45 protein-coding genes and 3 pseudogenes are annotated in these 49,802 nt (G+C 51.3%); 20 read left to right on the top strand and 28 right to left on the bottom strand.

Annotation, left to right across the window (positions count from 1 at the left end):
- Positions 1–318: IS110 family transposase (locus tag B1A75_RS15155; protein ID WP_139761743.1), on the bottom strand; the 318-nt coding region annotated here is incomplete at its 3' end.
- 331 nt (positions 319–649) lie between these two features.
- Between B1A75_RS15155 and B1A75_RS15150 the strand changes: the two genes are divergently transcribed.
- The 3 genes from B1A75_RS15150 to B1A75_RS15140 are packed head-to-tail and all read left to right on the top strand — an operon-like array spanning position 650 to position 3,257.
- On the top strand, positions 650–1,654 hold the full coding sequence (locus B1A75_RS15150; RefSeq protein ID WP_079936442.1) for an ABC transporter substrate-binding protein: 1,005 nt from the start codon (positions 650–652) through the stop codon (positions 1,652–1,654).
- A gap of 18 nt (positions 1,655–1,672) precedes the next feature.
- On the top strand, positions 1,673–2,464 hold the full coding sequence (locus B1A75_RS15145; protein WP_074044524.1) for an ABC transporter ATP-binding protein: 792 nt from the start codon (positions 1,673–1,675) through the stop codon (positions 2,462–2,464).
- The gene (locus B1A75_RS15140; RefSeq protein ID WP_074044523.1) at positions 2,448–3,257 is read left to right on the top strand and encodes an ABC transporter permease; all 810 of its coding nucleotides are present in this window, start codon (positions 2,448–2,450) and stop codon (positions 3,255–3,257) included. The genes B1A75_RS15145 and B1A75_RS15140 overlap by 17 nt, the downstream gene beginning before the upstream one ends.
- Before the next feature lie 118 nt (positions 3,258–3,375).
- Here the strand turns inward: B1A75_RS15140 and ytkD are convergent, their stop codons facing one another.
- The 4 genes from ytkD to B1A75_RS15120 all read right to left on the bottom strand — a co-directional run bounded on the left by ytkD (position 3,376) and on the right by B1A75_RS15120 (position 5,282).
- The gene (ytkD, locus tag B1A75_RS15135) at positions 3,376–3,843 is read right to left on the bottom strand and encodes an RNA deprotection pyrophosphohydrolase (protein ID WP_074044522.1); all 468 of its coding nucleotides are present in this window, start codon (positions 3,841–3,843) and stop codon (positions 3,376–3,378) included.
- A 58-nt stretch (positions 3,844–3,901) separates the two neighbouring features.
- Positions 3,902–4,234 carry a hypothetical protein gene (locus tag B1A75_RS15130; RefSeq protein ID WP_011232331.1) on the bottom strand — a complete coding sequence of 111 codons (333 nt, stop codon included), beginning with the start codon at positions 4,232–4,234 and terminating at the stop codon, positions 3,902–3,904.
- A 58-nt stretch (positions 4,235–4,292) separates the two neighbouring features.
- Positions 4,293–4,688 carry a phage holin family protein gene (locus B1A75_RS15125; protein ID WP_074044521.1) on the bottom strand — a complete coding sequence of 132 codons (396 nt, stop codon included), beginning with the start codon at positions 4,686–4,688 and terminating at the stop codon, positions 4,293–4,295.
- 156 nt (positions 4,689–4,844) lie between these two features.
- On the bottom strand, positions 4,845–5,282 hold the full coding sequence (locus tag B1A75_RS15120; RefSeq protein ID WP_074044528.1) for a Dps family protein: 438 nt from the start codon (positions 5,280–5,282) through the stop codon (positions 4,845–4,847).
- Between the two features lie 155 nt (positions 5,283–5,437).
- Between B1A75_RS15120 and ytzI the strand changes: the two genes are divergently transcribed.
- Positions 5,438–5,596 (top strand): YtzI protein, encoded by a 159-nt coding sequence (gene ytzI / locus B1A75_RS15115; RefSeq protein ID WP_239691281.1) that lies wholly within the window; start codon positions 5,438–5,440, stop codon positions 5,594–5,596.
- 21 nt (positions 5,597–5,617) lie between these two features.
- Here ytzI and B1A75_RS15110 read toward each other — a convergent pair whose 3' ends face one another.
- Positions 5,618–6,094 (bottom strand): S-ribosylhomocysteine lyase, encoded by a 477-nt coding sequence (locus B1A75_RS15110; RefSeq protein ID WP_074044519.1) that lies wholly within the window; start codon positions 6,092–6,094, stop codon positions 5,618–5,620.
- Positions 6,095–6,310: 216 nt separating this feature from the next.
- On the opposite strand from B1A75_RS15110, the gene yidD reads away from it, so the two are divergent.
- The 6 genes from yidD to tnpB all read left to right on the top strand — a co-directional run bounded on the left by yidD (position 6,311) and on the right by tnpB (position 12,780).
- Entirely contained in the window at positions 6,311–6,556 is a 246-nt protein-coding gene (yidD, locus tag B1A75_RS15105) for a membrane protein insertion efficiency factor YidD (protein WP_074044518.1), read from the top strand.
- A gap of 86 nt (positions 6,557–6,642) precedes the next feature.
- Positions 6,643–7,827, top strand: coding sequence for a GTP-binding protein (locus tag B1A75_RS15100; protein WP_074044517.1), 1,185 nt, complete (start codon positions 6,643–6,645; stop codon positions 7,825–7,827).
- Between the two features lie 78 nt (positions 7,828–7,905).
- A complete protein-coding gene (locus B1A75_RS15095; RefSeq protein WP_079936441.1) occupies positions 7,906–8,892 on the top strand; it encodes a metal ABC transporter substrate-binding protein in 987 nt (328 codons plus the stop codon).
- A 130-nt stretch (positions 8,893–9,022) separates the two neighbouring features.
- Positions 9,023–10,372, top strand: coding sequence for a cytochrome ubiquinol oxidase subunit I (locus B1A75_RS15090; RefSeq protein ID WP_074044515.1), 1,350 nt, complete (start codon positions 9,023–9,025; stop codon positions 10,370–10,372).
- Positions 10,373–10,387: 15 nt separating this feature from the next.
- Positions 10,388–11,419, top strand: coding sequence for a cytochrome d ubiquinol oxidase subunit II (locus B1A75_RS15085; RefSeq protein ID WP_074044514.1), 1,032 nt, complete (start codon positions 10,388–10,390; stop codon positions 11,417–11,419).
- A 248-nt stretch (positions 11,420–11,667) separates the two neighbouring features.
- On the top strand, positions 11,668–12,780 hold the full coding sequence (tnpB, locus tag B1A75_RS15080) for an IS200/IS605 family element RNA-guided endonuclease TnpB (protein ID WP_079936440.1): 1,113 nt from the start codon (positions 11,668–11,670) through the stop codon (positions 12,778–12,780).
- A 109-nt stretch (positions 12,781–12,889) separates the two neighbouring features.
- Here tnpB and B1A75_RS15075 read toward each other — a convergent pair whose 3' ends face one another.
- The 4 genes and pseudogenes from B1A75_RS15075 to B1A75_RS15060 form a co-directional block, all read right to left on the bottom strand.
- Positions 12,890–14,848, bottom strand: a complete 1,959-nt coding sequence (locus B1A75_RS15075; RefSeq protein ID WP_079936445.1) for a beta-propeller fold lactonase family protein — start codon at positions 14,846–14,848, stop codon at positions 12,890–12,892.
- Between the two features lie 96 nt (positions 14,849–14,944).
- Positions 14,945–17,023 (bottom strand): annotated as a pseudogene (locus B1A75_RS15070) (glycoside hydrolase family protein).
- A gap of 75 nt (positions 17,024–17,098) precedes the next feature.
- Entirely contained in the window at positions 17,099–17,599 is a 501-nt protein-coding gene (locus B1A75_RS15065) for a hypothetical protein (RefSeq protein WP_074044511.1), read from the bottom strand.
- 18 nt (positions 17,600–17,617) lie between these two features.
- Positions 17,618–17,908, bottom strand: a complete 291-nt coding sequence (locus B1A75_RS15060) for a DUF2325 domain-containing protein (RefSeq protein ID WP_074044510.1) — start codon at positions 17,906–17,908, stop codon at positions 17,618–17,620.
- Positions 17,909–18,367: 459 nt separating this feature from the next.
- On the opposite strand from B1A75_RS15060, the gene B1A75_RS15055 reads away from it, so the two are divergent.
- Both B1A75_RS15055 and B1A75_RS15050 read left to right on the top strand, forming a co-directional pair.
- Entirely contained in the window at positions 18,368–18,529 is a 162-nt protein-coding gene (locus B1A75_RS15055; RefSeq protein ID WP_074044509.1) for a DUF1540 domain-containing protein, read from the top strand.
- 65 nt (positions 18,530–18,594) lie between these two features.
- Positions 18,595–18,792: a hypothetical protein gene (locus B1A75_RS15050; protein WP_074044508.1), complete on the top strand. Its 198-nt coding sequence runs from the start codon at positions 18,595–18,597 to the stop codon at positions 18,790–18,792.
- Between the two features lie 173 nt (positions 18,793–18,965).
- Here B1A75_RS15050 and B1A75_RS15045 read toward each other — a convergent pair whose 3' ends face one another.
- From B1A75_RS15045 to B1A75_RS15025, 5 genes are all read right to left on the bottom strand, one after another.
- Positions 18,966–20,438: an o-succinylbenzoate--CoA ligase gene (locus B1A75_RS15045; RefSeq protein WP_074044507.1), complete on the bottom strand. Its 1,473-nt coding sequence runs from the start codon at positions 20,436–20,438 to the stop codon at positions 18,966–18,968.
- Between the two features lie 117 nt (positions 20,439–20,555).
- Complete coding sequence (menB, locus tag B1A75_RS15040) at positions 20,556–21,374, bottom strand: 1,4-dihydroxy-2-naphthoyl-CoA synthase (protein WP_031407524.1); 819 nt, start codon at positions 21,372–21,374, stop codon at positions 20,556–20,558.
- Complete coding sequence (menH, locus tag B1A75_RS15035) at positions 21,375–22,187, bottom strand: 2-succinyl-6-hydroxy-2,4-cyclohexadiene-1-carboxylate synthase (RefSeq protein ID WP_079936444.1); 813 nt, start codon at positions 22,185–22,187, stop codon at positions 21,375–21,377.
- Between the two features lie 11 nt (positions 22,188–22,198).
- A complete protein-coding gene (gene menD / locus B1A75_RS15030; RefSeq protein ID WP_079936439.1) occupies positions 22,199–23,932 on the bottom strand; it encodes a 2-succinyl-5-enolpyruvyl-6-hydroxy-3-cyclohexene-1-carboxylic-acid synthase in 1,734 nt (577 codons plus the stop codon).
- The gene (locus B1A75_RS15025; protein WP_074044566.1) at positions 23,925–25,301 is read right to left on the bottom strand and encodes an isochorismate synthase; all 1,377 of its coding nucleotides are present in this window, start codon (positions 25,299–25,301) and stop codon (positions 23,925–23,927) included. Before B1A75_RS15025 ends, menD begins: the two co-directional genes overlap by 8 nt.
- A 169-nt stretch (positions 25,302–25,470) precedes the next feature.
- On the opposite strand from B1A75_RS15025, the gene B1A75_RS15020 reads away from it, so the two are divergent.
- The 4 genes from B1A75_RS15020 to B1A75_RS15005 all read left to right on the top strand — a co-directional run bounded on the left by B1A75_RS15020 (position 25,471) and on the right by B1A75_RS15005 (position 29,504).
- Complete coding sequence (locus B1A75_RS15020) at positions 25,471–26,400, top strand: 1,4-dihydroxy-2-naphthoate polyprenyltransferase (RefSeq protein ID WP_074044565.1); 930 nt, start codon at positions 25,471–25,473, stop codon at positions 26,398–26,400.
- An 89-nt stretch (positions 26,401–26,489) separates the two neighbouring features.
- Entirely contained in the window at positions 26,490–27,299 is an 810-nt protein-coding gene (locus tag B1A75_RS15015; RefSeq protein WP_074044564.1) for a yteA family sporulation protein, read from the top strand.
- Between the two features lie 98 nt (positions 27,300–27,397).
- Positions 27,398–28,180, top strand: coding sequence for a TIGR00266 family protein (locus tag B1A75_RS15010; RefSeq protein ID WP_079936438.1), 783 nt, complete (start codon positions 27,398–27,400; stop codon positions 28,178–28,180).
- A gap of 376 nt (positions 28,181–28,556) precedes the next feature.
- Entirely contained in the window at positions 28,557–29,504 is a 948-nt protein-coding gene (locus B1A75_RS15005; protein WP_074044562.1) for a cation diffusion facilitator family transporter, read from the top strand.
- Positions 29,505–29,596: 92 nt separating this feature from the next.
- On the opposite strand, the gene B1A75_RS15000 is transcribed toward B1A75_RS15005, so the two are convergent.
- Together B1A75_RS15000 and B1A75_RS14995 are read right to left on the bottom strand one after the other, a co-directional pair.
- On the bottom strand, positions 29,597–31,120 hold the full coding sequence (locus B1A75_RS15000) for a succinyl-CoA:acetate CoA-transferase ScpC (protein ID WP_074044561.1): 1,524 nt from the start codon (positions 31,118–31,120) through the stop codon (positions 29,597–29,599).
- A gap of 206 nt (positions 31,121–31,326) precedes the next feature.
- Positions 31,327–31,974 carry a LytTR family DNA-binding domain-containing protein gene (locus B1A75_RS14995; protein WP_074044568.1) on the bottom strand — a complete coding sequence of 216 codons (648 nt, stop codon included), beginning with the start codon at positions 31,972–31,974 and terminating at the stop codon, positions 31,327–31,329.
- 163 nt (positions 31,975–32,137) lie between these two features.
- Between B1A75_RS14995 and B1A75_RS14990 the strand changes: the two genes are divergently transcribed.
- Positions 32,138–32,764 (top strand): LysE family translocator, encoded by a 627-nt coding sequence (locus tag B1A75_RS14990; protein ID WP_074044560.1) that lies wholly within the window; start codon positions 32,138–32,140, stop codon positions 32,762–32,764.
- A 251-nt stretch (positions 32,765–33,015) separates the two neighbouring features.
- On the opposite strand, the pseudogene B1A75_RS14980 reads toward B1A75_RS14990, so the two are convergent.
- From B1A75_RS14980 to B1A75_RS14935, 10 genes and pseudogenes are all read right to left on the bottom strand, one after another.
- A pseudogene (locus B1A75_RS14980) lies at positions 33,016–33,189 on the bottom strand (DUF4351 domain-containing protein); the annotation flags it as partial.
- A gap of 1,074 nt (positions 33,190–34,263) precedes the next feature.
- Entirely contained in the window at positions 34,264–34,656 is a 393-nt protein-coding gene (locus tag B1A75_RS14975; protein ID WP_079936437.1) for a hypothetical protein, read from the bottom strand.
- A gap of 79 nt (positions 34,657–34,735) precedes the next feature.
- Positions 34,736–34,934, bottom strand: a pseudogene (locus B1A75_RS20670) (hypothetical protein); the annotation flags it as partial.
- Positions 34,935–35,678: 744 nt separating this feature from the next.
- The gene (locus B1A75_RS14965; RefSeq protein ID WP_254866644.1) at positions 35,679–36,506 is read right to left on the bottom strand and encodes an RpnC/YadD family protein; all 828 of its coding nucleotides are present in this window, start codon (positions 36,504–36,506) and stop codon (positions 35,679–35,681) included.
- A 282-nt stretch (positions 36,507–36,788) separates the two neighbouring features.
- Complete coding sequence (locus tag B1A75_RS14960) at positions 36,789–37,004, bottom strand: hypothetical protein (protein ID WP_079936436.1); 216 nt, start codon at positions 37,002–37,004, stop codon at positions 36,789–36,791.
- 57 nt (positions 37,005–37,061) lie between these two features.
- Positions 37,062–38,477, bottom strand: a complete 1,416-nt coding sequence (lpdA, locus tag B1A75_RS14955) for a dihydrolipoyl dehydrogenase (RefSeq protein WP_079936435.1) — start codon at positions 38,475–38,477, stop codon at positions 37,062–37,064.
- Between the two features lie 79 nt (positions 38,478–38,556).
- Entirely contained in the window at positions 38,557–39,828 is a 1,272-nt protein-coding gene (locus B1A75_RS14950; protein WP_079936434.1) for a dihydrolipoamide acetyltransferase family protein, read from the bottom strand.
- Between the two features lie 82 nt (positions 39,829–39,910).
- Positions 39,911–40,945, bottom strand: coding sequence for an alpha-ketoacid dehydrogenase subunit beta (locus B1A75_RS14945; protein ID WP_020753733.1), 1,035 nt, complete (start codon positions 40,943–40,945; stop codon positions 39,911–39,913).
- Between the two features lie 28 nt (positions 40,946–40,973).
- Complete coding sequence (locus tag B1A75_RS14940; RefSeq protein ID WP_079936433.1) at positions 40,974–41,966, bottom strand: thiamine pyrophosphate-dependent dehydrogenase E1 component subunit alpha; 993 nt, start codon at positions 41,964–41,966, stop codon at positions 40,974–40,976.
- A gap of 161 nt (positions 41,967–42,127) precedes the next feature.
- Positions 42,128–43,969 carry a sigma-54-dependent Fis family transcriptional regulator gene (locus tag B1A75_RS14935; protein ID WP_079936432.1) on the bottom strand — a complete coding sequence of 614 codons (1,842 nt, stop codon included), beginning with the start codon at positions 43,967–43,969 and terminating at the stop codon, positions 42,128–42,130.
- A gap of 1,222 nt (positions 43,970–45,191) precedes the next feature.
- Here B1A75_RS14935 and B1A75_RS14925 point away from each other — a divergent pair.
- Entirely contained in the window at positions 45,192–46,022 is an 831-nt protein-coding gene (locus B1A75_RS14925; RefSeq protein ID WP_176202426.1) for a MerR family transcriptional regulator, read from the top strand.
- Positions 46,012–47,760 carry an ABC transporter ATP-binding protein gene (locus tag B1A75_RS14920; RefSeq protein WP_079936430.1) on the top strand — a complete coding sequence of 583 codons (1,749 nt, stop codon included), beginning with the start codon at positions 46,012–46,014 and terminating at the stop codon, positions 47,758–47,760. Before B1A75_RS14925 ends, B1A75_RS14920 begins: the two co-directional genes overlap by 11 nt.
- 260 nt (positions 47,761–48,020) lie before the next feature.
- Here the strand turns inward: B1A75_RS14920 and B1A75_RS14915 are convergent, their stop codons facing one another.
- Positions 48,021–48,869 carry a hypothetical protein gene (locus tag B1A75_RS14915; RefSeq protein ID WP_079936429.1) on the bottom strand — a complete coding sequence of 283 codons (849 nt, stop codon included), beginning with the start codon at positions 48,867–48,869 and terminating at the stop codon, positions 48,021–48,023.
- Between the two features lie 499 nt (positions 48,870–49,368).
- Between B1A75_RS14915 and B1A75_RS14910 the strand changes: the two genes are divergently transcribed.
- Positions 49,369–49,802 (top strand): DUF6444 domain-containing protein (locus B1A75_RS14910; protein ID WP_254866643.1); only part of this gene is annotated, 434 nt, incomplete at its 3' end.

Here is a 49,802-nt window from a genome sequence, read left to right as displayed (position 1 = left end):
GTACACATGCGCCGGGGTGACCATGACCAACGGGCTCACGGGCTCCTCGCGGAAGTAGGCCAGGTTCAACCAGTAGTGCCCGGTCGGCTCCACGGCGACGATCACCTCTGACTTCCCGAACGCTTGCATCGCCCCCTGAATCGCTTTATACAGCTGTTGAAACCCCTCTTTCGACTGGAAGATCGGGAACGATTTGCGAAGCACGCGCCCCCGGTCATCCACGAAGCAGGCGTAGTGGGTTCGTTTCGCGATATCAATACCCACGACAAGCGTTTGTTCGGTTACTTGATCAATTTTATAGTTTTGTGTACAATTCATCTGAAGTCCTCCTTGGTATGGTGAGTGATGTGGTTGACACCCCTGCATCATACCAAGAGGGCTTTTTTTGATCAAGTCCCCGGAAAAGCTCCTAACGGGAATGCTCCTTTCATCAGGGCAAGTGGGGCTGTCCGGCTGCCTCGCCGTTGGTGCATGCCGCCCCTTGGCCGAGCGTCAGCTTGAAAAAGCCCTGGAGCGCGAGGAGCGTCCCGACCGCCGCCCGCTCTCGTTCGACCGCCCATTTTTTCTAGGCATTCACACATTTTGGCCGCGTGCATACGATAAGGTGAAACCACGGTTTACCGCATGCGAACCAAGGGGGTTAACGAACATGAAAAAATGGGCCGTATGGTTATGCTCGCTTCTGTTGCTTTTGCCGCTTTCCGCCTGCACGAATGACGGGGGCCAAAGCGGAAAACCGCTCCAAAAAGTGCGGCTCGCCGAAGTGACGCACTCGATTTTTTACGCGCCGCAGTACGTCGCCCTGGCAAAAGGCTTCTTTAAAGAAGAGGGGCTGGATGTCGAATTGACGACGACATGGGGCGGCGACAAAACGATGACAACGCTGCTTTCCGGCGGCGCGGACATCGCCCTTGTCGGCTCGGAAACGTCGATTTACGTGTACAGCCAAGGGACGGCAGACCCGGTCATCAACTTTGCCCAACTGACCCAGACGGACGGAACGTTTCTCGTCTCGCGCAAAAAAATCGGCCACTTTACATGGGAGATGTTGAAAGGAAGCACGTTCCTCGGTCAACGGAAAGGCGGCATGCCGCAAATGGTCGGCGAGTTTGTGCTGAAAAAACACGGCATTGACCCGCACAACGATTTGCATCTCATTCAAAACGTCGATTTCGCCAATATCGCCAACGCCTTTGCGAGCGGCACCGGCGATTTCGTCCAGCTGTTTGAGCCAACCGCGAGCATTTTTGAACAAGAAGGGAAAGGCTATATCGTCGCTTCATTCGGCACCGAATCCGGGCGCGTGCCATACACGTCGTATATGGCGAAACGAAGCTACATGAACGAAAACAAAGACGTGATCGAAAAATTCACGCGCGCGATCTACAAAGCGCAGCAATGGGTCGAATCGCACAGCGCCGCGGACATCGCGAAAGCCATTCAACCGTACTTTAAGGACACGGACTCGGCCATCATCGAAAAAGTGGTCGACCGCTACAAAAGCCAAGGGACCTACGCGACCGATCCGATTTTGGATGAAGAAGAATGGAACAACTTGCAAACCATTATGGCCGAAGCCGGCGAGCTGCCGAAGCGCATCGACCTGAACACGCTTGTCGATTCGTCGTTTGCCAAAAAAGCGATGAACAAGTGACGAAAGCGGGTGAACGGAATGTTTCTTGTCGTCGACCGCCTTTCGCATACGTATTTGACGAAAACGACCGCTGTCACTGCGCTCGATGACGTGTCGCTGTCCGTCGAGAAAGGAGAATTTGTCTCCTTTCTCGGCCCAAGCGGCTGCGGCAAAACGACGCTGTTGTCGATCATCGCCGGGCTGATTGAGCCGACGGAAGGGGCGGTCCACATCGAAGGCCAACCGCTTTGGCCGAGCGGAACGGCCGCGCCGGTGGCGCGGCGCGCGGTCGGCTACATGCTTCAGCAAGACTATTTGTTTCCGTGGAAAACGATCGAAGAAAACATCCTTCTCGGGTTGAAAATCACCAACACGCTGACCGCTGACACTAAAGAACGAGCGCTCGCTCTGCTGGCGGAGATCGGCCTAGCCGGCGTCGAGTCGTATTACCCACGCCAGCTGTCCGGCGGCATGCGCCAGCGTGCGGCGCTTGTGCGCACGTTGGCGACCGACCCGAAGCTGCTTTTGCTTGATGAACCGTTTTCCGCCCTCGACCAGCAGACGAAGCTGAGACTCGAAGAGCTCGTTTGGAACACATTGCGGCAGTACGAAAAAACAGCGGTGCTCGTCACCCATGACATCGAAGAAGCCATCGCCATGAGCGACCGCATTTTCTTGTTTTCGCCGCGCCCCGGCCGCCTTGTGCGGACGTTTGTCATCCCGGATGAACTGCGCTGCCGCCCGCCGCTTGCCGCCCGCCAGCATCCATCGTTTCCGGCGCTCTTTCAATCCATTTGGAAGGAGATGGAGGCCCTTGAATCCGCCCAATGAACGAATCGACACGAAACATGCCCAATACCTCGCCGTCTTGCGCAAAGAACAGCGGATCATCCGCCTTTGGCAGACGGTGCTGCTTGTCGCCTTTTTCGCCGTCTGGGAAGCGGCAAGCCGCTTCCATTGGGTCGATCCCCTTCTATTTAGCTCTCCATCCGCCATCGCCAAGCTGTTTGTCGAAAAAATGAGCGATCACTCTCTATTCGCCCATACATGGGCGACGCTGCTTGAGACCTTGCTCGGCTTTTTCATCGGCACGGCCGGCGGGGCGCTGATTGGCGCGCTTCTTTGGTGGTTTCCGCGTCTGGCGAAGACGCTTGATCCATACTTAGTCATCTTCAACGCCATGCCAAAAGTCGCCCTCGGGCCGATTTTGATCGTCGCTCTCGGACCGGGATTTACGTCCATCATCGCCATGGGCGTCGTCATTTCCATCATCATCACGACGATCGTCGTCTATTCGGCGTTCAAAGAGGTCGATCCGAACTATTTGAAAGTATTGCGGACGTTCGGCGCCACCCGCTACCAATGTTTTAAAGAGGCGGTGCTGCCGGCGTCGTTCCCGGCGATCATTTCGACGTTGAAAGTGAACGTCGGCCTCGCTTGGGTCGGCGTCATCACCGGCGAGTTTCTCGTCTCGAAACAAGGGCTTGGGTATTTGATCATTTACGGCTTCCAAGTGTTCAACTTCACGCTTGTGTTGATGAGCCTGCTCATCGTCGCCTTGCTGTCGACCGTTATGTATCAGCTTGTCGCCTTGATCGAGAAAAAATGGGGAAACCGCCGCTAGCGGGACGCTCGCCGAATGTTGACGGGCGTCTCGTTTCATTCCTGTCGTCCCAATGAGCCGGCATCCGCCGCTTTTGGGAAGCCCATCTTTGGAAGCCGCCGCCGATCGGCGCCCCTTTTCAATCGATCAGCCCCCGCTGCTTCAATTCAGCAAGCGAGAGCGAAAGGACATCGTCTTTCATGATGTAGCTGAACCGATGGTCGGCGCGGATGTCATCCGGCAGCGCCTCAAGCAGCACCGGGCCGTTCGTTTCCAAATACGACCCCCGCTCGACGAGCGCAGCGATGTCGGCAAAATAAATGTTTTTCACGATATCCGGCTCCACTTCATATTGGCCGATATAATCAAGCCGGCCGACGATTCCTCCCGTTTCTTCCATCACTTCGCGGGCCGCGGCTTCCGCCGCCGTTTCCCCTTCTTCCACCTTGCCGCCGGGAAACTCAAGGCCGCGGCGCGGATGATCCGTCAACAGCCATCGCCCGCCATAGCGGCAAATGACCCATACATGCCCGGGGGAGGGGGAAAACGGGTGATCCGCAAAGGCCAGCCGAACGCGATGTCCGTAGTAATCGCGAAATTCATGCATCGGACTCTCCCCTTTCCTCTCCCCATTATACAGAAAAACGCCGCTCGACTCGCGGCGTTTACTCTTCTTTTTCGTCAGGAAGGATGCCGAGCGAGCGGATATGCTCCTTCGCCTCCTCGTTGCCGAGGCGGTAAATCATTTCATAAATTTTCGTCAACGTCCGGTCGTAAGCATCGTTTTCCCGATCATAGTGGTATTGGATGTATGGCACATGGGTGCGCCAAAACGCCTGCCAGTCGGTCGAATAATTTTGGTCGAAATATTCGCGCAGCTGGGTGATTTCCTCATCCGTTGCTTCAATTTGAAAGTCCCACGGTGATGCCGTTTTCAACTGCGAGATTTCTCCGGTTGCCATCGAGACGTAATACGTCTTTTTCCGTTCGTCTGCCACCTTCGTCCACTCCTTTTGCTCTTTTTGCTTAGTGTGGGGCAATCCGGGAAAAATATGCTTATTTTATTTCATCTTTCAACAGCTCGATCGCCTTGCGCAGCACGGACGGAATCGGGACGCCCGCCCGGCCGGCGTTTTCCACAATCGAGATAAACTCATTGGCGATATAGAAAAAAATGATCGCATCGCGGATTACATGCATGTTCCATCCAATGGCCAAATCGACGAGATGCGATGCTGCCACCAGAACGAAAATCAACAGTTTGCGGATGATGCCGCGAAAGCCGACCTGGCTTGACAGCTTGCCTTCGACTGCGCTGGCGGCAATGCCAGTAAGGTAGTCGACAATGACCAAAGCAAGCAAAATCACGATAAATGAGTCCACGCTGCCGACAAACAGCGACAGAAACGAACCGAATAGCGAAACGGCAACCATCGGGATCGGCTTGTTCACGCTCCCCCCTCCTTGAACATAGGATACGCGTAACTATCGTATGCCCGGAGGGGAGAACGCGACGCGGCGCATTCCCTAAAAAATCGCCCTTTTTCGACAAAGAAAGGACAAAGCAAAAGGCCGCCCCCCCGGCCTGAGGACAGCCTCCTCTTCTTATCATCCTAAGAACGATTTCAACATCCAGACGTGTTTTTCCAGGCTCCGGTGAATGCCAAGCAGCATATCCCCTGTCGTTTCATCGTTCACTTCATCCGCCAGCTGCATGCCTTCTTTCAATTCGCCGATCATCGTTTCAAAGTCACTGACAATCGAAGCCACCATTTGTTCGGCCGTTTCCGTCCCGGCCGCTTCTTTGACGGACGCCTGCTCGAGACAGTCTTTCATCGTCGCCACCGGCTTGCCGCCGAGCGCCAACAGCCGCTCGGCGAGAGCATCAATATGAACGGCCGCTTCGTTGTACAGCTGCTCAAACTTCTCGTGCAGCGTGAAAAACTGCGGACCAGTGACATACCAATGGTAGTTGTGCAGCTTCACATACAAAACAGTCCAGTTGGCGATTTGCTTGTTGACAAGATCGATCAGTCGGGTTGCCATCATCTCACTCCTCCTCATGGTTCTCTATACCCAGCTGGCTTGCTGATGAAACAGCGAAAACCTGCCGATGGATAGCTTCCCCCGATTCCAGCGGAAATATGAACGCCCGACCTGCGGGATATGGTATAATAAAAAGAAAAAAGGCGGGCGTCATTATGTACTGGACGTTGGTTGTTTGCCTCATCATTGCCGCTGTCGTTCTCGCTTTAGCGGTCATAACGACTTCCAAAGCGTACACGTACAAGCATACGGTCGATCCGCTTCCAAAAGAGCGCGGCAGCGAACAACAAGCCGTCCCGAAGCAGCCGCAGTAGCGGCGCGGGGCCGGCTTGTGTTCAGCCAAACACTTTTTTCAGCTCGGTTTTCTCTTGAGAAAGCCAAAAGCGCATCAGCTGTTTCGCCGCCTCTAAGTCGTGCAGCTTCGCTTGGCCGCATTGCCGCTCGGTCGCGGCCGGCACTTCCGTCGCGTCGAGCGCGTCCTTCATGGCTTCTTCCAACAAATCAATGATCTCGTCCACGGTCGGCGAGCCGCTCACGACAAGATAAAACCCGGTTTGGCAGCCCATCGGCGAGATGTCGATAATGTCGAAATGATCATATTTCGCCGCATGTTGGCGCAGCGTATACGCCAACAAATGTTCGAGCGTATGAATCGCGGCCGGGTCCATCGCTTCTTTGTTCGGCTGGCAAAAGCGAATGTCAAACTTATTGACGACGCCGTCGCTGCCGACTTTGTGAACGCCGCAATGCCGAACGTACGGCGCCTTGACCGCGCAATGATCCAATTCAAAGCTTTCTACCGGTGAAGGCATATCAATCACTCCTGATTATTTATTCTCTTTTTTATCATAACCAAAACGGGGAACGTCCCGCATCTATTTTGCCTCTCGTTCGGCTTTGCGTCTATGCCTGAAAAACAAGGCTGGGGCGGCGCGCCCCCATTCCGCACGAACGGCATCCGTTTTTCTTGAACAAAAGAACCGTTTGTTCTATTGTAATAATGATGCTAACAGGAAGGAGAAGTCCACATGAGCCAATGGCTGATTTGGTGCATCCGTTTTTACCAGCGCGTTCTCTCTCCGCTCAAGCCGCCGACATGCCGCTTTTATCCGACTTGCTCGAACTATGGCATCGAAGCGATTCGGCGCTTTGGCGCGCTCAAGGGGGGATGGCTGACGGTCAAGCGGATTTTGAAATGCCATCCGTTTCATCCGGGTGGTTTTGATCCCGTTCCTGAACCATCCCAACACCTTAAAAGAAACAAAATAACTTGATAGCCCTTGCCATTTGCTTCATTTTTTTGTATGATCGATCTTGTAAATCGTAATGATTACTATTTTCGAAAAAGGAGGCGCAACAGATGAAAAAAATCCCTGTCACTGTATTAAGCGGTTACTTAGGATCAGGGAAAACGACTTTGCTTCATCATATCTTGCACAATCGGGAAGGAAAAAAAATCGCTGTCATTGTCAACGATATGAGTGAAATCAATATTGATGCCGAACTCGTTCGGCAAAACGGCTTCTTCCGCACCGAAGAAAAGCTCATCCAAATTCAAAATGGCTGTATTTGCTGCACCTTGCGGGAGGATTTAATCAAAGCGGTCGATCAGCTTGTCGAAAACGGGGAGATCGACTATATTGTCATTGAATCTTCCGGAATCAGCGAACCCATTCCAGTTGCGCAAACCTTTACGTATTTGGATGAGGGGCTTGGAATCGATCTATCCCGAAAATGCCGATTGGACACCATGGTGACGGTTGTCGATGCCAACCGTTTTTGGACGGACTTTTCCTCGGGCGAAACCTTGCTTGACCGCCAACAGGCCGTTGATGAAACGGACAGCCGCGAAATTGCTGATTTGCTCATTGAACAAATCGAATTCGCCAATGTCATTGTCGTGAATAAAATCGATCTTGTTTCGCCGGAGGAAGTTCAAAAACTGCAAAAAGTGCTCCAAAAGCTGAATCCGGAAGCCGTCATCATCCCGGCAACTTTCGGACAAGTACCGCTTGATTCCATTTTAAACACCTACTTATTTGATTTTGAAAAAGCGAGCCAATCAGCTGGCTGGATCAAAGAGCTGAATGAAGAACACACACCGGAGACTGAACAATACGGCATCTCTTCCTTTGTTTATCGAAGAAAACGGCCGTTTCATCCGGAACGGTTGATGAATTGGCTTGAAAACTGGCCCACAGAAGTGGTTCGCGCGAAAGGCTTTATTTGGCTTGCCTCTTGGAATGACATGTGCGTTCTCCTATCGCAAGCAGGGACATCGATCTCCATCCAAGCAGCGGGACGATGGATGGCTTCCTATCCGGAAGAGGACATAAAACAGCTGTTGCAAGAAGAGGAAACATGGCGGGAAAAGTGGGATGACACCTACGGCGATCGCTTGACCGAACTCGTGTTGATTGGCATCAATATGAACGCGGATGACATCCAGCGCTCGTTGGACCAATGTTTGCTGACCGATGAGGAGATGAAGGAAGATTGGACGCTGTTCCCCAATCCGTTTCCTTCATTGATTCCTTTAGCCTAAACGGTGATCGATCATTTTCAAATCGTAATGATTACGATATAATAAAAGCGGACATCTTTTTCAAGAAAGGAGTTCAACATGAGAGCAACGTCCATCATTTTGTCTTTCCTTTTGGCGACGAACGCCTTGCTATACGGCTGTCAATCGAAGCCAGAGACAAAAGAGGCCCAAACATCGAACGATCAGTTAACGATTTATACAACCGTCTATCCGCTTGAAGACTTTACGAAAAAAATTGGCGGCGACGCCGTGAACGTCAAAAGCGTTTATCCGCCGGGAGTAGAAGCCCATACGTTCGAACCAACGACCAAAACGGTGCAGCAGATTGCCGATGCGGACGCCTTCATTTACATCGGCCACGGGATGGAACCGTTCGCCGAACAACTGCAGGAAACATTGAAAAATGAGCATGTCCGATTTCTTGTTGCGACAAATGGCATCGAATTGCTTGAATCGAACCATGAACAGGAGCATGCGCATGGGGAAGGGCACAAAGACGAACATGGAGAAAAACATGAGGAAGAACATGGCCATGAACACGGAGACAAAGATCCTCATGTATGGCTTGACCCCATCCGCTCTATTGCGATCGCCGAGAACATTCGCGATTTGCTGATTGAACTGAAACCTGAAAAAAAAGACATGTTTATGCAAAACTTTGAAACGTTAAAGATGAAACTCGAGCGCCTTGACGAGCAATTCCGTTCAACAGTCGAGAAAGCTCCCAAAAAAGAGATGCTCGTTTCCCATCAAGCCTACGGATATTGGGAAGACCGCTACGGAATTAAGCAATTGAGCGTTTCCGGGCTTTCTCCGAGCAACGAACCATCGCAAAAAGAGCTGGCTCAGCTCATCGAAACGGCGAAACAGCATCACATCCGCTATGTCATTTTCGAACAAAATGTCCATCCAAAAACGGCGGAAGTGATCCAGAACGAAATCGGCGCCAAGCCGCTCCGTCTGCATAACTTGGAATCGCTGACCGATGAAGATCGAAAAGCCCACAAAGATTACTTTGCCCTTATGGCCGAGAATCTCCGCGTGCTGCAAAAAGCCCTTCATTGAAATACAACCGCCTGCCTCTTTCGATCGAGGCAGGCGGTTTCGTTTCCCTTCCAGACCATCCTTCCCTAAAATAAGGAATAATCAAAGAAAAAATGGAAAACCATAAGAAAAAAGAAAGGGATGTTGTGAAATGGATGACGTGATCATTGCCCGCAGCTTATTCGGGATGACGATGGCTTTTCATATCATTTTCGCCACACTTGGAGTCGGAATCCCGATCATGATTTTGCTGGCGGAACTTTTATACCAAAAGACAAAAGATCATGATTATGCTGTCATGGCGAAACGCTGGACGAAAGGGTTGGCCGTATTGCTTGGGGTGGCCATTCCGTCAGGCACCATCGCCGGGGTGCAGTTGTCGCTCCTATGGCCGGGCTTTATGGAAGTGATTGGCAAGGTGATGTCCCTCCCGTTTCAAATTGAAATTTACGCCTTTTTTATTGAAGCGTTGTTTATGTCCATTTATGTGTACGCCGCTGACCGCATCTCTCCCTTGATGCGGATTGTGAGTGTGTTTTTTGTCGCTCTTGGCGCCAGCGCTTCCGCCATTTTAATTACCAATGTGCACGCTTTTGAAGGCACGCCGGCGGGATTTCGGATCGAAAACGGCGAAATCGTGGATGTCGACCCATGGGCGGCCTTTTTCAATCCAAGCTTTTTCGTCACGGCCGGACATGTCGTCCTGTCCGCCTATATGACCGGAGCCTTTGTGTTGGCTTCGATCGCCGCTTACCAGCTGTTGCGCGCCGCCCAAAACGAGCAAGTGCGGCGTTTTCACCAAAAAGCGCTCAAGCTCTCGTTGGCGGTCGGCGGCGTATTCTCGCTGTTGACCGCAATCAACGGGCATGAATCGGCCCAACTCCTTCATCAATACCAACCGGAAAAACTAGCGGCGGCCGAAGGGTTGTTTGAAACCCAATCCCATGCTCCGTTAGCCATCGGCGGATTTACCGATGCGGAAACGCAATCCGTAAAGTGGGCCATTGAAATTCCGTGGGCGCTCAGCTTTTTGGCCGGCAACCGTTTCGACACCGTCGTCAAAGGGTTGAACGATTTTCCGAAAGAATGGTGGCCGCCGCTGTTTGTCCATACGCTATTTAACGCCATGGTGGGGATCGGCATGCTGCTATTGTTCCTGTCGGCGGCCGCGTTGATCTGGCAGAAATGGCTGAAGCGGCCTGCCTTTCCGCGCTGGCTCCTATACGGTTTTGTCGCCGCCGGGCCGCTAGCTGTGATCGGCATTGAATGCGGCTGGATTTTTGCCTGCACCGGAAGGCAGCCATGGGTCATTTACCGGATGATGAAAACGGAAGAAGCCGTCACGCAAACAGGAAATTTAGCGGTCTTGTTTGCTTTGTTTGTGGCGATTTACATCCTATTGAGCATCGCCGTGGTGCTCGTGCTTCGCTACTATTTCCGCCGCCATCCGGTGGCGGACGACCTGCGCAAACCGCCCAATGAAGGCACGCTGCCCGTCTAGAAAGGAGAACGATTCATGACCAATGAGCTGATTGCCATTACCGTGCTATGGGGGTTTATTTTCATTTATGCCGTCATGGCGACGATGGACTTCGGCGCCGGTTTTTGGTCGATGGTCTATATCCATCGCGAAAAAGCGAATGCCACCACGATTGCGAACCGCTATTTATCGCCCACCTGGGAGGTGACCAATGTCTTTATCGTCGCGATTGTGGTCGCCTTGTTCAGTTTTTTTCCCGGCGCTGCCTTCCTGCTTGGGACGGTGCTTCTTGTCCCCGGCAGCATCATTTTGATCTTGCTCGCGGTCCGGAGCGCCTTTCTCGTGTTTGCCCACGTCGCCAAAGAATATGAAAAAGCGCTTACCTATATTTCCGGCATAACGGGGATCATCATCCCGGCCCTGCTCATTAGCGTGCTGCCCATTACGCATGGAGAATTCATCGACATCCGCAAGGGCGTCCCGACTCTCAATTTGGAGCGCTTCTTTACAAACCCCCATGCCTATTCCTTCATGGGCTTTGCGATTTCGAGCACGCTGTTTCTATCTTCTCTCTTATTGGCGGATTACTCTCTTGAAGCAGGAGACCGTGAGGCATACCGCCTGTATCGGCGCGACGCTTGGATCACGGGGCCCCTCTCGTTGTTGATGGCGGGATGCATGATGCTGACGATGCGCTACGAAGCCAAATGGCTGTATGACAAGATGATGGAGTATTGGCCGTGGCTGATCGGTTCGGTGGCGATGTTCGCCGCCGCGGGCATCGCCCTCTCCCTGCCGTCTTCTCGGCACCCTCATGTTAGAGGAAGGCCTCGGCTCGCGGTCATCGCGATTGTCATTCAATATTTTCTGGCTAGTTACGCCTATGGAAAAGCCCATCTGCCCTATATGGTGTATCCCGATGTCACGATCGAGTCGGCCTTTACCCATCCGGATACATTCCGGGCGCTGTTTGCCTCCTACATCGTGGGCTTTCTCATTTTGTTTCCCGGCTTCGTCTATTTCTGGCGTTTGTTTATGCACGATAAGCGCTATGTACGGCCAAAATAACAAGGAAAAGGCGCCCCCAAACACGCATGGGGGCACCTTTCTTCATGCCTGCGCCGCTGAACGAAAATCATCTCGTTTTCCTATCACGATTTATCATCCTGAACCGAGAAGACCCCCACTTCCACGCGTGAGCGTCAGGGGGGGGATGAATCGGGATTCGTCATCGATCTTCCTCTTGCTTCAGCAGAACAGAAGGTGTAAAATGGATAGAAACAGAACGCATGTTCCTTGATGTAGGAGGAAAGATCATGCATAAAGCCTATCGCTTTCGGCTGTATCCAACCCAAAAACAAGCGAAGCTCATCAACCAAACGATCGGGTGCTGCCGATTTGTGTACAACCGCTTTTTGTCCGAATGGAATCAGGCGTATGAAACTACCGGAAGAGGACTCGGCTACAACGAGTGCTCCAAGCGGCTGACCGCCTTAAAGCAAACCCTTCCATGGCTGAAGGCGCCCGATTCGACCGCCTTGCAAAACGCACTTCAACAGTTGGCCGAGGCGTTTGACCGATTCTTCGAGGGAACGGCGAACGCTCCCCGCTTCAAAAGCAAAAAACACCCGAATCAATCGTACACCGCCCAGTGCAACTACCCCAAGAACGGACGCCCATCGATCGAAGTAAATGGCCATCGGTTGAAACTCCCGAAACTTGGATGGGTGAAGTTTGCCAAAAGCCGTGAGGTGGAAGGCCGCATTCTCTCCGCCACGATTCGTCGAAACCGGGCGGGGAAGTATTTCGTCTCCATTCTCGTGGAAACGGACATTCCCCCATTGCCCCAAACCGACAAGAAAGTGGGCGTCGATTTGGGATTGAAACATATGGTGGTTCTTTCCACAGGCGAAAAGATCGAACACCCCCAGTATTGGCGCCGATACGAAGAAAAGCTCGCTTACTGGCAACGGGTGATGGCCCGCCGGAAGCCGGGCGGTTCGAACTGGCGGAAAGCCCGCTTGAAGGTGGCCAAGCTTCATGAAAAAATCGCCAACTGCCGGAACGATTTCCTGCACAAATGGTCCACCCGGCTCATCCGCGAAAACCAAGTGGTGTGCGTGGAGGACTTGCCTATAAAGAACATGCAAAAGAACCGCAAGCTGGCCAAGAGCATTTCCGATTCCGCGTGGGGGCGATTGCTTAACATGCTCGAGTATAAAGCGAAATGGTACGGGCGGACGGTGGTCCGTGTCGGCCGCACGTTTCCATCGAGCCAATTGTGCTCGTGCTGCGGGCATCGGCAGGTCGAGGTGAAATCGCTTGGCATCCGCAAGTGGGTGTGCCCAACCTGCGGAGCCGAACATGACCGGGACGAGAACGCCGCTCGGAATATTTTGCAGGAAGGGCTTCGTTTGCTGTCTTTGTAGGGCAGCACAACCGTGGGACGCACGGGGATGGCTTGGTGAACAGCCTGCCGTGGGGCGGGTGTTCCCAAGAATCTCCCACCTCTAAGTGTACGCGTAGGTGGGAGAGCGTTCAATGCAGCGAGCGGACATAGGCCGCAATTGCCGCAATTTCTCCCGGCGTCAATGTTTGCACTTCTTTCGTCCGATGGCGCCGGATTGCTTCCTCGATCGTTTTCGCGCTGCCGTCATGCAAATACGGAGCCGTCGCCCATACGCCGCGCAGCGTCGGCGTATCCCACTGCTTGGGCGTCCGCGGGTTTGTGAACCGGGCGCGGGCGTCGCCTTTGGAGGCGCGGTCCTTCGGATTGGCCGTGCCGATATCGTGCAAGTAGGCGGTATTGGCAGTCGTCAATTTCCCGTCCGGCCCGACCGCCTTGACGCTGTCGGTGAAATACTCGCCCCCATGGCAGCTTAAGCAATTCCCTTTCCCGTTAAACAGCCGCTCCCCTTCCTTCGCTTCCGCCGTCAAGCTGCCGTCCGCCTTTCGATACGGGCTTTTCGGCACGGGGAACGAACGCGGGTCGTTCAAGTAGGCGAGAATGGCGTCAAACATATGCTGGACGTTCGGCGGCAGCGGCTTGGACGGGTCGATCGCCGTCATGCCCCCCATCTCGCCTTGCACGGTATGAATGTAGTCGGTAAAATCGTCGCGCGACCCATCCCACATAAACAGCCCGGTTTTCGTCGCCAAAATATTGCTCGGCACGTTGCGCGGCCCTTTCGCCGTCATGAGCGTCAAGCCGTTGATGTCGCCGTCGCTATGGCACGAAGCGCAGCTCATCCAATTGTTCCCTGTGATGTTGATGGCAAACTCGTCGCTGTTGGCGCTGTAAAAGATCGTTTTTCCTTCACGCACGAGCGGGGAGAGCGAATCTTTCGCAATGAGGCGGATCGTGCCGCTCTCCTGCTTCGCTTTCGCATATGGGCTTTTTCCTCCCGTTTTGATCACAGCCAAATCATGGCTCATGGCGTTGTGGGCGTAAAGCGTTTGGCCATCCGGCGAAATCGCGATCCCGCGCGGATTGTTGCCGTGGATGCGGCGCAAAATTTGCGTCGCCTTGCCGCCGCGGCGCAAGTCAAAGACGACGAGGTCCTCGCTTCCGGACATGACCGCGTACGCTTTGCCGCCGTCCGGGGAAAACGCCACATCGTACGGATTCGAGACGATGATCGTCTCGTTATGGACATCGGTGACGTTGATCGCGTCAAACAGCTCTTTCCGCTCGCTTGTCAATTCGACATCTTTCATTGTATCGATGACCGAAATGGCTGGAAAGACCGTTTCCTCAAACTGGATCGGCGTATCGATGTTCGTCAATAAGTGTGGAATGTACGCTTTTTTGCCGTCCGGGGTGATGACGATTTGCTCAAGCGTATTCGGGATGCCTTGGCTCTTTTTTCGATCGGCTTTGTCCGGCGACGGGGCAAGGGCGATTTCCTTGACCGCCCGCCGCTTCGCTGTGTCAATCACGGTAATTTTGGCCGCCAAATATTGCGTCACGTACAGCTTCCTTCCGTCCGCTGTCAACACCAGCGCCCGCGGCCGATCGCCCGCTTTGATGTCTTTGATCCGTTTTCCGCTGCCAGCGTCAAACACCGAGACCGTGCCCGAGCGGTAGTTGGCCACATATACTTCCGTCCCATCCGGACTTGTGACGATGCCAAACGGCTCGATCCCCGTTTTCCAACGGTCGACGACTTTCCGCTTGTCAAGCGACACGACGTCCACTTCGTCATCATACATGCAGGAAACATACAGCGTCCGTCCATCCGGGCTGAGCGCCAGCTGGCGCGGTTCGCGGCCGACCGGAATTTCCGCTTCCTTCGTTTTTGTTTTCGCGTTGACGATCGTCACCGTATCCACATCGATGTTGGCGGTGTAGACATAGCGCCCATCGCTGCTTACGGCGATGTTGTCGCCGTGCGCCGGAGCGTGTCTGACCACTTTCGGCTGCTCATGCCATCCCCTTTCGTCCTGACAGCCGGCCAACAGCGCGGCGATCGCCGCGGCGAACCACCATGTTCGCATTTCAATATTCCCCCGTTTTTTCACGAAAATGATAACCATCCTCAATTTTACAAAGAAAAGCGGCGAATCTCAATCGTATTCGCCGCTTTCTTTCTGTTATTTGTTGCCGGATCCAACGTTGACCTTGACCGTCCGCAACACCGGCGCGACGCCGTATGGGCCGCCGGCCGCCTGCACTTGCGACACATGGTCGCGGTCGGTGTTGCCAAGTTTTTTTCCTTTCACATACACATCGCCCGTATCCCAGAATTCGCTTGCCTGCATGCCTTCATCGAGCGTCGGGCCGTCGACGATCCGGTCGTAAAAGTCGACGTAGCGGGAGATGATCGTCTCGCGCTCGAGCGCTTTGGCCGTCTCATCCGCTTGGTCGTTGTTTAAATTTTGCAGCGCCACGCGGAACACCCCCGACAAAGCGCCGGCCAGCCACGGGGTGTACTTGTCCTCTTTTTCTCCCGTATGGTACACGTGCCATTTTTCATCCCAAAAATGGCGGTCCATCGCCTCATACACGCGGCGCGCCGCATCGCGGTACGCTTCATCTTTCGTCGCCAAAAACGCCGCCGTCAGCCCGCGGATCGCGCCAAGCTGGGCAAGAAGCGTCGGCTCGTCCTGATCAGGCCCTTAGCCGATCGTATAGCCGTTGGCGACAAGCCCGTCTTTTCGCATCAAGTTGTGCATGATAAAGTCCGCTTGCCGGCGGATGAGCTCGAGCGCCCGCTTTCCTTCCAGCGTGCCGAGCCCTTTGGCGCTCTCTCCGCTCGCATAGCCGACCGGCATCCCGTCGATCGCCCGTTCAAAGATGCGGAGCGCTTCCATTGTATAACCGGCTTGGAACGTATCGACCCGATTTCCTTGCGTTTGCCCGTCATGTTCCGTCACAAACGCGCCCGCTTTTTCATTGAAATGCATGGCATCGATGTTGCGGAACACTTGCAGCAGCACGTCACGGTTGACGGAATACGGGTCGTCGGCAGCGCGGTCGTTGGACGGATCGGCGTCCACATTTTCCTTCGCCGCTTTTGGGAACGGGTTTCCGTCAAACACGGCTAAAAACGCGGGGTTTTGGTTTTTGTTTTCCGGCCGCTGGTCGATCATGCCGAAAAACTCGGCGGCGGGCCAAAGCATGAGCCATTGATCCTCAAGCAAGCTGCGGGGATCTTTGACGACCAACTTCGCCGCATCCGGCGCCAGCTCGCTGTCTCCTTCAGCCACTTCCACCGCATGCGGCAAATAGACGAATCCGCCGCTTGGGTTGTAGCGGCTGCCGGCTGCCTTCGTCAACGCCTGTTGCTTCGCATCATAAAATAAATGGTCACGGATAAAAGCCAGCTTGTTCCATATTTGTTCGGTCAAAATCATCCCTTGCATCCCATCGGCGGAGCTGACGCCAAGCGCCACCGTCCCGCTTTGGTCGTCGTTCGGCGTTTTCGCTTCGACTTCTTCGTCGCTATCTTTTTGATGAAAGCCGCCTAAAAAGTCGCCGGCCCAAAGCGCCTGCTTCAAGAAGACGCCGCCATAAGCCGATGGCGTGAGCACTTTGTCCATTTTCCCCCGATCCCAGCGAAGCGATTGGAAATCGACTTGATAAACGGGAACGTATGTACCGTCGTCATTTTCGGCATAAACATCCGTGTCGACTTTTTGCGCATAGTGCGGGTCGCCGCCGGCGTACTCAATGAAGGTCGGAAACATGTTGCGGAAAATTTCCTCGCGCGGATAGCCGACGCTGTCCGCGAGCTCATAAAATCGGTCGGCAAGCGCTTTATCGGCCCGTTTATGCAGCTGTTCGGCCCGTTGCTTGGCAATCGGCCCGTGAATCAAATGAAGGCCAAGCCCCGATTTTTCCGTCACTTCATACATCGCCTCTTCGGAGTATTCATATGACTCGATTCCCGCCGTATAATCAAATTTCGTCGGCTCATCCGGCTTTCTTGGGTCGAGCGTGTCCAAATCGAGCCCGAGCCCTTCCGCCAGCGGCTCTCCGGACAGCTCAAACTCGGAATAGGCAAACATATTGCCGGCCGTATCAAAATGATCGTCCGCCACCGGCACGTGCAGGCGCGGCGCTTCGGATGGACGGGCATTGTCTTTCTCCTGGCCGGCCGCACAGCCGGATGCCAGCAGCAGCGACGCCACCGCCGAAGTAGCCATCACTTTCCAAGGCATGCGTTTCATCGCTTGCTCCTCCAATTTAAAAAATAACGATTTTCATTCTCACTATACTCATTATACGCCGCCTATGCCCCTCGTTCAAGCAGGAATCCACTCAATGCGGCGTCCGCCCGTCCATAAAAAACAGCATTCCAGTTCGTTCGGACAAAGTCCGATCGCTTCCCGGCATAAGGACGACGCAGTTTCTTTGCATCGCCGAATGGCTTCCTCTTCATCACACCATAGCAGCACACGAACCCGGTCGCGGTAAACGATGTACAAGTCGATCAGCTCCTCGGCTTCCCCCTCATTCCTGCTCTCTCCGTCAGCAAGCAACAACGGTTTGCATGCTGCCTCTTCCATCGAACCGAAAAACTGCAGCAAATGATCCGTCACCTTGGCCAACACAAGGCCGTAATGCAACGGCGTCGGAAACATCGACAAAGAAAGGAGCGAACGATGCATGTCAATCAGCCGCAGCAAGTAAAACGGCGACCGCAGCGAAGGAGCGGTTTCACAATACGCTTGAATGACGCAGCGGAGAAACCGGCGCAACGCATACGGCCAGACGTCCAACGTCTCGTGATGGATAGACACCATGGCTCGCCTCCTTTTTGTTCATTCATGTTTTTCCAACTGCTCCAATACGGCGTTTATTGAGCTCCATGACCGTTTCGCAAAATAAATGGGCTTGTCTTTGCTTTTCGCCTTCTCTTTCACTTTCCTCGCCAAGTTATGGTTGACGTAATCGATCATGACCAATATGGCGTCGACATGCTCCGGAATGTCGCGTTTCACCATATTCACTTTCCGTCCATTGAGATGAATGATTTCCCGGAATCCGGAACGCTCCAATTTATCGGTAATATGGCCTAAATGATCGGCTCCGACAACAAGCAGTGATGCCATCACGAAAGCCTCCTTTGCTCGCTTTTTTCTTCTTTTATTTTAATTGAGAATGATTTTCTATGTCAATGATAATGAGAGAAGTTTTCATCTAATGTTATTCCGAAAGAAACCTCCCTCCTCAAAACGTGAAGGAGATTCAGTGCTCTTGAACACTCTCCCACCTACGCAAATGCGTAGAGGTGGGAGATTCTTGGGAACACCCTCCCCACGGCAGGCTGCCAGCCAAGCCATCCCCGTGCGTCCCACGGTTTGGCCGTCTTACGAAGACAGCCAATGAAGTCCTTCTTTCAACAGATTTTGGGCGGCATTGGGGAACATCCATGATGGAAGACGCCGATTCATCCCCACTTTCGCTGATCGCATGGAAGTGAGAGTCTTCTCGGTTAGAGATGGATAAAATGCCTGCGAATGCGTCAAACTATAGACGCGGGCGATTTCATCACGACAAGGGGGATGACCATGGCGAAAGACGTTCTTTGCGAAGTGCGCAACTGCCATTATTGGGCGGAAGGAAATCGCTGCAGCGCTGAAGCCATTTACGTGGTCAGCCATGCAGGAAAAATGGCGTCCGATTCAACGGAAACAGACTGCAAAACGTTTGTTCCGTCCCATGAAGCATAACGCGAGACCAACGAGGCGCTGCCCGGCCGATCGGGCGGCGCTTGCATCGTTCAAGGGGGATGACGATGGACAAACGCGCCAGCCTCATTCAAGCGCTGCAAACGGAAATGAAGCGGGCCGCTTTGGGAACATACCCGGCTTGCATCGACTCCTTCGCCCATTTGTGGGATTATGAGTTCGGTTCGTTTGACCAGCTGCCGCCCGAGATTGCGCGGCTTATCGCCGATCGGGCCGCTGAACTCGGGTGGATGGACGACTTTTAACGACAGCAGCCAAAAAGCAGGAGGTTGTCTTAAAAGGTTGTTTTCCCTCTACCGAGGCACAACATATGGTCTCTTGAGCGTGTTTCGGCGTATATACAGCATGAGAAAAGGTGTCCCATGTTTTGGGACACCTTCTGCTTTTTCGACTTTCGGAATGGGCGTTTTCAGCGCCGTCAAAACGTTTGCTCCGTTTTTGGAATGAGTCTTTTCAGTTCGCGGCGCAGCAGTTTTTGCGCGGCGTTGCGCGGCAGTTCATTGACGAAATAAATGCGGGCCGGCACTTTATATTTCGCCAGCCGCTCGCGGCAAAACGCGCGAAGGGCCGCTTCGTCTGGCGACGCTCCGCGTTTCAGGCGGACGAACGCATACGGCACTTGCCCCCACGTTTCATCCTCGACGCCCGTCACCCCGGCTTCTTCCACATCGGGATGCGACAGCAGCACCGCCTCCACCTCAGCGGGATAGACGTTTTCGCCGCCGGAAATGATCAAGTCAGAACGGCGGTCAAGGACATACAAAAATCCATCTTCATCGACATAGCCCATATCCCCCGTATAGAACCAGCCGCCGCGGATCGCTTGTGCCGTCGCTTCCGGGCGATGCAAGTATCCTTTTGTCACATTCGGTCCTTTGACGACAATTTCTCCCGCTTCATGAGGCCGCGCCGGTTGGCCGTCTTTTAGGATGCAAAGCTCAGCCGGAAAGAGCGGCTTGCCGGCCGAACCGAGCTTCGTCAAACTGTATTCCGGCGCGAGCGTCGCGATTTGCGACGCCGTTTCCGTCATCCCGTACGTCTGGTACACCGGGATGCCTTTTTCTTTGCACGCCTCAAGCAGCGGGCGCGGCGCCGGCCCGCCCCCTAGCAGCATGCAGCGGAACGTATCGGGGTAGCGAGCTTCCCCCAGCTCGGCCACCATCCGCTGAAGCATAGCGGCCACGACAGACATGATCGTCACTTCGCCGCGCATGATCCATTCATTTGCCTCTTTCGGGTCAAACGAGGTTTGCAACCGCAACGGCATGCCGTAAATGACGCTGCGCATGGCGATCGACAGGCCGCTGATATGAAAGAGCGGCACGGCGGCCAGCCAGCAGTCGCGCTCATGCAAGCCTAAATTGAGCGCCGAACCGACCGCGCTCCACCAATGGTTGCCGTACGTTTGCAAGACGCCTTTCGGAGTGCCGGTCGTCCCGGACGTATACATGATCGTGGCGACTTCCTCCAAATCGCACGTTTCTTTTAATGAAACGTCCGCTTTCGGCAGCGCGGCAACCGCGCCCACGGTCAGAACGCGTCCGTCGCCGCCGAGGCGTCCGGCCAGCTCCTCATCAGCAACAACAAGGCTCGCTCCGCTGTCGTCAAGCTGCCAGCCGAGCTCATAGGACGTGAGGCGCACGTTTTGCAGCAAGACGCGGGCGCCGAGAAAAAACAACGCATGGATGATCTCGATCATCTCGATGCGATTTTTCATCAGCAAGGCGACAATGTCGCCTTCCTTGACGCCTGCTTGAGCGAGGCGCCGCGCCCAGGCGGCAGCAGCTTCATACAGTTCGGCAAACGTTTTTGTCCGCCGCCCGTCGCTCACGGCGATTCGCTCCGGGGTTAAAAACGCCCGCTGCTTCAGCCAGTTTGGCATCGTTGTCATCTAGCGTTCCTCCTTTCTTGCCACCCTCCTCCGCCGACGGTCAGCGCAAGGATTCCTCCCTTCGGAAAAGCGACAAAAAGCAGCTTGACGCGCCATCAAGCTGCTTCTTCGTTCTCATCACGGGAAGCGCGGGAATTGGCTGAAGTCCGGCTTCCGTTTTTCCTTGAACGCCCGCATTCCTTCCTTCGCCTCTTCGGTCGTGTAGAAAAGAAGCGTCGCGTCGCCGGCGAGCTGCTGGATGCCAGCCAAGCCGTCGGAGTCGGCGTTGAACGCCGCTTTTAAGAAGCGAATGGCCGTCGGGCTTTTTTCCAGAATTTCTTGCGCCCATTTGACCGTTTCTTCTTCGAGCTGCTCAAGCGGCACGACTTTGTTGACCAGCCCCATCTCGAGCGCTTCTTGCGCCGTGTACTGACGGCATAAATACCAAATTTCCCGCGCCTTTTTATGGCCGACGATGCGCGCCAAATAACCGGCGCCATAGCCGCCGTCAAAGCTGCCGACTTTTGGTCCGGTTTGGCCGAAGATGGCGTTGTCCGCGGCGATCGTCAAATCGCACACGACATGGAGCACATGCCCGCCGCCGATGGCGTAGCCGGCGACCATCGCAATGACCGGCTTCGGAATGACGCGGATGAGCCGCTGCAAATCAAGCACATTGAGGCGCGGAATTTCATCCTCGCCGACATAGCCGCCATGGCCGCGCACTTTTTGGTCCCCGCCCGAGCAAAACGCCTTGCCGCCGGCGCCGGTCAAAATGATGACGCCGATATTCGCATCGTCGCGCGCTTTCGTAAACGCATCGATCATCTCGTTCACCGTTTTCGGCCGAAACGCGTTATGTACTTCCGGACGGTTGATCGTAATTTTGGCGATGCCGTTGTACGTTTCGTAAATAATGTCCTCATAGTCGTACTGCTTCACCCATTCAAACGGCATTTATACTTCCCCCTTTGTCATGAATTCACTTACTATTTTAGCAAAAATGCCGGGCTGTTCCACGTGAATTGCATGTCCGGCTTCTTTCACGCAGACAAGTTCGCTGTTGGGCAGCCGTTCGTGCATTTGGGCGGCGATGCGGCAAAACTTCTCATCGCGCTCCCCGCAAACAAGGAGCACAGGCACGTCAAGTTCGCCAAGCCGTCCCCAAAACGACGGCTGCACGCCGGTCCCCATCCCGCGCAAACTGTTGGCAAGCCCCGTTGCCGTATGGCGGAGCCGCTCGCGGCGAACAGCCGCCTGTACTGGCGCCGGAAGCGTCCGCTGGGTGGAAAAAAGTGGAAGTTGCTCCCAATCATCGACGAAAGCACGGACGCCTTCCGTTTCGATCTTTCGCGCCAACGCCTCATCCGCTTCCCGCCGCGCGCGCCGCTCCTCCTCCGTCTTCAAGCCGGGCGAACTGCTTTCAAGCACTAAGCGGCGAACGCGGCGCGGATGCCAAACGGCGAACGCCAACGCGAGCCGGCCGCCCATCGAGTAGCCGAGCACGTTCACTTGTTCGACGCCCCATTCGTCAAGGAGCGCCGCCAAGTCAGCCGCCGCGTGTTCGATCCGATACCGTCGGGCGTTCTTTGGCGCCTCGGTCCGCCCATGGCCCAACAAGTCGACGGCCATCACACGGAAGTCCGGCCAAAACGGGGCGAGCGGCCGCCACGTGTCCGCGCTGCCCGTAAACCCGTGAAGCAACAGAAGCGGCTCTCCTTCTCCGTATTGTTCCACATGGTAACGAACCCCATTCGCCATCATGGTTATGCCATTCCTCTTCATTCGAGACATTTCGCGATTTCCCGGGCAACCTCATTCCACAACAATCGATGCATTCGGACATTTTCCGCGCGCGACGTGCGCACTTCAATGACATGAAGCCCGCCTGACGACAGCGATTCCGCCACATCGCGGCGGAACTCCGCCCAATTTTGCGGCACCGTATGGCGGCCGCCGTACATCTCGACGGCGTGGGCGAACGACAAATCCGTCGGCGTGCCAAACAGCGTTTCAAACGGCCCTTTATGGCGCGCCTGCGGCAAAAACGAGAAAATGCCGCCGCCGTTGTTGTTCAACAAAACAATGGTGGCCGACAACGAATGCATTTTCGCCGCCAACAAGCCATTTAAATCGTGGTAAAACGACAAGTCGCCGATCACCAGCACAAGCGGCTGCCCTGCAAGGCTTGCGCCCAAGGCGCTCGAGACGACTCCGTCAATGCCGTTGGCGCCGCGGTTGGCCAAAACGCGAAGCGGCTTGTCCGTCGCAAAGAGAAACGTATCCGCATCGCGAATCGGCATGCTGTTGCCGACAAACAACGCCGCGCCAGCCGGAAGCAAATCGATGAGCTCGGTGAACACTTTCCCTTCAAACCATTCTTCTTCCGGCAGATGGCTCTTGAGCGTTGAGCGGGCGATCGCGTTCATCTCCCGCCACGCCGCCGACCACGCGCTTTCGCTTGCCTTCGGTTCGGCGATTTCAAGCAGCTGGCGGCAAAGAAGCACCTCATCGCTTTGGACAAAGCCATCCGCCGACAAGGTCGGGTCGCGCCATCCGCCCTCATCAACGACGATTTGACGGATCGCGCGATGGCGCTTCAGCCATAAAAAGAGCGGCTTCGACACCGGCATGGCGCCGAAACGAAGCACCACATCCGGAACAAGCTTGGAAGCTGCCGCTTCATCTTTTAAAATGGCGTCATAGCTGTCCAGCACGTACGTTTTGTCATGCGTGCCGGCGCGCAGTTGGGAAAGCGGATCGGCAAGAATCGGAAAATCAAGCGCCCGCGCCAGCTCTGTCACGGCCTCGGCAAACTCGGGGCGCTCAAGGGGACCGCAGACGATCAAACCGCGTTCGGTCGCCGATAGCTGCTCATACAGCGCCGATACGCTCTCTTGCGGCAGCGCCGGGCGGCCATGCCACACTTGCGGCGCTCGCGAAACGGACCGCACCCGCTCCCAAACCGCCTCATCGATATGCGGGACAAGCGGCTCGCGAAACGGCGCGTTCACATGCACGGGGCCGGCTGGCGCACCCGCGGCTGTTTCCACCGCTCTTGCCGCCATCGTCCGCGCGTATCGCAGCATATCGTCCGCCTCTTCCGGCAGCGCCAAGTCGACAAACCACTTGGCGTAGCGTCCATATAAGTGCAGCTGATCAATCGCTTGCGGCGCCCCGACATCGCGCAGTTCATGCGGCCGGTCGGCCGTCCACACAACGAGCGGTACGCGCGAATAGTACGCCTCGACGACCGCGGGCCAATAGTTGGCCGCCGCCGTTCCCGATGTGCACACTAACACGACCGGCCGCTGTTTTGCCTTCGCCAAGCCGAGGGCAAAAAACGCGGCGGATCGCTCGTCAATCTGCATATAAAGGCGAAGGCCGCTATGGGCCGCCATGGCCATCGCAAGCGGCGTCGAGCGCGAACCGGGGCTGATCACCGCTTCCGTCACCCCGGCCTGCGCCAACCCGTCCACCAATGCCGCTACATAAACAGACAAGGCATCAGCCATCGTTCATCACTCCCAACGCCGATAACATCAGGGCCATTTTCACATTCGTCTCCTCATATTCGCCGTTTGGGTCGGAATCGGCGACAATGCCGCAGCCGGCAAAAAGCACGGCTTCATTCCCGGCGAGCAAAGCCGAGCGAATGGCGACCGCCCACTCCCCGTCTCCCTCGCTGTCCACCCAGCCGATCGGCGCCGCATACCATCCGCGGTCAAGCGGCTCAAGGGCGCGGATCGCCTCAAGCGCCCGATCGCGCGGCGTTCCGCCGAGCGCGGGTGTCGGATGCATCATTTCCACTAAACGGAGCACCGAGCGCTCGCGGCAGCCATGGCCGATGACCGGGGTGCATAAATGTTGGATATGCGGCAGCTTGAGAAGCTGCGGCGCGGGCGGCATCTCGACCGTCTCGCAGACGGAAGAAAACAAGCGGCCGATCATTTGCACGACAAACTGATGTTCTTCGTTGTTTTTTCGATCTGCCCGCAGCCAAGCGCCAAGACGCTCATCTTCCTCCATAGCGGCCCCGCGGCGCACCGATCCGGCGAGGCAAACCGACCGGCACATCTTCCCTTCTTTTTGGACAAGCTGCTCAGGGGAAGCCCCGATAAAACAGCGGCCGTCCTGTTCAAACGCAAAAATGTAAGCAAACGGCTGCTGTTCGCGAAGCCGCCGAAGCACAGCCGCGGCATCCACCGTTTTGGCAAACGCCAAGCGCCGAGCGCGGGCGAGCACCACCTTGTCCAACGCACCCGCCCGAATCGAGGCGATCGCTTCGCGAACAGCCGCCAGCCAGCGTTCTTTCTCTTCTTCCTCGTCCGAAACAAGGCGCGGAAGCCGCTCCGGAGCGGCCATGGGGGCGCCGATCCGCTCAAGCAAACGCCCGATTCGCTCCCAGTCCCGTCCTCTTTTGTCCGTTGGGACGGTGACAGTCAACGTCGTTTTGCCGTTTCTTACGGCAAGAAGCGCGACTGGCGCCACGAGCTTCCCGGCCGGAAAGCCGCGCCAAATGTCGGTGCGCGGCCGATAGGGGTCAAACGAAAACCCGCCAAACAATAACGGCGGCGCATCTGCCTCGCCATACCGCTCCATCTGCTCCCCCCATCGCCGGCGCTCCATTTCCACATCATGAAACCGGCCGTCGGCCTTCTCGGTTTCGATCGCATAAACGGAGCCGAGGCCGACCAATATCGTGCCTCCACTTCGATCCGACCAAAAAAACCGTTCGCGGAAGCCGCATGACGGCCCTTGCATAAAAAAAGAAACCGGATCAATGCTTTCCCACGGTTCCGTCCAGCTGACAAACGGCCGCGCCGCATTCACCGCCAATCTATGCAATTGTTGCTGCAGGTGATGTCGAAATCCAATCGCCACGTTCCTCACGCTTTCTGTCGTAAAATTCCCCCTCCATCCCCACTTCCTATTATAATATAATAGGAAATCATTTATCTATCGGGAAGGGTTGACATGCTTTCAACGTTTTCCTACACTTATTTTGGATGTAAACGGATGACATTTTCACGGAATATAAAGGGGAATGAATATGCAACCATTAACACATATGGACCATCGCCCGCCGGCACGCCGCGACTGGCGCGTCTTTTGGCGGCTGACGCGCCCGCATACGCTGACGGCGGCATTTGTGCCCGTATGCGTCGGCACGGTGCTGGCGCTCGGCGAAACATCGATCGATTGGCTGCTGTTTGCCGCTATGATGGTCGCCTCTTTGTTGATTCAGGCGGCAACGAACATGTTTAATGAATACTACGATTATCAGCGCGGCCTCGATTCACCGGAGTCGGTCGGCATCGGCGGCGCCATCGTCCGCGATGGCCTCAAGCCGAAAACGGTGCTGACGTTGGCGTTTGGCTGCTTTGGAGCGGCCATGCTCATCGGCGTTTACATTTGCGCAGAAAGCAGTTGGTGGCTCGCTGTTGTCGGAACGATTTGCATGGCGGCCGGCTATTTCTACACTGGGGGGCCGGTTCCGATCGCCTATACGCCGTTTGGCGAACTGGCGGCTGGGTTTTTTATGGGCTTTGTCATCATTTTGATTTCATTTTTCATCCAAACGGGCCATATCAGCGGCGGCGCCGTGCTCACCGCCATTCCGGTCGCGATTTTAGTCGGCGCCATTTTGCTCGCCAACAATATTCGCGACTTGGACGGCGACCGCGAAAAAGGGAGAAAGACGCTCGCTATTTTGATTGGCCGCGATTGGGCCATCCGCCTGCTCGCTGCCATGTTCGCCGTTGCCTTTCTTTGGACTGGGGCGCTTGCTGCGTTTCACATCGTTCCGCCTTGGGCGCTGCTTGCGCTGTTGAGCATCCCGAAAGCGGTTGCGGCGACGCGCGGATTTATCGGCAAGATCAAGCCGATGGAAATGATGCCGGCTATGAAAGCAACGGCGCAAACGAATACGCAGTTCGGCTTCTTGCTCGCCGCTGGCTTGCTCATTGCCCATTGGCTGTAACACGGTCAAAATGACCGTGTTTTTTTTTTTTTGATTTTCGCCCATACTACATCATATAGACGCTACTGCAAAGGAAGGGATTGCGACTGATGCTGAAGAACGAACAGCTTGCCGCCCTCCGCTCAAGGCTGCTCGAAATGAAACGGGAGACGGAAGACCGGCTGAAGCAAAACGACCATTTCGGCATGATCCGCAGCCACGCCCACGATGCGGTCGGCGAGCTAGCGAGCTATGACAACCATCCAGCCGATGACGCAACAGAGCTGTATGAGCGGGAAAAAGATCTCGCCTTGCAGGAGCATGCCGAGCGCGAACTTCGCGAGATTGAACGGGCGCTTGGCGCCATCGCCGACGGCACGTACGGAACGTGCCGCATATGCGGCCGGCCGATCCCATACGAACGGCTCGAGGCGCTGCCGACAACGCTCTACTGCCGCGAGCACAGCCCGGATCAAACGGTGTCGCAAAAGCGGCCGCTTGAAGAGGGCGTGCTTATGCCGCCGTTTGGCAAATTCGATTTTGACGACCGCGATGAGTCGGTCGCTTATGACGCGGAAGATGCATGGCAGGAAGTGGCCCGCTACGGCACATCCGACACCCCTTCGGACCTTGGCAAAAACGTCGATTTCTACGGCGAAGTGTACGCCGAGTCGGAAGAGAACGTCGGCTATGTCGAAGACTTGGAAAATTTCGCGGCCGTCGATTTGCATGGCAGACACGTACGTGTGTACCCGACGCGGGAGCATGAGCTGCTGGAAAACATATTGGATGACGAAGGCATCATGTCGAACATCGGCGATTTGCCGGCGTATGAAAAAGATCCGTATACATCGAAAGACAGTTACCGCCGTTATGACGAAAGACCGTCCCAGCAAAGCTTCGGAGAAACGACTCCGTGAAAAAGACCATCCGCAAGATAGTCTTTTTTTGAAACGGGCCGATGCCGTTGTCCGTAGTACAGAGCAGAACGTCATATGATCCTAATGGAGGCGAAATGATGAACGCACATGAGATCGATTACCGGCTGTACGGCGATGACATGCAGTTTGTCGAAATCGAGCTCGACCCATACGAAAGCGTGGTCGCTGAAGCGGGCGGGATGATGATGATGGATGACGGCATCGTCATGGAAACCGTATTTGGCGACGGCTCTTCCGCCGGAAAAGGGCTGCTCAGCCGTCTTGTCGGCGCGGGGAAGCGGCTGCTGACGGGCGAAAGTTTGTTCATGACCGTGTTTACAAACCAAGGAAGCGGAAAGCGCCGCGTCGCCTTCGCGGCTCCGTATCCGGGAAAGATCATTCCGGTTGACCTCAACGAATTCGGTGGAAAACTCATTTGCCAAAAAGACTCCTTTTTGTGTGCGGCAAAAGGCGTCTCCGTCGGCATTGAGTTTCAGCGCAAGCTCGGTGCCGGCTTTTTCGGCGGCGAAGGGTTTATTATGCAAAAGCTCGAAGGAGACGGACTCGCCTTTTTGCACGCCGGCGGAACGATCCACCGCCGCGACTTGCAGCCGGGGGAAACGTTGCGCATTGACACCGGCTGCCTTGTCGCCATGACGAAAGACGTCGACTATGATATTGAATATGTCGGCAACATCAAAACCGCCTTTTTCGGCGGCGAAGGATTGTTTTTGGCAACGGTAACCGGCCCGGGAGCGGTGTGGGTGCAGTCGCTTCCGTTCAGCCGGCTCGCTGACCGTGTGCTCGCCGCCGCCCCGAGCGCCGGCGGACGGTCGGTCGGCGAAGGCAGCATCGGCGACTGGCTCGACGGCGACGACTAAGCGAGAAAGGGCGCTCCGGCCAAACGGAACGCCCTTTTGCTTTTATGCCTCCTCCCTCGAAATTACCCAAAATGGGTAGAATTATGACATTCGACATCGGGAGATTTTCATCCTTCCGATGGCGCCGAATTTCTTCGTCTCGGATTCGCCGCAATCAAACCGGAGCGCATCCTTTCCGAAGCAAGATGATGGCCATACACAACACTGATTCCTATTCGCCAACAGAAGGCTTCATTCCTTGAATGCTTCATCTATATTTTTAGACAAATTCCAACAACAGCTGTTTCCGACTGTCGAAATTTCATTTGCACACAGTCAAATTTCTATATTATAATATATGTAAATTGATAATTATTATAAAGAAAAGAGGTGCATTATGTCTCCAACACTGTACGATTTCCACCACCTCCCACACGTCAAAAGGCAAAGTGAATCGAAAAAAGCGCTTTGGGTGACGCTTTTGTTGACCGTGTTTTTCACCGCCGTCGAAATCATTGGCGGACTGATTTCCAACTCACTCGCCCTCTTGTCCGATTCGGCCCATATGGCATCCGATGTATTGGCGCTTGGCTTAAGCATGGTCGCCCTCTATATGGCGACGCGCCCGCCGAACCGCCGGTTTACGTTCGGCTTTTTGCGGTTTGAAATCATCACATCGTTTTTGAACGGGCTGACGTTAGCGGTCATTGCTCTGTGGATTTTATGGGAAGGCATTCAGCGGTTTCTCCATCCTGAACCGATCAACTTTCGTCTCATGCTCGGGATCGCAGCGATCGGCCTCGTCGTCAACTTGACGTTGACCATCGTCTTAAGCCGGAGCACGAAAGAGGAAGACAACTTGAACGTTCAGAGCGCCCTTTGGCATTTCATCGGCGACTTGATCAGCTCGATCGGCGTCATCGTTTCAGCGCTGCTCATTTATTTCACCGGCTGGACAGTGTTCGACCCGATCATCAGCTTAGTGATCGCCTCCATCATTTTCACGGGCGGGGCGAAAATTATGCGCGAATCGTATCTCATCTTAATGGAAGCCGTGCCGGAGCAATTCGACCTCGAACAAATCCGCGCCGACATCCTAAAGATCGAAGGGATCGAAGACGTGCATGATATGCATTTATGGGCCATCTCGACCGACCATTACTCACTGTCGGCTCATGTGTTTGTCAACGAACGCATCCAGCCGCTTTGCGTCATCTTGGCGGTGAATGAAATGTTGAAGGAAAAATACGGAATCGAGCACGCCACCATCCAGGTCGAGCACGCCATGCTCCACGACCATGGCAGCTATGGCAAGGCATTTTTGGAGAAAAAGAAACAGTCATAATAATAACGGCCGCCTATGGCTAAGCAGCATAGGACGGCCTCTCTTCTTTTTTATTATTCATGGTGCAAAACATGAGGCAAAGCAGACAATGCCTATTGCCGCTGCAACTCATACTTCTCTTCCCGCATCGTCCCGTGCTGTTCATACCGGATATGCCATAACAGCGCTTTTTCCAATACATGTGGTGTGTGGCCGCCGCGATCCAACGCCTCGGCAAAATAATCGCGCAGCTGCGGACGGTAGTCGGGATGAGCGCAATGTTCAATAATGAGCGGCGCTCGTTCGACAGGAGCCAGCCCGCGCAAATCGGCGTATCCATACTCCGTGATGATGACATCAACATCATGCTCGGTATGGTCGACATGCGATACGAACGGAACGATGCTCGAAATCGCCCCATGTTCGGCACTGGATTTCGTCACAAAAATCGTGAGGCGCGCATGACGGGCAAAGTCACCCGAACCGCCGATGCCGTTCATCATATGCGTGCCGCGAACGTGCGTCGAGTTTACATTCCCGTAAATGTCCGCTTCCAGCGCCGTATTGATCGAAATAAGACCGAGTCGGCGAATAATTTCTGGATGATTGGAAATCTCTTGTGGTCGCAAAATCAATTTGCCCCGATAGGCGTCCAAATTCGTATACACTTGTTTCATCTTGCTTTCTGATAATGTCATCGAACAGCCGGAAGCAAACCGTACCTTCCCCGCATCGATCAAATCAAACATGGCATCTTGCAACACTTCTGAATAAACTTCCAAATCATAAAATTCAGAATACAACAAGCCGTAAAGAACTGCATTCGCGACCGAACCGATTCCGGCCTGAATCGGCGCCAACCGTTCAGTCAATCTTCCTGCCGCCACCTCTTTACGGAGAAAATCAATTAAATGGTTGGCAATCGCCGACGTTTCTTCATCAGGAGGTGCAATCGTCGATGGAGAATCCATTTGGTTTGTAATGACAATGCCGGCAATTTTATCGATATCTACCGGAATGCCAATCATCCCTATGCGATCATCGACTTTCGTCAGTGGAATAGGGCTGCGCTCCCCTTGCTTCCCGACTTCATAAATGTCATGGAACCCGTAAAGCGCTTTCGGTTGAGCCATGTTTAATTCGATGATCACCTGTCTTGCTTTCTCGACAAAAATGGATGAATTACCGACAGAAGTCGTTGGAATGATCAGTCCGTCTTCAGTGATCGAAACCGCTTCCACAATTGCGTAATCGATCGGTTTCAATGCGTCAGAACGGACAAGTTCCGCCGTATGCGACAAATGCTGGTCGATAAATAGCAGTTCCCTTTCGTTAATTTTACGGCGCATCGTGGCATCAGCTTGAAACGGCAAACGTTTATGGATAATGCCCGCTTCAGCCATCAGTTTGTCGATATCTGAGCCAAGCGAAGCTCCTGTATAGACGTCAACTTTCAACGGCTGTTGTTTCGCTCTCTCAATGAGCGCCGTCGGCACCGCTTTTGCATCCCCCGCACGGGTAAAACCGCTCAACCCAAGCGTCATGCCGTCGTTGATCCACGAGGCAGCCGTTTCCGCCGTCACGATCCGCTCCCTTAACGCACGATGGCCGATCCGTTCGAAAATGCATGGTTCCAAAGCGATTTCCCCCTTTTGTTTTTTCCTCATTATAGCGGCTAACGGGAGGAAAATCATTCGAATTGGAGTAAAAGGGCTTTCTTTTGCACTTAAGCAGCATTTTCATTGCATAAAGCAGAAAATAATCTGCCCTGTGCCGTTGCTCCTTAGGCTAAAACCGAGATATTCGCTGCATAAAACAAAAACCGCCTATATCGGCGGTTTTGTCAAAAGCCGAGCAATCTCCGGAAATGGCTGGCATACGTTTGGCTGACAGGCACTTTTGAACCGTCTTTCATCACTAGCAAAAACGTCGAATGGGAATCCGGATGAATTTCGGCAATATAATCGACATTGACAATATACGACCGATGGCAACGGATGAACCGGTCACTTGGAAGGGAAAATTCCAATTCGGTTAAATTATATTTATGGTAGCCTCCGACATGCACGGCTTTGACAAACGTTTTTCGGTTTTGCGCCTCCAAATAGACAATGGTTTCAAAAGGAATCGGAATCCAGCGATCCATCGTCCGTATCGTCAAATACGACATTGTCAGAAGCGGCTTTTTCGGCCATACCGCCGTCACGCATCCTTTCGGCACTCCGTCTTCCAAAATTGGAACCGACACCCCGAAATACGGAACGCCAAACACCCGGCTGTCCTTTTGCTCCTCAATCTTCCGGCGAATCACTAACGCTTTGTATGTGACCGAATCCGGTTTAATTTCATCGCCTGGACGGATTTTCAAATCGATTTGCCTGCTCGGCTGGTAGTAAATGTACCTCCGATCATCGGAAATAACGAGCGATGCTTCGACCGGAAACAATTCGTTAACAACTTGGCTGATTGCTGAAACAAGCAGTGAATCCATATGCCCCACCTCTTGCAAACCATTCCACATCTTTATTTTCAGCCGCCACGGCACGTTTGTCAAACGAGAAATCCCTTGATCGCGCTTGAAAAGAAGGAATTAAAAGAGAGCACCATGAAACATATAAGGGGGGACCATTGCAAATAACAAAGAGGTGTCGCTAATGGAAATGGATATGGCTTTATCCTTTTTAGGCGTTGCCATTTTGCTGACGATCGCCCCCGGCCCGGACATCTTGTTCGTCATCGCCCAAAGCCTATCCCAAGGCAAATGGGCCGGCATCACCACCGCGCTTGGGCTTTGCACGGGGCTTGTCGTCCATATCAGCGCAGCGACGCTTGGCATCTCGGCTGTCATTTACCAGTCGGCTTTGACCTTTGCCGTCGTCAAATACGCCGGCGCCGCTTATTTGCTGTACTTGGCATGGCAAGCGTTGAAAGAAAAAGACGCCAGCTTGGCGTTTGGCCAGCAGGAGCCAATGGCCTATTTCTCTTTGTACAAAAAAGGCATTTTCATGAACGTGCTCAACCCGAAAGTGTCGCTGTTCTTTCTGGCATTGCTGCCGCAGTTCGTCAATCAGTCAGCGGGCCATGTGCCGCGGCAAATGCTGCTATTAGGCGCCATCTTTCTCGTTCAAGCGCTCGCCGTCTTCACCCTTGTGAGCATCGGCGCGGAAAAACTGCGCCACCTGTTGCTGTCGAACAAACGAATCGCCAAGCGGATCAATCGGCTAAAAGGCGCCCTGTTCGCCCTAATCGGCATTCAAATCGCCTTCAGCGAGCGTTCGTAGCGGCGCGCGGCGAGGAGCAGCCGCTCCTTTCTGCGAGCGGCCCGCAACACCTCTTTTCCGCTCATATCCACAAAAGCGCCGCGCCTCCTAGGAGAAGCAACGGCAGAAACAACAGCACATCGAGACCAAATGACAAAAGATTGGCAATTTCAACCAACATGGCGGCCTTTCTCTCGCAGGCCGCCATCCGTTTGTATTGTTCCCGCTGCGGCTTCATGAGCCTGACGCCAAGCGGCAACAACCTCATTCCCTCCCGCCATTCCCGTGTCGCTTGCTTCATCCCATTCCAACCGCACCAGCATGCGCAAAAACTCTTTTTTCAGCTCAATTCTCTCACTTTCAGTATACATCATTTTGCTAAGGAAGGGAAACTCTACCTGTTTGCCACAGCGGATGTCATTTCGCCAGTTTTGTTTGCGCAGTTCCTCGTCGTTCCGTTGATGATGCCGGCCAATCTCAAAGCACAAACAACCCGATACATGTTTTTTAACTTTTTTGATCAAGCGTGTTGATTAACCATTAAAAACCAGTTGACATCGCTCTATTCCTAGCTTTTCTGCCGTAGTCGGCTAAGCTAGCTTGCCGACTGGGATTATTACCATGCCCTCCTCGAACAATGAACGCTTTGCGGGCAAATGTAATTTGCCCGCCGGCGTTCTTGTTCGAGGGAAGAGACAGAAAAGCTTGTGTTCAGCCATATGATTCTGTGTTTTTTAGTAAAATAATGGATAATCAACACTCGTGGCAAACCAATATGCAAGCCCATTGAACAGCGAGCGGGAGGGAATAGTCTGCCCCTCCCGCTCGCCTGTACTCGCTAAAGTAGTGCGGCTCAAATTTCCGGGCAGACATCGAGCGTTGCTTCACGTGAAACAAAGGAAATTCAAGCATGACGCGGCATTTTCCATGTGTACCGTTTGGCCGCTCGTCTACATTTTTTCTTACTCATCCTCGTCAACTACCCCCACTTAAAGCCCAGCGGCTTTTGAAGTGGGGGCTTGCAACTCCCTAGAAGTACAAATGGCTGTGAACCTCCCTATAAAAGAACATACATTCCCAACTATTTTTATCATTTCCCGACAGAAGACTCCCACTTCCAATTTGTGCAGGGCTCAGCCCAAAAATAAGTGGGAGATGAATGTCGGAAAGTCTAGCCTAAATCGCTGAATAACACGAACAAACGTTCCATATTGTTCTTGTACGTTGTTCTACGAAAACTGAAGATAGGGGGTTGTGACGGGAAATTCGTCTGTCGCGTAAAATCCTCAACGTTCGATCATCCCACACTCACTGAAGGCCGAAAACCCAGCGAAAAGTAGAGAGTGTGGCTTGTTCAGCGTACAAGATATGAAACGTTTTTTACCGTTGGAACGACGGGCAGGGCCTGCTAAAAAACTGGTGAATACACTGGTGTTCGCAGGAATCTCCACCTTCCAATTTCGTTAGACATGAAGGTGGAAGTAGTTCAATGATCACACGTTTTCAATAAACTTATGTCTCTATCGTTGTTCTAGAATGACTTCCCTACATACAATCGTTGCCCAAGGAGTTTTGTAATCAAATGTATAAATGTTCATGCGATGCCAACCGGAAGCATCTTGCTGGCCACTTTCCGCCCTTTTAACGGATACAATAGTGAACCAGCTGTCGATGTTTCGCACGCTTTCAGGAAGGTGAAACAACTCCTTAGGCATATGGAATTCCGCCTTCAAGCAATGCTGAAACACGAGGGTCAATTCTCTTGTTTCCCGTTTGCCTTCCTGTATATCCCAATAATAATCCAGACGAATCGATAAATCACGTAAATGGTTGACCCATCTTACATCGGTGACAATGCTGTCGGTAAAATCAAAAGTGTTCTCAATTTCGTCAATGCCGCGGGCAAGGATCAATGGACTCTCCCACTTTCTCATTTTCGTGCTAAATTTAACGACTCTGTTGTTGAGGGCATTGCAAAGCGCATAATAAGTGCGTAAAAACAAAATCTTTGGAGCCGGATGGAGTCGTGTTGTATTTCGTGTAAATGATATAGCTCGCTTTATTCGTCGTTACTTCATAAATTTGACGGTTGCCATTTTCCTTTTCAAACAGCGCCGGCGCCAGCCCGCCGTTGACCAACGCAGAAAGCAGCGCTCCATAATAAGTAATCCGCTTTGCAAATCGTTGCCATCCCGTGTCTCCTCCCTTTGTCATAGATAGAAAGATTTAGTTAATTTGATTGTATCAACTTTTGTAAAACATTACTGTCGAATTTTGTCAACCTGTCAAAAATACAAAAAGAGCGGCGCGATGCTGCTCCCTTTCTTGGGCTGGTATTATCAAAAGTTTATCCTCCACACTCACAGTTTTTCGTTGAATTTCAGCGGTTTGAATAAAAAAAGCACGAGTGTTGATTATCCATTATTTTACTAAAAAACACAGAATCATATGGCTGAACACAAGCTTTTCTGCCTCTTCCCTCGAACAAGAACGCCGGAGGGTGTCCCAAAAGTAACGGGACACCCTTTCTGATCACCATATATACACGAAAAACGCCCTAACAAAACTATATATTGTATCTTGCGTGAAGAAGGACAATCTTTTGGGTCAGCCCCAAAGCGTTCATTGTTCGAGGAGGGCATGCGACAGCATGCCCAGTCGGCAAGCGAACCGCTTGCCGACTACGGCAGAAAAGCTAGGAACAGAGCCTTCTCATCTGGTTTTTATTGGTTAATCAACACGCCTGTAAAAAAAGCTTGCCACCCCTGTTGTTTTCGGCCATCATTGAGGTAACCACACACTCAATACACCCAAAAACACAATGGAGTGGCAAGCTTGTTACTTCAATGATGAACTGATTTGCTTCAATCGATCAAGACCAAGTAGAGTGTTCATAGAACTTTTGGCTCTCCCTCGCGCCCCTATTCCCTTTCATCTAGTCCTTAAGCAAGCTATGAACTTCTTCTTCCGAAAGATCGACCAACCGAGCAATTTCTTCCGCCGTCATTCCTTTGCGCGCCATGTTGCAGACGAGCCGCTTCATTCCTTGTTTCATCCCTTGTTTTATTCCCTGCTTCATGCCTTCTTTCATCCCTTGTTGGATCCCTTCTTCCAGCCCTTCTTTCCGTCCTTTTTGTTCATACGAAATCAACAGCTCCAGCACTTTCTCTTTTTCTTTCGTTTCCATCGCCTTCACCTCGCTTCGCAGTTGTTGCTCTTCCTCCTCCGACAACTTCACATACGTTTCAAAAAAGCCCAAGAGCAGCCGCTGCCTCGCTTCATCCAGCTCCAATCGCACCAACATGCGCAAAAACTCTTTTTTCAACTCGACTTTCTCACTTTCAGTATACCCCATTTTGCTGAGGAGGGCAGCCGCAATCGGATTGTCATGCCGAATATAATCCCGCCAATGTTTCTTGCGCAGCTCCACCGGGAAAAAGCGGAACTGCAGCACCTCGCCAAAGGGAAACTCAATCGAAAACACGGACGGTTCATCACGGAGGGCGTCATAGCTGAAGACGGCAATGGGAACAATGCGGATGCGGTATTTTTCAAACAAACGGCTGAAATAGAGGAACATGTGCTCCGAAAACGACGGCTGCACATAGCTTTGGTTTTCCATATGAACGATGATCAACCCGTCTTCCCCTTTCAGCTTCGTCTCGACCAACAGATCGACGCGGTATTTTTCTCCTATGGTCACATCGGTGAACAGTTCTTCGGACAAAAAGGACAAATGGCGGAAATCGATATGCTCGTGCATGTCGTGGAAAAAGAGGAGGAGAAACTGATCGACTGTCGGGCGACCGAACAACGCCGCTTCCAGAGGGGGGGTGTTCGGTCTTCCGTCACGCCAAGGCGTGACGAAGGCAAGCCTGTGGCTTGCCTCCGACAGACGAAAAAATAGACACGCAACTTTTTCGTCAAGGATATGGTAAACTTTTTCATTGCATCTATCCTGAAAATACCCGAATTCTAAAATGTGCAAAATATAGAGGGGCATTTTCATCCTTCCGTTGGTGACGAATTTTTCCGTCATGGGAGTCTATATAGATGGATTGACCAAAATTTTAATTTGATTTTTATCCTTTGTTAGTGCTTCAAAACCTTCTGATACGATTTCATCTAAACTGATAATTTTGGCAACTAGATCCAAAGCTTTTATTTGACCGTTCGCAATTAGTTGAATGACTCGTAGGAAAATGTTACGATACGCAATAATGCTTGTCATTTGTCTTTCTGTCAAAATAAGATTGTTCAACGGAATAGTTCCTGTCTTTTTTCCTAAATGCTGATATCTTCCATTCCCTCTAACAGCTCATCTACGATTTATAATGTGAATAGGTGTACCAAGAACTGCTTCTGCTGTTTCCATCGCTATCTCTCCCAGTGTTGGGTGGGCATGAACCGTTACAGCGATATCTTCCGCCGTCATCCCCGCTTCAATGACAACCCCCAGCTCTGCAATCATGTCTGAGGCGTTTGGACCAACAACTTGCGCCCCGATGACAACGTTGTCTTCTTTACGAACGACAAGCTTCATAAAACCGTCCGCTTCATCTAAAACAAGAGCTCGACCGTTAGCTGCAAAAGGGAATGTCGCTGTCATTACATCAATTCCCATTTCTTCCGCTTGCCATTCAAAATAACCGACAGATGCACACTCCGGATCCGAAAAGACAACCATCGGCATAGCTAGATAGCTGATTTGCGAATGAAAACCTGCAATCGCTTCAGCAGCTATTTTTCCTTCATAAGAAGCTTTATGAGCAAGAGGAGGCCCCTGTACGACATCGCCGATAGCGTAAATATTCGGTACGCTCGTCCGACATTGTTTGTTTACTTCAATAAACCCGTGATCGGTCGTTTTCACACCTATTTTCTCTATACCCATTTTGTCCGTATTCGGGCGCCGGCCTACTGCGATAAGAACGTAGTCAGCAACAACTTTTTTTACTTCTCCTTTTACTTCAACTGTCACTGTCACACCATCTTCACACTCTTCAATCTCTTTGGCAAGAGCATTGACAAAAATATCAACGCCTTTTTTCTTCAATCGCTGTTTAACAATCGCGCTCATTTGTTTTTCGAATCCCGGTAAAATTTCATCTGCGCTTTCTACAATGATTACTTTCGTTCCGAAGTTCGCATATGCCGTCCCTAATTCCGTACCAATATAACCGCCACCGATCACCACAAGCGATTTCGGGATTTCCGGCAAGTTCAAAGCGCCAGTGGAATCAATAACACGCTTCGAAAATGGAAAATTAGGCAGTTCAACTGGCCTCGAGCCTGTTGCAATAATCGCGTTTTGAAATTCATATGTTTGTACATGGTTTTCTGCCATAATACGCACCGTGTTCGCATCCACAAAATATGCTTCGCCATAGACAATTTCGACGTTATTCCCTTTCAACAGTCCCTCAACACCATCGGTCAATTTTTTTACAATGCTGGTTTTCCATTCTTGGACTTTTGAAAAGTCAACCGTGACATTTTCCGCTTTAATCCCCATTTTTTCAGAATGTTTTGCCATCACATAACGATGACTTGCCGAAATAAGGGCCTTGGATGGAATACATCCTACGTTTAAGCATGCTCCACCAAGTTTTCCCTTTTCTACAATCGTTACTTTTTGACCTAATTGCGCGGCTCGGATGGCTGCTACATATCCCCCCGGACCTGCTCCAACAATAAGTGTTTCCGTTGCAATTGCAAAATCACTAGTTATCATTTCGCTACTCTCCCATCTCCTATTTCCTCATCCAACGGCTTCATTCTCAACGCCATATCTCATGCCATGCCGCCAAAAATTATGAGTACAATAATTTATATGGATTCTCTAAATAATGTTTAATCATGCCAAGAAACTGACTTGCAGGCGCTCCGTCGATCACTTGATGGTCAAATGTTAAGCTTAACGGTAATTTTTTTCTCTTTTGAACAGTGTCTTCTACAAAAACAGGAACATCGTCAGCTGTTCCCACTCCAAGAATTCCTATTTCTGGAGGATTCAGCACTGGTGTAAAAAATTCAACACCGTAAGCTCCTAAACTTGTAATCGTGAACGTCGAACCTGTCATTTCTTCACTGCTTAATGCTCCCTCCCTTGCCCTGGTACTTAATTCCTTAATTTTTTGCGAAATTTCTTTTAAAGAAAGCTTCTCCGCATAGCGGATGACTGGAACAACGAGGCCGTTTTCCACTGCAACGGCAATTCCTAAATGAACAGAATCATACGTATAAATACGTCCGTCTTGATAAAGACTGTTCATTTGCTTATGTGTTCGCAGTGATAAAATCACTGCGCGAGCAATAAAATCAGTAATCGTGAATTTTATCGTTGACTCATCGCGCAATTCATTTTTAATATTTTCATTCACTTCCATTAATTTTGTAATATCTGCTTTCATATGAATGGTCAGCTGAGCTGTCTGATGAAGGCTTGCAAACATTCTTGTTGCAATGACTTTCCGCATACCTGTTATCGGTTTTACCGTAACGTCTTTTTGTTCTATTGCCATCTCACTTATTTGTCCCGACATTTTTTTCTTAAGGTTTATACTTTCTGATGTGTTGATGGCTTCCTTATTTATTTGTGTAAACCTTTGCTCCTCGCTTTCTAGTTGTGAAGACGCCTGTCTAGTTTGAATAGCCTTTTCTACATCTGCTCTCGTAATTCTCCCTTTTGGTCCTGAACCTGAAACACGACGCAAATCTATTCCCGCTTCATGTGCTAATTTTCGAGCAGCAGGAGAAACCCGTAACATAGTTTCGGATATTGCCTCGATTTCCTCTTTCATACCGATTGCTACCGATTCACGGTCAGCTTCCTTCAAAACTTCACCTTCTTGTCCGATGTAACCAATCACTTTCCCTACTTCCGCTGTTTCATCTTGTTGAACAATAATTTCTAATAATACTCCGTCTTGCGGCGCTTCGATATCCTTTTCGATTTTGTCAGAACTAATGACGACGATCGATTCTCCCTTTTTCACTGGATCTCCCTTTTTCTTCAGCCACTCTACCACCGTTCCCTCTTCCATGCTCATTCCTAGCTTTGGCATAATAATCTCAACGGCCACGTTTTCTCTCCCCCTTTTTCAAATAAATGCAATGCAAAGAACGCGTGTTGCCGCGTACAACCAAGGCAACACGCTCTATCATTTATACTGGCACAATCGTTTCGTCTCCTATAATTTCCGCCGCAGCACGCAGTACCTTCTCCGGCGTCGGCAAGTAAAGATCCTCTAATGCCGGTGAAAATGGCACAGGGCAATGCGGAGCAGTAATCCTTTTAATAGGCGCGTCCAAATAGTCAAACCCTTTGTCTGCTACAAGAGCCGAAATATCAGCAGCGACACTGCAGCGAGGATTCGCCTCGTCAACAACAATGAGCCGTCCTGTCTTCGCTACAGACGACAGAATCGTGTTCTCATCAAGCGGGGACAATGTCCGTGGATCAATTACTTCTGCTTCAACGCCTCTTTCCTGCAATATCGCTGCCGCCTTCAAGGCGGTATGCACTTGCTTGCCGATAGCGACAATCGTTAAATCATCGCCTTGTCTTTTAATATCCGCTATTCCGAATGGGATCGTATAAAACCCTTCTTCCACTTCTCCTTTCATGTTATAGAGCGTTTTATCTTCAAAAAAGATGACAGGATCATCATCAAAAATCGAAGCAAGCAAAAGACCCTTAGCGTCGGCAGGAGTGGAAGGAACGACAACTTTCAACCCTGGAATGTGGGTAAAAAGGGCGTACAAACTTTGCGAGTGCTGCGCCGCCGCCCGAAATCCAGCGCCATGCATCGTCCGAATCGTTAATGGCACTTTCGCTTTTCCGCCGAACATATAGCGAAGTTTGGCCGCTTGGTTCATTACTTCATCTAAGCAGCTGCCGATAAAATCGTTAAACATCAACTCCGCAATCGGTCTTAAACCCGTTGCCGCCGCAGTAACCGCCGCTCCAATGTACCCGGCCTCGGCAATCGGCGTATCTAATACGCGTTCCCTGCCGAATTCCTGCACGAGCCCTTTCGTGACTCCCATGACCCCTCCCCAAGCTTCGTCGTCTTGTAAATGATCGACTGTTGCGCCTCCCGCAACATCTTCGCCCAACAAAATGACATGTTCATCTTTTCTCATGGCTAGTCTCATCGCTTCGTTCAGCGCCGCTGAGAAAGAAATCGTTCTCGCCATTCTGTTTCCCTCCTAAACCGTTTCTGTTTTAATAAGAAACATAGACATCCCGCAACAAATCTTCTTCCGTCGGAAACGGGCTGTTTTCGGCAAACTCCACTGCTTTTTCAATCGCTTTGGCGACGATTTGTTCGATCTCTGCGAGCTCTTGTTCAGAACATAACTGATTGACAAGGAGATACTCGCGAAACTTCACAATGGCATCCAACTCTTGCAAATGTTTTTGCTTCTCTTCCAATGACTTATATGTTTGTGCATCTCCCTCAAAATGCCCATAGTTTCGATATGTTTTGCATTCGATCAAGGTCGGCCCCTCGCCGTTGCGAGCTCGTTCAATGGCTCTTTTTGCCGCCTCGTATACAGCGATGACATCCTTGCCATCGACAACTTCCCCCGGAATGTTGTATGCCGCAGCACGGTCGGCAATGTTTCGGCAACTGGATGCATATTCAAACGGAGTCGACTCCGCATATCCATTGTTCTCGGCTACAAAGATGACCGGCAATTTCCAAATGGCCGCCAAATTAATTCCTTCATGGAAGGTGCCATGGTTGTTTGCCCCGTCTCCAAAGAAGCAAACGGCGACAGAGCCTGTTTTCTTTAGTTTTGCCGTCAGTCCAGCTCCGACAGCGAGAGGAAATCCTCCGCCGACGATGCCATTCGCGCCAAGCATCCCCTTGGAAACGTCAGCGATATGCATCGATCCCCCTTTTCCTTTGCACAACCCCGTCGCTTTCCCATAAATTTCAGCCATCATTCCGTTGACATCACATTCTTTAGCGATGCAATGTCCGTGTCCGCGATGGGTGCTCGTAATGTAGTCCTTTTCCGTCAAATGGGCGCAAACCCCTACCGCCACGGCCTCCTCCCCCGCATATAAATGAACGAAACCAGGCAGCACTCCCCTGCTGAAAATTTCATGCACCTTGTCCTCAAATTGGCGAATTTCCTGCATTTTCTGATACATCCATTTAGCCTTTTCTTTCGTAAGAACGATGGATTGTGATCGAGCAACAGCCATACAGAAACCTCCCTTTGTTTTAAGTAGTTTCGTTATTTATCTAAAGCAAACTCCATGCCAACAAAAAAGCGCTTACACCCCCTTGTTGTAAGCGCTTTCTTAAATGCTTCATATCCCTCTTTTTTACCCCTTTGCATCAATCTGTGTCATTTTGTTTTATTTCAAATCAATTTGTACTTTTTCAGCTTGCGGTAGCACGTGCTGCGAGAAATGCCTAATAGCTCCGCCATCTTGCTAATATTTCCTTTCGTCTCTTCAAGCATGTTCATCATTTGTTCTTTTTCCACCTGCTCCCGATAGGTAAGCTCGCCTCTTCCCTTCTCGTCGTTCTTCAACGCTACAAGCATTGACTTTATTTCAGAAATCGGGGGGACTGCCTCTCCATACTCAATTCTCATTCGTTCCAACACATTAAATAATTCCCTGATGTTCCCAGGCCAATAATAGTCCATCAATAAGTTCATCACTGAATTAGGCAAACAAACATTCCAACCGTTTTTTCGGCAATAGTAGTCAACAAAAAACGGGATATCCTCTTTCCGCTCCCTTAACGCTGGGAGCTTGATCGGATATACATGCAAACGATAAAACAGATCTTCTCGCAACTTCCCTTTCTTTACCAACTCATACAAATCGCGGTGTGTGGCTGTGATGACCCGAACATCAACAGAAATCGGTTTGGTTCCGCCAATTGGCACGACTTCTCTTTCTTGCAACACTCTTAACAAAGCTACTTGCATTTCTAGTGGAATTTCACCGATCTCGTCTAGGAAAAGCGTTCCACCGTGAGCTTGGACAAATTTTCCCATATACCCTGTCCGCTTTGCGCCAGTAAACGCCCCTTCCACATACCCAAACAATTCGCTCCCGATGAGCTCTTTCGGAACCGCTCCGCAATTGACGGCGACAAATGGGCCATCCTTCCGCAGGCTGTTTTGATGAATCGCCCGAGCAATCAACTCTTTTCCCGTCCCTGTTTCTCCTGCAAGATAAACCGTTGCATCCGTTTTAGCGACTTTGGAGCAACTTCTTAACACAGCAGCAAAAGACGGACTTGTTCCAATCACCCCGTCAAAGCGGAATGATGGCAGGGAGCAAGAAAAAGCCTCCTCGTCTTGTGCTTTTTGCAAAGTTACTTTATAGCCGATAAGATGACCGTAAACTGAAGAAAAAATGGGAACTTTGGAGAAGACTTTCCACGTTCGTTGGCAAAATTGTTGCAACGGCTGGTCGATGGTGCTGGAACAGAATGAACGCAAGCGATGATTGGCCCACACAATGTTCTCTTGATCATCACATACAACTGAGTAAGAAGCCGAATCTTCCATTTGAAAACCGTGGCGGAAAAGTTCCAATAGATTTTCTTTCTGTTGGATTCGCAGTTGCTGCTCAATGGTGTAGGAGGCGGCGACAATCGTAGCAAGTACATAGTCTTGAGCGTCGGACAAACCGTGATAGATTGGGTAGGACATATCAATGATACCAAGAAACTCTTTGTTTTCATCGTAAATCGGAGCCGCGGAACAAACCCATTGTTGGGAAGCAACTGCATAGTGATCGAGTCCGACAACCGCAATCGGTTCTCTCGTCCTTAAGGCTGTACCAATGGCATTCGTCCCAACTTCCTCCTCCGTCCATTTGACTCCCTCTAAAAAATTGATTTCTTTCGCCTTTTTCATCGCCTGTTGATGTCCTTTAGCCCACAACACATACCCTTCTTTATCGATAAAGAGAAAAATCGCAGGAATTTCTTGAAATAATTGTTGCAGCTTCTCCAAAATCGGAACACCACAACGGAGCAACCTTTGATTTCTTTCCCTTCTTTCCATCAATAAACGGCCAGTCAAAAACATTTTCCCTTTCCCATCATAAGGATCCACGTTTTTCTGGCGGCAAAGATACCACGACTCTTCAATTCTTTTGCTTATTCTCGCTTGATCTAACGTTCCCTCTTGGACAAACCGGCGCCAAATTTCCCGCTTCGATGGGTCAATCACATTCATCGTCATCCCCCCGGCATATCGTTTCTCATCTTCTCCAAAAACTCGTATACCCCGCCTTATCGTGAATATGAAATTCAACGATCTTCTGAAGCAGCTCATAAATCAACAGGTTGAGTCCATTTCATGCGAAGCAAGCACACCGAAGAGCTGTAACCCGCTTGAGCGATATCAGCGCCAAACTGTCTCATTGCCTTTTTCAGCGTGCTGAAGAAAAGCACTCCAAAAAGAGGAGGCAATATCAAAACCACAGTATCTTTTATATGCTTCAATGAACTGCTCCCACTTAGCTTTGCTTGAAGTGGGAGCTTCTCAGTTCCACGACGAAAGCAGCCTTTCGTCTCCCTGAGCGTAACTTCAGGTCGTCCCAACCCTAGGCATCCGACGATTCGGAGTTCTTTCGCGCCTTGGATATTTTACGCATGGAAGGCTTTGCTTGGTTTTCGCATTGGATTTTCTCCATGCAACCCCATATGTCCAGTTCACAAAGAACATGATACACATTTATTTTATCATGTTATCATGCATTTTGGCGGACGCCAACCGACATTCATCTCCCGCTTATCAACTGATTGGGGCCAAAGCGAAATTTATTTCTCCATGACAAAAATGTGCTTTTCGGCACACCTAGCTCACTTGCCCCTTTCCGAAGGAACAACATCTCGAATCACACAAAGTTCGTACATAATTTCTTTCAGCGGTTTACCGTACTTTTTTCATCATTTCTTGATAATCTTTATTCGACATCATCATGATCACCACCTCCTCTTCTTAATCAGAATAGTTCCATTATCCGTCCAATTTTCCTCCCCCCTGAAAACCATCCCCGCCCACTTCCGCTCACGCGTGGAAGTGGGGGTCTTCTCGTTGCGAGATGATAAATAAGGCCATTCTCGAATACAAAACATTCTCTCCTATCCATCGCCATGAATGCAAAAGGAGCGGCGCAACGCCGCTCCTTTCTTGACCGGCCATCCGCATGAACGGCAGCGGTTATTCTAGATACGATTATAAATGGGAAAGTCGGTGGATGTAAAGAGAAAAACAGCGTATAGAAAAAATCCGCATTGATCTCCCTCTTTCCTCACGGCTGCCGTCATACAAACGGCAACGACCGTTCATGCTGGGAACGAGGATGAATAAACAGTTCCCCCTTGAACCTCCAGTTGCGTTAGGGTGTATGATAAGGGAGAGACTAGCAAAAGAAAGAAGGGGGACAACTGTCATGGAGACGTATTCGATCGGCGAAATCGCCAAAAAGACAGGTGTATCCATCCGGACATTGCGGTATTATGATGAAATTGGACTGCTGCAGCCAACGAAAGATCCGTCATCAGGACATCGAATCTATACGGAAGAGGACATTCTTCAATTGCACAAAATTATGAGTTTGAAGTTTATCGGGCTTAGCTTGGAAGAGATTCGACAATATATTCACCAACCAACATATGACCTTACCTTAAAAGAAACGTTGATGCTAGAAAAAAACATGCTAGAACAAAAACGAAGACAGTTAGAAAGATCCATTCAAGCCATTGAATATGCCATCACCCTTTTAGAGGAAGAAGGAGAAATTGACAGCCTTCTCTTGATGAGTTTAATCCGCAGCATTCAAACAGAGGATGATCAAAAACGATTGATGACACATTACCTAGACCAAGAAACGGTTGATGCCATCTTCCATAATGAAGAACTCAAGCAAAAAGAGAACGAAATGATCAAATCCTATGCCCAATTCGTCAAACAAGTTCACGAACTGTACGGACTCCCCACCGACCACCCTGACGTACAGCACATGATTGAAACGTTCCTGCGCTCTACTTTTGGTCTTTTGAGCTTGGAGACCGTTGAAAAGATTACCGAGCTACTTAACCAGAACCAATGGGATTCTTTTGAGTGGAAAGAAGAATGGGATGTCCTTAGTCCCCTCCCCTTTTCCAAAGAAGAGAAGCAGTGGCTTGAACAAGCGATGGATGACTACATGCAACGTCTTGAGCACATGGGTATAGATATGAAGGAATCAAAGGAAGGAGAGAACAGTGGATATGAAAAATAGGATCGAAACGAAACAAGGCAGTCCGAAACCATTTTGGTATTTGCTCAAACAAGGAAAATTGAACAAATCGCTCATTGCTTTGGCCCTCATTCTTGGATTGATTGAAAGCGGGGCTGGGTTGATCATCCCTCTGTTTACGAAAGACTTTATTGATCTCTTAGCCCATGGCGGAATGAAGTGGCAACAAATTTTTTGGCTCTTATCTGCTTTTTTCGTTCAAACGGCGGCAGGCGGCATCTCGTTTTATCTCATGTCGTATGCCGGAGAAGCTCTAGTAGCCAAGATTCGAAGTCGATTATGGAACCACATCCTTCATTTGCCTGTTTCCTTTTTTGACCGCTATGAATCGGGGGAAACGATGAGCCGCATTACTCAAGATACAGCAGTCATCAAATTGCTTATTTCCAACCATCTCGTCACATTTTTTAGTGGCATTGTCTCTGTGATCGGTTCCATCATTTTACTGATTATGATTGATTGGCGAATTACTCTCTTTATCTTTTTGGCCGTTCCCGCTGCTATGCTCATCATCATGCCGTTGGGAAGAAAGATGCATCAAATTTCTTTGCGCACGCAAGATGAACTGGCCAAGTTTTCGGGACATCTTGGCCGGATCTTGCAAGATATCCGTCTCGTGAAATCTTATAATGGTCAACACATGGAAGCAGAAAAAGGAGATCAAGAGATCAAAAATTTAATGAACTTCGGTTTGAAAGAAGCGAAAGTCTATGCGGTCATCTCACCGATGATTGCCACCGTCATGATGCTCGTTGTCGTGATCATTGTCGGTTATGGCGGCGCCCGGGTTGCATCCGGGCATTTGACGGCGGGAGAGCTTGTGGCCATCATCATTTATATTTTTCAAATTGTCATGCCTTTCACTGCTACAGCTTCCTTTTTCACCACCTTTCAAAAAGCATTGGGGGCTACAGAGCGGATTAATGAAATCTTTCAAGAGCAACGGGAACTGCTGGGCTCACAAAAAGAACCCGACTTCAATCAAACATTGCAGTTCAAACATGTTTCCTTTTCTTATCATCAAGATAAACCGGTGCTAAAAGGCATTCATTTTACTATTGAGCCAGGCAAAACTTACGCTTTTGTTGGCCCCAGCGGCGGCGGAAAAACAACCATTTTTTCACTGATTGAACGCTTTTATCTGCCAGATGAAGGACAAATCTTGTTAGGAAACGTACCTATCCATGAAATCGATTTACAAAAATGGCGGCAAGCGATTGGCTACGTTTCTCAAGATATTCCCATTTTGTCAGGCACCATTCGGGAAAATATTTGTTATGGATTAGAAAGCATGCCTGAGCATGAAGAAATCGAACAGGCCGCTCGGCTGGCCAACGCTCACGAATTTATTCAAAAATTGCCGAATGGCTATGAAACAGAAGTCGGCGAACGAGGGATCAAGCTTTCAGGGGGGCAGAGACAACGTATTGCGATTGCTCGAGCCATCTTAAAAAACCCAAAACTCCTGCTATTAGATGAAGCCACTTCTAACTTGGACAGCGACTCAGAAAGCCTAGTGCAAGAAGCGCTGAAAAACGTGATGAAAGGTCGAACGACGTTGATTATTGCCCATCGGCTTTCTACCGTCACCGATGCAGACACGATCTTCGTTGTCGAAGACGGGCGCATTACTGGACAGGGGAACCATGAATTATTGCTGGCTACCCATCGTTTATATCAAAAGCTGGTCACCCATCAGTTTCTCCAAGGCAAAAGGTAACCAGGCAACCATATACTCACCGACTTTCCAGCTCACATTTCGCACCTTAACAAGAGGAAGAACAAAGGACTTTGTGAGCAACTGAACGCCATCACCAGCACGAGCTTGGCATTGAGAGTCCACCGCACCCAGCCGGTCAATCAATGGCGGAAGACCAAGATCTTAGCGAATGCGAACGTCCATAGGTGCAACCCTCTTTGCTTCCCTTGCGTGTCAAGGATTCATTCGACATCGGAATGAACAAATCCTCCCGATTTTTGTCAAGAAGGTGCGAAATGTGGCGCTGAATATTCATATTCCGATGGATTCATGATCGTATGCACACTCGCTGAATCACCGTCGACACTTATAAAGTGGCTCGTTTCCTTTGGCCCCAGTCCCCTAGCAACCCCTTGAATACGCCCGATTTTCTCCAGCTTTCCGTTTCCGATGTCCCAGCTGTACAGTTCCTCCTTTAAATGATAGCTGTTGCAAAAATACGCATATTTTCCCCTAACACATAGAGCTGTCGATCCGTGCAACGGTTCAGGCACTTCATATCTTTGCATGGCTTTGGCGCAGGGGTCCAAATGGATCAGCGAAAAATCGTTATAAGGAAAAAGCCATAATGTCGAGGATCTCCCTTTGCAAATCGCATAGCAGTCAATGATCATGGGGCGGTCTGTCAAATGGGAATGATATTGGAATATCGGAGAACCGTCCAATCGAAACAAAACCAATCCTTCCGCCGAAATTCCTTTGCCAAACACGCCTTCATCAAAGTAGCTGATCCATATCCCTTCTTTTCCAACCGCTATGTCTTCAATCCCGTCGCCTCCGCAAAATGAATGTTGTACATTTCCATGCAAATCTACCAAAAACACATTATGGCTGATTCCGTCACTTCTCGCATCAGCCAGCAAAAAGCGCTCGCTGTCGACCCAGCGAATGATGGGAAACCGAACAGCCACGTCTGGATGGAACACAACTCCATTCGCTACACACTCCATCCGGTTGTGATGTTTTTGCACGGCCAACCACCCGTACCGATCGCTCCAATCCGCATCCATCAGCCGAATCCCACTTCGTTCGGAAACAATCGAATAGAAGGTATAGGTTACGACTTCCAACGTTCATCCCTCACAGGCAAGTGATGGCGGGCATCGTTGTCGCCTCCTCATGTTTATTATATCGTTATGCCCGCTTTCATCCCAACCCTAAAGGACTGGGCTTTCTCGCTCGCTTACTGTAATTTTCATGAACATCTGTTTGTCATATAATGCTGACCGTGCTTTTGAATGGCATGAAAAGCCCCCGCCCCCTTGCTGTGTTTATGGAAGGTCGATCTTACGTCCACGCAAGGCGCAAAACCACCTTATTCGGGAACATCGATTTTCTGCAACGGCAATAGTAATCCAAAGCGGAATAAGTTCATTGCGGTCGCCCGCGCGGATCATTCACCATTTCGGCATTGAATTTTCCCGCCCTTGTCTAGCGATCACAAATATATAAAAACAGTTGTCCCAAGTAACTATTCAGCCCGTACATAGAAAAAATTTACGAGAGCCGGTTTGTTCGTACCTTCCTTGTCTATACTAATTACCATCATAGACATGGGAGGTGAACACAATGGCAAATGTTGCTTTTGGCTTCCAAGAAGCGGTCTTCACACTCGAAAGCATGGTGGCAAACATCGAACGTCAAGCACAGACCATCGAAAAACTCATCAACGAAAATAAACAGTTAAGACAAGAAAACCAGCAATTGAAAGCACGTATTGCAGAATTAGAAGCCCGTACGAAAAAAAACAGTACGAATAGTCATTTACCGCCGTCCTCTGACCGGTTTGGGGCGAAATCTCCTTCTCGCCAACCGTCGGAGAAACGGCCGGGAGGACAGCCAGGGCACCAAGGAACGACGCTCCGCCAAGCACCGAATCCTGACCATCGAGTCCTTCACCGTGTGACCCAATGCAAAGGATGTGGTCACTCTTTAGAACAKGTCGATCCACTTCAAGTAGACATTCGCCAMGTGTTCGACCTCCCAGGGGTTCGCATGGAAGT

Origin of the sequence: Geobacillus sp. LEMMY01, assembly GCF_002042905.1 — a bacterium.
GTDB classification, from domain to species: domain Bacteria; phylum Bacillota; class Bacilli; order Bacillales; family Anoxybacillaceae; genus Geobacillus; species Geobacillus proteiniphilus.
The sequence above is the reverse complement of the archived record's forward strand: the minus strand, read 5'-3'. Positions and strand labels throughout refer to the sequence as shown.

Excerpts from the sequence above, each read along its gene's own strand:
- B1A75_RS15060 (WP_074044510.1), bottom strand. The coding sequence starts at position 17,908 with ATGGCATCACTGCTTGTTGTCGGAGCCGATCATTTAGGCCATATTACC.
- B1A75_RS15120 (WP_074044528.1), bottom strand. The coding sequence starts at position 5,282 with ATGGCAACCCGACTGATCGATCTTGTCAACAAGCAAATCGCCAACTGG.
- B1A75_RS15095 (WP_079936441.1), top strand. The coding sequence starts at position 7,906 with ATGAGAGCAACGTCCATCATTTTGTCTTTCCTTTTGGCGACGAACGCC.
- B1A75_RS14920 (WP_079936430.1), top strand. The coding sequence starts at position 46,012 with ATGAAAAATAGGATCGAAACGAAACAAGGCAGTCCGAAACCATTTTGG.
- ytzI (WP_239691281.1), top strand. The coding sequence starts at position 5,438 with ATGTACTGGACGTTGGTTGTTTGCCTCATCATTGCCGCTGTCGTTCTC.
- B1A75_RS15020 (WP_074044565.1), top strand. The coding sequence starts at position 25,471 with ATGCAACCATTAACACATATGGACCATCGCCCGCCGGCACGCCGCGAC.
- menB (WP_031407524.1), bottom strand. The coding sequence starts at position 21,374 with ATGCCGTTTGAATGGGTGAAGCAGTACGACTATGAGGACATTATTTAC.
- B1A75_RS15005 (WP_074044562.1), top strand. The coding sequence starts at position 28,557 with ATGTCTCCAACACTGTACGATTTCCACCACCTCCCACACGTCAAAAGG.
- B1A75_RS15150 (WP_079936442.1), top strand. The coding sequence starts at position 650 with ATGAAAAAATGGGCCGTATGGTTATGCTCGCTTCTGTTGCTTTTGCCG.
- B1A75_RS14935 (WP_079936432.1), bottom strand. The coding sequence starts at position 43,969 with ATGAATGTGATTGACCCATCGAAGCGGGAAATTTGGCGCCGGTTTGTC.
- B1A75_RS15075 (WP_079936445.1), bottom strand. The coding sequence starts at position 14,848 with ATGCGAACATGGTGGTTCGCCGCGGCGATCGCCGCGCTGTTGGCCGGC.
- B1A75_RS14940 (WP_079936433.1), bottom strand. The coding sequence starts at position 41,966 with ATGGCTGTTGCTCGATCACAATCCATCGTTCTTACGAAAGAAAAGGCT.
- yidD (WP_074044518.1), top strand. The coding sequence starts at position 6,311 with ATGAGCCAATGGCTGATTTGGTGCATCCGTTTTTACCAGCGCGTTCTC.
- B1A75_RS14990 (WP_074044560.1), top strand. The coding sequence starts at position 32,138 with ATGGAAATGGATATGGCTTTATCCTTTTTAGGCGTTGCCATTTTGCTG.
- B1A75_RS14925 (WP_176202426.1), top strand. The coding sequence starts at position 45,192 with ATGGAGACGTATTCGATCGGCGAAATCGCCAAAAAGACAGGTGTATCC.
- B1A75_RS15050 (WP_074044508.1), top strand. The coding sequence starts at position 18,595 with ATGGACAAACGCGCCAGCCTCATTCAAGCGCTGCAAACGGAAATGAAG.
- B1A75_RS15015 (WP_074044564.1), top strand. The coding sequence starts at position 26,490 with ATGCTGAAGAACGAACAGCTTGCCGCCCTCCGCTCAAGGCTGCTCGAA.
- B1A75_RS15090 (WP_074044515.1), top strand. The coding sequence starts at position 9,023 with ATGGATGACGTGATCATTGCCCGCAGCTTATTCGGGATGACGATGGCT.
- B1A75_RS15145 (WP_074044524.1), top strand. The coding sequence starts at position 1,673 with ATGTTTCTTGTCGTCGACCGCCTTTCGCATACGTATTTGACGAAAACG.
- B1A75_RS15100 (WP_074044517.1), top strand. The coding sequence starts at position 6,643 with ATGAAAAAAATCCCTGTCACTGTATTAAGCGGTTACTTAGGATCAGGG.
- menD (WP_079936439.1), bottom strand. The coding sequence starts at position 23,932 with ATGGCTGATGCCTTGTCTGTTTATGTAGCGGCATTGGTGGACGGGTTG.
- B1A75_RS15085 (WP_074044514.1), top strand. The coding sequence starts at position 10,388 with ATGACCAATGAGCTGATTGCCATTACCGTGCTATGGGGGTTTATTTTC.
- B1A75_RS14965 (WP_254866644.1), bottom strand. The coding sequence starts at position 36,506 with ATGCACGAGCATATCGATTTCCGCCATTTGTCCTTTTTGTCCGAAGAA.
- lpdA (WP_079936435.1), bottom strand. The coding sequence starts at position 38,477 with ATGATAACTAGTGATTTTGCAATTGCAACGGAAACACTTATTGTTGGA.
- tnpB (WP_079936440.1), top strand. The coding sequence starts at position 11,668 with ATGCATAAAGCCTATCGCTTTCGGCTGTATCCAACCCAAAAACAAGCG.
- ytkD (WP_074044522.1), bottom strand. The coding sequence starts at position 3,843 with ATGCATGAATTTCGCGATTACTACGGACATCGCGTTCGGCTGGCCTTT.
- B1A75_RS15010 (WP_079936438.1), top strand. The coding sequence starts at position 27,398 with ATGAACGCACATGAGATCGATTACCGGCTGTACGGCGATGACATGCAG.
- B1A75_RS15110 (WP_074044519.1), bottom strand. The coding sequence starts at position 6,094 with ATGCCTTCACCGGTAGAAAGCTTTGAATTGGATCATTGCGCGGTCAAG.
- B1A75_RS15045 (WP_074044507.1), bottom strand. The coding sequence starts at position 20,438 with ATGACAACGATGCCAAACTGGCTGAAGCAGCGGGCGTTTTTAACCCCG.
- B1A75_RS15055 (WP_074044509.1), top strand. The coding sequence starts at position 18,368 with ATGGCGAAAGACGTTCTTTGCGAAGTGCGCAACTGCCATTATTGGGCG.
- B1A75_RS14995 (WP_074044568.1), bottom strand. The coding sequence starts at position 31,974 with ATGGATTCACTGCTTGTTTCAGCAATCAGCCAAGTTGTTAACGAATTG.
- B1A75_RS14945 (WP_020753733.1), bottom strand. The coding sequence starts at position 40,945 with ATGGCGAGAACGATTTCTTTCTCAGCGGCGCTGAACGAAGCGATGAGA.
- B1A75_RS15065 (WP_074044511.1), bottom strand. The coding sequence starts at position 17,599 with ATGGTGTCTATCCATCACGAGACGTTGGACGTCTGGCCGTATGCGTTG.